The following is a 57671-nucleotide window of genomic DNA, read 5'->3' as shown; positions in this document are numbered from 1 at the left end:
CGCAGCAGGTATTCCGTCTGCAAAGAGGAGAGGGTCAGAGGATCCGACTCCAGCGAGAACAAATTAATTACCGGCACGCAGTGCAGGCGCAGGTTTTTTTCTGAGAAAGAGAAGTCGTGCTCCCAACGTTTTTCCAGCACGACGTCAATCTCGAACCATGGGAGGGTATCCGGCAGGGTCACCGATTCCAGCCCTTTGAGGGTGACGAACATAAACTTTTCGCGGAAAGTGAAGTACTCCAGCAAGAGCTGGTAGCCGCTGAACGCGGTGTCACCTTTCGGCCAGAGCTGGTCTTGCTCGGCAAAACCCTGTGGGGCAAAAAAACCGTCTAACGGCTGGCGGTCGGTCTGGCCCGGCAGGCGGATCCACAGCTTGGCGGTGTTGAGCGTTAACGCTTCATGCAGGGCGCAGGCCAGCGGGGCATCGGCATCAAGATAGAGGGGGACTTGGCCCAGCTTGATTTTTTTCCAGTCAGCCAAATCTCCGCAGCTAAAGCGCAAACGCATCACCGAACGACCGTCAGGCTCGCTGTCCAGCACGGCGCGTTGCAGCGAAATCGGCAGCAGTTCGATATCCTGAGTGGTGGTGTAGCGACAGCGCGTTGCGTGCTCACCAATCGGACGCGAGAGGACTTCGAACCCTTTGCGCATCGTCATCCGCTCTTTCATTTCCCGCCAGTCTGGGGTGAATTCCACAATCGACAGGGAAGGGATAGTGCGCAAGTAGTGCGGCCAAAGCAGGCTGACCAGCCCTTCGGTAAGCTCCGGCAGGTCATCATCAAGCTTCTCCCGCAGGCGGCCCATCAGAAAAGCAAAGCCTTCAAACAGGCGTTCAACATAGGGGTCACGAGCCCCGACTTTATCCAGATTCAATCCGGCAGCGCGGTCAGGGTGCGCGCGAGCAAATTCTTCGCCCGCTTCGCGCAGGTAACGCATTTCGGCGTCAAAATAACGCAGGGTTAGGTCGTCCATGGGATCTCAATGATAAAGAGTGGTGGTTGGGGATTTAATCTGTGAGGTGGTGGTTTAAAAGATTTAACTATTAATCAGAATCGTCAGTTATTGGAGCGAGACGTTTAATACATATATGGCTGTGTTCATTTTTTAAAGTGTAGTTATCATTACTTATCGTTAAGGAATAACTACAGTTCCCTTTTGTCGCTTTTATGAAAAACCACTTATGGCCCACTTTTGTATTGCTTTTTTCAGGAGGCATAGTTCTCCAGCCAATGTCTATTTCTTTATTTATATGTAGTAAAGTGCTGAAAGAGGGCGCTATGCTTATCTTGTCCTGAGGATTTAAAATCCTTACTTTTTTTAGCTGGTCTACTTCCTCTATGGACGGTTCGTCTTCGGAAATAACTCTTTCCATAACATAAACACGAACGATCTCGTTTGTGTTGTTTTTTATTGTAATACGTGGCTTTAACTTATAAGACAATGTAATTATAATTAGCAGGGCTAATATAGTTGTGGTGATTTTTCTTCTTTTTATGATACTAATCATCTAGTTTCCCCTAACGAGTTATTACTAGAGATTTTTATGCACCAATGTTCATCTCTCGACTCCGTAAGAACATTGTCACTTTCAGATTCCAATGCATTTAGGATATCTTGAGCTGTCAGCTCTTCCGCGTATTTTCCAAATTCTTTAAATAGAGAAAACCCTATGTTCATACAAACAATATCATCGAGAGGATCTTTTTTAGACTCAAAGCTGGTTCTTATTTGTTCAATGTTTGAACCCGCAAGTAAAGTTTCAACTGAAAACCCAGTGCTTAATCCTACATAACCATAATGTATATTAGACCAGACATCATAGAAGTAATCGTGACTTTTGTATTTGTGGTAATGACTCTTTGAAATTTCCCCGCTTGTTAATGGGCGCTCTACAGCTACTCTACCAAATTTAGATTTTATTAAATGCTTATGATCCCAAATCGATCCTGTTTTTACTTTCTCTCTCCTTTATTTTTTTAGCTATTAAAATCTAAGTAATATCATGCCTATCTAATTTTCTTAAAAGAAAACAAGATAATGGACATGGATATGACAAAGCCATAAATAGATGCCCGATAGATACTGTCGAGTGCACTGGTTAGAGCGTCGATTGCATCAAAATATTCTTTTAATGAAGTTGGGGGGGCGATTTGTATGCTTTGATTTTCATAAAATGCTCCTATTTGGAACGATGTTATTGTTATTAAAGTAAAATAAACAAAACAAGCTACGATTATCATCCCCCAGCGAAGTATGTATTTTTTGTTAAATGAATATCTCATGATTTCTCTACGATGCTCGCTAATAGCTGTCTTAAACTTGTTTAAAATGCATGAAGTTTTTGGTAACAGATGGTTTTGTTTTCTTTCTTTAAAATAGCCTTGTCGCTTTTAATGATAATTGATATTGAGCAGTTTCCTTCTTGTTTGGATAGTTTAAATAATTGCCCCGATGTGCTTATTGAGTTATATTCATATTGCCCTCCAATATACCAACCGATACCCACTTCCGAATCGTTGGCTAATAATCTTTTTAAAGAAGGTTTTAACATTATTTTTTGGCCGGGCATGAGTTCGTCGGGTCTTCTTTTTATTATCTTGTCAATCTCTTCGACGCTTGGATCTACACCATAGGTACTTTCGCCAAAGTATATGTAGATATTATGACTTGTATTGTTGTGGATTGATATTTTTGGCTTTAGTAAACTTATTATATAGAATGATGTGAAAAATAATACAATAATTAAAGTCGAGACTAATATTAGTTTTCTCATTAATTTTCACTCTAAACAGTATAGTTTGTTTTTTTTTACACTCAAACACAAATGGTCTTGTCTCGATTGTTTCAAGTTAATGTCTGGTTCATTTTCTAGTGCATCTAGAATGTCTATAGAGGTTAAGTCCCTTGCATACCTACCGTATTTATAATACAAGTTAAATCCTATGTTTACGCAAACAATATCGTCAATTGGATCTTTTTCCGAATCAATGCTGGTTCTAATTTGTTCCATGTTTGAGCCTGCAAGTAAAGTTTCAACTGAAAACCCAGTGCTTAAACCTACATAACCATAATGTATATTAGACCAGACATCATAAAAGTAATCGTGATTTTTGTATTTGTGATAATGGCTCCTTGAGATTTGGCGACTTTTTAATTGACGCTCTACAGCTATTCTACCAAATTTAGATTTTATTAAATGCTTGTGATCCCAGATGGATCCTGTTTTTACTGCTTGAAACCAAATTGCCATCGCAGTCACCGTTGAAAGTTGCGGTGGTGGGTTTAATTTATTATACCAAGGACTATTTTCCCATTCTTTCATACTTTCGTTATAAGTTTCTTTGTCTATAAGAAACCTAATCTGTTCCGCAGTCTGACTTTTTACATTCTTTTTAATTTCATTAACAATATACTCGGCAACAACTAAGGCGCCATCTGTGTGCGTACAGATTATTTGATTTTTTGGCGAGTTAGCTTGGTTATTGTTGTCGGCGGATTCGTCTGTTTGAGTACTTGGTTTAGAGTAATCAGAAGGAGTTAAATCATACGTATCATCCACCATTGACGGAATAAACTCTGCTTCGCAAGGGCAGCTGCTTTTGCTGTGAAGGGTGCCGGCGAAATTTCGGCCGTGGATCTTATCGCCGGGAATATGGCCGATAATATAGTAAGTGCCGGGGTGTTTGCCGCAGGTTACGCGATCTTCCTCGCGAGCCACGGCTCTGCCGAACAGTGTGTGGGTTGTATCACCTTCAATGATGATACCGCCACAGGTGGTTTCATCTTCCACCACCAAGTAATAACCCTTTGCCATAAATAATCCCTTATTAAGTGTTAACCACACAACACCGCAGCCCTTGCCGGGTCGAGCGCTATTAGCCCGCTGAGCAAGGTTTCCATATCGCTGTGCAGGCGAACTTTGTCGCTGTCACTGCGCTGCGCCTTCATACGCAGTAACTTGAGGCGTCGGGCTTTGACTTCAAAAACCAATCCCGGCTCCCAGTGGTTGAGGGTGAGGGACGAGCCGCCGCTATCCAGATCCGCAAGCAGGTGGAGTGCCATGTCGTTCTTGCCATATTGCTCGGCGACGCGGGCCATCACCAGTCGTAACAACCATTGATGGCGCGGGGTAGTGACTCCCGGACGTGCTTGCAACCAGAGGATCGCGGTTTCAACGCCGTCACTGTCGGCCTGCGCTAGCGCTTCGCTTTCAAGCTGAAGAATATCGTCCTCGCCGGAGGTGACGGCAGCGGCGGGTTCATTGCCCCAGCCAGTGACCGATTCCAGCACCTGTTGATTAATCCAGTCTTGTGTGACTTCATCCGCGAAGGGCGTGCCGTCGCTCCAGCAAAGGCTTTCCAATCCGGTGAGACGGGTCAGCAGCAGGCGCAAATCCTGAGTAATACAGCTGGTCCAGCTGTCGAAGGGAGCCCCCGCCTTGCTGAGCGCCTGATGCAGATACCACTGCACGTCGAGCCAAAAGTGGTTAACGCCTTCGGCAAACATCGACTCTGCCTGTTCCAGCAGTTCTATCCAGCTCTGTTGAAGATAGAGACGCTTGAGCTGTGCGCGATACTCCGGGCGCGGCGGCAGTAAGCGAGTACGGCCACTGGCATCCAGCGGAGGAAGTTCATGAACCGTATCCCAACGCACGCTCTTGATCAGATGATGACCCGAGAGCCACCCCTGAGGCTGGTCGCGCAGGTATTTTGCCAGCGTCTTTGCCTGATCCAGTAGGTCGCGGCCGGACTGCACTGGTCGCAGTGAGGGAGACGCGCTGGTGGATTCCGCCGAAGGGCTTGAAGAGCCGCTATTTTGCGGCACCACGGCATGCATCCCGCCAGACTGCGCGAGGCGATTTTCCAACACGGCGTAGAGCGCGCCGAGCTGTGGGCGACTCGCTTCAGGCCATGTGCTTACGCCTTGTTCGAGAAGTGTCAGGGCCGCCACGATGCGGGAAAAATCGGCTTTATCGACTTCTGGATAGAGTGAAAGGCTGTCCAGCATGCGCGAGCCTGCAAGCCATTCGAGCGCCGTTTTTCTGCTGGTGGCGCGCTGCGGGTGCAGCATCTCACCAAAATCCCCGATAAGTGCTGCTAATAGGGATAGGCCGTCGGCAAAGCCCGCTTCGCCATCGCGATGCAGCCGCGCCCAGATGTAATAGGTGGCGACCCGCACATCCTTGCAACTGGCGTTAAGCAATTTCTCCGACAATTCGCAGATAAGCGTGGTATTGGCCCCCGAGAGCTTATTTACCTCTTCGCGCATTTGCTGAAAGTCGTCGTCGTAGCCCGGATCTTCACCGGCTGGAAGATCCGCTGAGATCGGTTTTAACCAGTTATTCCAAAGTGCCGCCTGCTCAGTTGCCAATTGCAAGAGTGATGAAGACTCGGCGCTGCAAGCCTCTTGCAGCGTGATTAATGTGGTCATTACGGGTCCTGTTGAATTTTATGCGAGAGGAATGGATATCACTCTTGGGCTATTGCATCGGCGTCAAAGGGCTTTTCAGTAGTAGCTTGCGTCTCTGACGTCAGGAATATTTTCGTCGGCAGCGTGAAGTTGCGCAGCTGCAATAGGCCCAGCGGGCCTTTGCCAAGCTCGGTGCGCAATATCCACTGGAGCGGCTGTTTGTCGGTAGTTGTGAAGGTGAGCTGATAGCGCCCCTCATCCAGCTTTTGCTGTTTTGCCTGTTCCAACCAACGAATCAATCCCCAGGTTCCCTGATAATCGCCGTATAAACGGGCACCGGCATTCACGCTGGTCCAAGTCAGCATGGTGCCCGGTTTGTAGGTATCGCCAGGCCAGCGGAAGCTCTGCCAACTCTCCATTTGGTTGAAATAGGTGAGCTTTTGGCCATCAATCGACAGGTTGGTCTCCACCACATTAGGCACCGGGCGGGCGAGCAGCTCGAAGCGCATTCCCTGACTGCCATCAGTAAACAGGATGTCGGAAATCTGGCTGAGTTGATTAATCGCTTCAAGAAATGCCGGATTAAAGGTCAGCCCCTGACTGTTGACTCTATCCGGCACCCAGCGCGTGCCTTCTTTGTGCAGCACGCCGCTCAGTTCGCGGGTCAGGAAGCTGTCGATACGGCCACTGTCTTTGCGAATAAATTCGGCCAACATCGGCAGCGACGCATCACTCTTACTGATGGCGAAAGGGTAACGCCCGTCAAACGCCGATTTCCAGTTAGCGACAATGGCGTTTTTCCACTGATCGTTGAGGCTGGCGGAAGAGGGCTGCAGCACCGTTTCCCAAGCCTGAGTCAAAGGCTGAACAAACATCGACTGCCCAAAACCGCTCCATTCCTCTCCCAAACTGGCGGCGATTAGGCTGCCATACTCTTGGGTGTCGGTCAGATCGACGCTTTTGCCTTGGAATACCGTCTGCGCCAGCACCTGCGTCATCTCCTGCGGGTCAGAAGCATTGGCAACCTGCTGAAGTTTAAGGCGGACGCGAGTCACGCGGGTCAGCAATGTTTGCAGGCTGAGCGAGCTGTCGGAAGGCATCATATTTTGCGCACTGCCTTTACCCATCAGGGCGAGCAGGGGACCAAAGGTTTCATCCAGAGGCCCAACCGGGCCATGGGCCTGCTGGTCGATGGCTGGCTGCGCGTCTTTATTGATCAAGGCTTTCGCCGATTTCACCAGAGAGTCCGACAAGGCCTGATCTTTTTGCCCGGTCTGCCCCTGCCACGCCAGCGTGTTCATCAATGCAATCAATGGCGACTGGCGCACATCACTCATTAGGGTGAGCTGGTCGATAACGTCAGATAAATTATGAGCTTCGTTCCAATGAAGGCTGTTGAGGAAGTTCAACCAGCTCCCCGCAAAGTCTGTGAAATAGCGTTCTGTCAGGCGTTTTTTCAAGGCTTCAGGTGAGATCTCATCAGCAACTGGCCGACGGTTGTCACTCAGCACCCAGTCAATCTCTTCACGGCGCGACGCCACGGCTTTATCTATTGCCTGCTGGATTTGCTCATCCCACGCTTTGCGAGTGAACATACCCGGCACGCTTTCATCGCTGTGGAACAGGCGCTGGGCGTCGGTGTCGCCCGCCATATCGGTCAGCGTCATATCCGCATAGTTGCGGCGTACCGACAGCAGCATATTTTCGTATAAAGTGCTTTCGGCATTGCGCTGACCAATTTCCCCCAGCAGCACCTGACGCGCCTGAGTGACCAGACTGCTATCGGCGTTGATTTTCCAACTTGGCTGAGTCGGCAGGTTAGAAGCATAAAACTGCCATAAATCAGGCGCCAGGCTCTGCCATAGACCTGCGGATACCCCCGTGCGACGCGGCTCGGTGGATTTCATCACCTGCGCGTAAAACTGGCCTTCGGCTTTTTCTGGTCTTGCCATCATTAAATAGGCTTTTAACTGGTCGTAGCCTGATTTCGCCAGCGCAGCGCGCTTCGGGCTGTTCGCCGGGAGGTTGGCTAGAATGCTCAGTTTCTGCTGCAAGCTGTACGCAGCGGCATCGCGTATCAGGCGATTATTCGCCTGACGATACCAAGGGAGTAGGGCATCAAGCAGTGCCGCATTTTGATCTAAGCCAAAACGCTGATACCAAGGAGCACCGTGCTCAATACGAGTTTGTAAACGTCCGATATCGTTACGCAGGGCTTGCAGGGCAATCAGTTGCGCATCAGACACTGGAAGCGGCTTCGCCAGATTCTGCGCCAGTTCGCTGGCTGAGACCATCTGGTGGCGGTTGACTGCGAACGACATGAGGCTTCCCGCGCCCCAAAGCATAATCAGTGCCAGCAGGCCGTAACATAGGGTTTGCTCCCAAGGCAGGCCCACGCGCTGACCGCGCGCTGCTCGGCAATCTTCCAAAACGCCTTGCCAAGTCACGGAGGTCGACCAGGTATTATCATGGACGCCGACGGGGACCGCTGGTGATATCGGTTGGCTGAACATCAAGCCGCGTAAAGGAATGCGTTTGGCGTAATTGGCGAGCCACGGGGTGAGAATTTTCCCCCAATACGCGGCGGTACCGCTCTCCAGTGATTGTGCGAAGCGCAGCAGAAAGTCATGTTGTTGCTCGACAAAGACCTGCTGTAGTCCTTGTTCGCGTAGCCGCGGCGTTAGAGATTTAAGCTGAGACTCAATCGACTTAGGCGACATTTTTGCAGGGAAAATGGCCCCTATAGATTGTTCCGCACGTGCGAGACCCTCAGTTTCGCCAGCAATAACCTGCCAGAGATAAACCGCAGGTTGATAGCGTAGCGTATCGCCGATTTTCTCGAGAGAGCGCAGGCCATCATCAACCCACTTAGCGTTTCGGCTTTGCCCATCAGCCAGCGCCCAGACAATACCGTCCAGCGGCCGAGTGCGGCGCAGCTTTCGCCACTCAGCCAGACGCGAGTGATCGCCTTCTTCATGCAGGCTGCCACCAAAAATGAGCAACGTGCGCTGACCTTCAAGCCAGCCCTGAGTTGCCAGAGTAGGCGCCAGCGCGGCAACCTGTTCGGTTTCGCCCATCACCATCAGCAAACGAACTTTATTGCGCCAGAACAGGCCATAGCGAAGACGTAGATGGCGTTTGAGAAGCACCATTTCGTTCTGAGATTTATCTTTTTCTACTTTTTCAGGCTTGGGAATATCATCCCCTTGGGCTTGTTGGCGAATTTCATCAAAGTGCTTTTTACCCGAAAGGCGCGTACCGGCATAGGTTAACAACGCGCAGCAGGCGAGCACGCCAGTTCCGACCATCAGCCCCGTCAGCCAGCGATCTTGCTGCGGCGTGTTTGGCATTAACCCCACCTGTTCTGGATGCTGCCAGACTAGCCAACAAAGTAGCGCCCCGGTGAGTAAAAATACCAAGGCAATAATCCAGAACCAGACTTCTGGTTTTTTAATCGGTAAGGCAATGCGCTTCACGTTATGTTCTCCTTGTGAGAAGCATTGGGAGAGACGGCACAACTCCAGACACTTTCGCTGCCTTGTTCGCCGTTAAAAATAAAATGTGGTGCTGGGGAATAACTCATCGACTTGGCAGCAACGGCAATGGCTAGCCAAGGGGCTGCGAGTGCCGTATCGCCAAGGAAACTGTCTATATGGTGCATGTCACTTTGTTGCTCAAGACCGGTAAAAGGCAGCGCAGTTTTGACTTTTAGGATCGCTCTGTAGGCATCGCTTTTAGCCGATATCCCTGTTAACCACAGGTGTTGCACTCTATCGATGCTCATTGGCACCCAGTCCGCAGCCTGCAAAGCTCTGGCGCGTAACATTTCATCATCCGGCTCCGAAAGTTCTGGCCGATGGAGCAGAGCAATGGGTAACAAATCCTTTTGAGTCAGACGGTTGCCGAGTAATAGCCCGGCCACGGCTTCTGCGCTAAACAGGGTTATATCAGGCGCGATATGCAAGGCGACAACCAAAAGCAAATCTTCATCTTTGATATGGTTATCAAGCCAGTTGTCGATCACCCCAAGCCCGCTCCCCTGAATAAAGTGAGTAGGGTGCTGAAAGGCGCGCTTTTCCCATGCCTTTTGCCAGCTCTCTTTCACCTGTGCAGCAGGTATTGACGAGGATGACTCGAGCAAAATGGCGATAGGCTTATCTGGGCTTATAAAGCTGAATGTATCGGCGAAACTTTCCAGCAGCTCAGCAAAGGCAGCGGCAATGCGATCTTGAGGCTCAAGAACTTCGGTAGTCGGCAATCTACTGTGGCGGACAGTACTTTCTTTTTTCCAGCTAATTTGCGGGTTTAACATATCCTGATTGCGCAGCATAGCTTCAGTACAGTCGGTGAATTCAGCATTTGCCAGATGAGCTGTGCTGAAAGTCGCTGCCAGAATTTGCAACGCACGGCGTCCACGCCGTACTTCCTGCAAAATCACCTGTTCACGGCGCTTGTCCCAAGCATTAGCCTGAATCTGCTGCATCATATAAACAGCCATTCGGATTCCCATCAATACCAGCCAAACCATGGCCGGAATACCAATGGCAAACCACCAGAAAGTGTTCTCACTGACTAATTTCCCTAATAAGCGCATCAGTAATATGCCTGTCGCGACAAGACATACCAACGCGGCTAACCAGCGCAATAGCCTGGGCGGAGTAGGGCGTATATAGGGGGCTGGCATGTTATTTAGGTTTACTGGCATTTTTTGGGCTCGAATATAAATTATGGAGAGTTAAATTGTCAGTGTCCGCACAGATGAAAATATGCTAATGACTTATGACAAGCTTTTCTTAAATTAAATATTCCTAAGTCATTCCGGTTTGAATATGTCATAAATAACATAATTTATTTTACTTTATTTATAATGCCAGAGTCTTTTAGTCCATGATTCAATAAGAGGTGGATTCATATGGTTTAATCAGTTTTTGAAAAGCTAATTAATTCTAGTGGTCGAAACGGAGGGCCATTTTTTAAGCATGTACTCCAGAAGGGGTTTGTTATTTTTGAGGTTAAAGTCTGGTACTGGAGATACCTCCCCACCAAAACTATCACTTCCCATGATGATATGCTCCTCCCCCCGTAGTGAGTATTTTATACCATTTCGATATGCGAAATATTTAACAATCCCAGGGGAAATGCCTCCACTACAACTTATTCTGTAGGAAAAAAGGATGTAATAATCATCTTTTTTTAATAAATCCAAGAGCTCGAATGAATTAGGATATATAGATATATCGGAATCTTCAGTACAGTTTTTTACGCTGTCATTAATTACCCATTCTTGCTTGTTATTTAATTTTCCTTCACCATGAAGAATGACAGCGGATGATTCCCTATCAAAACCACCATCCATAACCGTTAATGTTATGTCATGTTTGCCATTCATATCCATCCATACGATTTTGTATATTCCCGTAGCAGAGTGAGCTGAAGAGGATATCACAAAAGAAATAAGAAATATTAGCTTGTTCATTTTACTCCTTATTGATAATTTTTTAGGGATTGTAATTATGGGGTGATTTAATGTTGTTTTTTATTAGTGTTTTTTTAAATTTTTAATTACTCCACTATATTTCACAGGATTGACTATGAAACTGCTTGCGTTGGTGTTGTGATTACATGCTGGTGTGTGAGATTAATTTTTCCGATATGAGGGGTGTCGAAATATCAAGAATAAATAAAATTGACTTCCCTGACTGCATGATAAAAATAGTATTTCAGTAGCGTGATGCATCTTGCTTTTCAGAAAGTTGAAGACTGACTTAATTAAATAATTACCAGTTTATCTCCATGGTATTGAATAAATCTGTGACCTTAATCAGATAGTCAATTCTCTTTACATCAGAATATTGTACTACTCCAGAGTAATAAGTAGCAGCATAATTATCCTGAGAGTAAAAAAACAATGTTTTTATAAGGCTAATCGGTGCGTTTTTCTTATCTAAGAATATAACGTCAGAAATAACTAGTGCTCCGTTTTTTCTGGGGAAGGTTTCGATGTTGACGTGATATTTTAAACTTTTCAAATAACTAAAGTTCGTGTTTTCTTTTATGACCTTGTCGATTGTCGTATTGAGTTCTTTTTGATCGTAACCATATTTATTTTTCGCATCATCCCAAGTTATGTAGCTTATGCCTCCGGTTGGATAAGCCTCCTTAGAAAGATAAAAATAGTCTTTAAAGCCATTGTAAAATATTGGCACTGGCTTTTCTCGACAACCATTTTTCTCGGATGACTTTTGTATTTCCATTTTATTGAAAACTCCTGCTGAGAATTCAATTGTTTTGCAGTAATCAATTTTATTTGCATATGTAAACGCTGGGTTTATTATAAAAATAAAACCAATGGTCAAATTTCTCAACATGATAATTGTTGGTTCATTGTAACTCTCTTCCGCTAATTGTCTGTTTTAATTTAATGATTTTTATCTTTGTCAAAGGAAATACTATTTAATAGCTTCAATGCATCTTGCGAGGAGATAAATTTCCCATTGCTTTTAACGCCCTCACCAGAGCCGCAGAGTGCATTATTATTATGAATTAAACAAAAGTAAAATCCTTCAACATTACTGCCATCTTTGAGTTTCTTCATCCTATCTGTAGCCATGAATCCATGAGAGTTTTTATTCTTGATTTTAATTAGCTCTAAGTGGTTAGCTTCCCCCTTTTTTTTGTAATTATCATCTGGCACAGACTTCCAATCTTTGCTTTTGTAATCATATATGATTTTGTTGTCAGTGCTACTTTCATCAATGCCATTATCATTAGTATGCTGAGTATCATATCCAGCCTCAAAAGCTTCTCCAGAATACAGGCAGTACCATTCTGAAATAGGAGATTTTTTTTTGTAATACTCATCATCTGACAGTGCGGGATAAATATAGTCTTTGAAGTGTACGTTGCAAGCATCAAAATTTGATGATGCTGAAATATCAGTATTGGAATTTGATGATAAACTCCTAATCACTGAAGGTGATTTATCTTTATTAAGTGGAGTCGCGGTTGATGAAAATGAGCTAAAAAACATAAAAATAAATACCCATATTATTTTCATAAATATTAACCTATATTTATTTTTTGTATGGTATGAGTAGATCGCCAACTCGCATTTTCTTATGCGATCTAACTTTTACATCATCATCTTCTGCGGGCTTATAATATGCACCCCCAAGAATTGGATGTCATAGCAGTAGGTAGTACCTACAAGAAATAATTGGTTTTATATTTAGTCACTTTTATTTAAATATACATTATTTGTGACTAATATTTATATCAGTTAGAGATACTTTATTCACATTGCAATCAATTGAATTTATAATTTTTCCATTTTTTTTCACATCTAGCCATGCTGTTGATTCGTGATCTTCACTTACTCTGTTTAAACTTTCATTAATCGTATAGCTATAGGTTCCATTTTTAAACTCAATAGAACTATCTAGTCCAGACCCTACTGGTGTTTCTTGTTTTATATTTAATTTTTGCAATTTTCTCTTAATCATAATGTCTGGTTTTGAATTCGTTTTGCCGAATTTGTAAGTAATATCATCTCCATCTTGATATAGTGATACGGCTTTATTGTTTGAAGTCAGACATTCAAATACCATTTCCTGTGCATAAACATTAATGGTAAGCATCCCACTAAAAATGATTGGAAAATATATTAACTTATTCACTTCTCTCTCCTAAGTTGATTTGATTCAGGGAATTCAAGCACGAAGTCACGATTATCATTCGGGAATTTCATTTCCGTGAGAACTGAAATAGCATTTCCATAGACACTACAACGAGTATCAAAGCCGTTTAATTCCCGGTAATTAATATCATTAATACGACTGGGTAGATAGAACAGTCAGATATGCAATTTACAAGAGTGACGCATATGCGTAATTATTTAATCATTATATTTCTTTTTACAGTGATGCATTTTTTAATTCGGTTGTCGTCGAAATATGAGCTAATTAATTCTTTTTTTTGGTTGTCAACTCTGACATCAATATAATCATCACCACAAGGTGAGTGTATCTCATTAAAGTCATGATTTTTATCTGTAAAAACAAAGATTTTAAATATTTTGTATGTCCCCATCCCTTCGTCCATGTGCCAGATAGAAAAATCTTTCTTTCCGTCAAAATTAAAATCATCAATCAACATTTTTATTTTTCTTTCTGAGTCGATATGAATGATATTTTCTTGTATTAATCTGGTTTTTTCGAAGATTTTATATTTTACTTCATAGTCTCCTTCTTGCCCTACTGTTGTGATCTCCGCATTGTATTTGTTAGATATGTTGAATTCTATTGTATTTGATGAGAAAGCGTAAAAAGACACAAGGGAAGAAATAAATATAATAATTTTTGAATATATCATCTAATTACCACGCGGAATGTGAATATTTACAGGTGATAAATTGGGTGTTATTTTATTATGAATGATAGATATACTTTATTGTAATCGCTAAATAAAGATGGGTTGCCTCTACCAGTAAATATGAAATTTACCTTTTGTGGTAATTTTATTTCCGCCTGAAAACACTGCTCAGAATGGTATCCAGCATCATCTTTATACTTACATGAAACTACAGCACTCATTCCAGTAAATTTTGAGTTGGTGTTTATATTTGCTAAAACTGGAATGCCGTCAGTTACCGCCTCCCATTTTCCGTCATCATTCATTGTAAAGTAATCACTTTCTTCATTAGATAAATTTCTGCATAGTTTAAGGTAATCGGATGCATATACATGTTCCGCCTTAATGATTAAACAGTTGTTGTTTTTTTTGACATTCCATTTCTCAGGGATATTTATTGTGGCCTCGTCTAGAGATGCTGATTTGGTATGCTCTTCGCTAAAGCAAGGAGTTGTAAAGGAAAACAGAAAAAATATTATGATTTTTTTCACTTATTCATCTCCAACAATAGAATATACATTCTGAGTTGATTGATACCTGTTTTTAAAAGATTGCTGATGCCATTACTTATTACGTTGCTAAAATATATTAAGTTATTGTGAGAGTATTCTGGGTTTTATTTTTATTAAGCAAGAATCGTTGAGGATGCACTTAATGCAATATAAATATTTTAAGGAAGTTTTAATAAATTAAATGTTATTTTATGGTGGCAAGTTTGCCACCTAATTCATTTAGGGATTGTTTCCCAGAAAACAGTTCCTGGCATTTACTATCAATCACTGATGCATCTTTATCCGAAGGGAAAAACACTTTCTTTCCTTTTGCTATATCCCATACTCCAGGGAATGAATCAATAGAACAATCTAAATCGTTAGGCGCAACAAATCTGCCATTTGGCGATATTTTTCCTAAATATAGAGTGTTGCCTGGGGAAAATGTGTCATCAGTATTTTTTACGGAGTCACTCCAAAATCCCTTACCTGAAAAAATATTTTTTCTTCCATTAAAATTAGAAACTATCGCTTGGTATGCTCTGAAGTGAGCATCAACTACCACCAACGCTAGAACCAACTTCTTTTCAAAGTTCATGTCTATAATGGTGGATATTTCTTGATCAAAATACGGAATGGAATAAACACTAATAGCATTTCCGTTACAATTCTTCACGTCTTCAGCTTCAAGATATTTATTACCGGACGCTATAAGTACTCCCACATGATCACTTGTTAATGATATTTCCCCAGCACCATTTAGCATTGAATTATCCCAATTAGAGATTTCACAGGAATGATCTATACCTGATGTTTTATTATGAACCGTAATGTAGCCGACTTTATCCTTATCCAACCTCACAATGATATCATCAAATTCTACGGAGTTATAATATGCCCCCCAACAATTTGTAGTTATAGCAACAAGCACTATCCACAAGAAGAATTTTATTTTAAATTTGATCATCAATTACCTCTTTAGCTTTTTTAGTGGCTATTTTCCTTTCAGCAATTCCCTTGTCACCACCGTTTATTCTTTTTGTCACCCTCTCTATGATGTTGTTGTCGTCTGAAACCTCTGAGCTGTCCTCATCCATAATTTTGAGTACTTTAGATTTAAAACACGCAATGAAGAAAGCGCCAGTGTCAATGCAGTTGTATGTGTTTTCCGTTACCCTTTGAGGCGAATCAATTTTGGGAGGTCTTTTCTTCATGGCCGCGGATTTTTTATTCTTATATGCTGGGTCATCCCACCAATATTTGTCGAAATCTTTTACGGATAACCACCCGCGATATACCCAATAGCTTGCATATGTATCAAGACCTGTTAACATTTTAAAACCTCGACCTCTAAATTTTTGTGCATCCACATCGCCACAATTTCCATTAATCCAACTATAGGAGCCTGTAATATAACCTCCGCGAGAGTTATATTTTTTTTCATAGAAGTATTTGTCTTTTTCAGTATCGAGTAATCCATACCAATGACCTAATTCAGTTGTTTCATTGTAAGTTGAAATTTCAACAATATTACCGCCTTTTTGAACGCCATTAACTACATTTTGTTGCTGACTGGCCTCTTGCATCGACAATAAATAGCCTGACTCTACTGCACCTTGGCCTAAAAAATGACAGATCCTATTAGCACCTGATAAATTATACTTATTCATTAATTTGTTTATGTCTACATAATATTGCAATGTAATATCTTGGATGGTGGTAAGCGCATTTTTGTTTTTTTTATTCGTATTTGCCGCCATGACCTCTTTAATTATTTTACAATCAAGCCACCCGCACTTCCTAAAATGCTCAATAAACCCACGTGGATCAAAATGCCAGACTTTCCCTGAACCCAAGGCACCTGAATCAAAACATAGAGCCTCTGCGTGTTGTTTGAATCTGTCATAGTCCTTTTCATTCATCAGAACACGATCCTTCGATTCATTTGTTACCGGTATCCGCCATATTGCCGTTTTTTCTGGTGTACATTGCTCCCATGGCAGACCAGTCATTAGCCATTTATACCGGGCATCAATAGTGCTTTTTTCCCACTCAAACGGCATACAGCAGATAAGTTTGCGGCTTTGTGCTGCATACCTGTTTTCCTCCCGAAGCTTCCTTATCGCTGCTGAATTGCACTGGCTATGCGTGTCTTTATCATCATTAACCAGTTGCCAACCTGCCCAGTGGGGGAAATCCGCATCGCTGAACTTTTTAACAGCTGCCACTGCAAGGTTCACCACACCTTGTCCACCAGGGTAATTTACTGTCATCCAGAGGGGGGCTGTAGCCGGAACCAAGGTTTCATGCTCGGTGTTAATAATCCGCCCAAAACGTAGAAGTTCATAGCCGGCACTCGGACTTTGCGGATAGCGTGAAGTAGCTGTTTTATAGAGGTTATACTCATAGTCCTTGCCATCGGCATTGACCAAAGGAGAGCCAACTATCTCAAAAGCATCTTCTGCATTGGCGCATGCCTGCCGCGTAATCATCGTGCATGCTCCTTTACTGAAGCTCATGCTTGCATACAGCGGCACTTCGCTAGTATGGATTTCATTCAAGTTTGTTGTGATATCGGTATTAGCCGAGGGGCGAGCCTCATAAAATTTAGTGCCTGCTGGCAAATAAAAATGAATATCGCCATAGATAGCATCCGTTCTTCCATTTTCATTAATATTCAACTTGCCGGTAGCTCTACCAACCAATTTACTTATGTTGGCGTCATCGCAGAAAATCTGAAAATGAAATTCATTTTTCCCATCAGTCATTCCAGATGAGCCAATAGGGGCTTTACGATAGATTTTAGAGCCCGTGTGAATCTCTGCTTCCAGATGCTTCAAGTGCATATATAAAGAGTAAAAAACAATTTTTCCGTCTTCACCTGAACCTATTTCAGTCTCATGTTTTAATAAAACATAGCCATCATCCGTTCCTCTGATAGGCGAGTATTTCAGCGGGAATTGATCTCTTTTCCAAGGCTTTGAAGGGATACGAAAAGACTCGACAGTACCGTCAGCTATAGCCCTAACTTTATTCGGCACTGCGCCTGAGTCAGTGTGTGAAATATGGATCCCACCATGCCATGAATCCGATGCATTAAGAGGATACCCTCTACTGGAACTAACAGGCATCATCGCATCAACCCAGCCAGCATCAGACTGGCTTGCATCTCTATTTCTCAGAAATGGAGGACTGATAATCATGTTGTGACTCCTTGTCAGGAAAAAGTGAAATGACTGGCAGGTTCTGTAGTTTCCGGAGCAACACTCGGGAAATCTTCTGGGATATTTGCCTTCTCCAACCGCCCATAATGCCCAGCCTTAGTCAAATACTCCCCAGCCGTTCCTGACTCGATACTATTTTCATCAATGCGGATATAACTCCCGCCAGCATTCAGCGTTATCCTTTTCTTCGCCGTGATCTTAATTTCATCCTCGGTGCTGGTGATAGTGATTGCCTTACGGGCCAGCAGTTCGATTAGGTCATTCTGCGCCTGAACGGTAATAGGTCCCTGATTGGCAATTAATTTCATTCCCAGTTTTCTGACAAAGATACTCAGAGTGTTGCCTACGCCGAGAAAGAAGTTCTTGGCGGCGCTGACGTCGGCATTCTTACCCGCAGTGGCAATCAGATTATCGCTTGCGCTGATTTGCAGGTGCTCGCCGCTGCTCAGGGCAATGCCTTTTGGCGCACTTAGCAAAAGAACGGCTTGTTTTAACTCTTTAAGGTTTTGCTGCAAGAGGTTGATTTGAGCCTGCAGGTCAGAAGGGTTGGCCGTTGAGGCCTGAGCATCAGACGAAATTGAGTTCATCTGCTCGTGCGCACTGTTCAGCAAATCCATCGCTGGCTGCATCTCCAGTACCTTCCCCTGCGCCTTTGCCTGCCCGTCGGCGCTGATGAAGATGCCTTTCTCGGCTCTGATGGCGCCGAAGCTGTCGGTGCGCAGCTCAAAGCCTTCGCCGCGCGGCTGCTTGTCGGCGTCGACCAGATGGCCGAGGTTGAGCTGGCTTTTGCCGCCGTACTCGGTGCTGAGCTTGATGTGCTCCTTGCCGCGCTCGTCGTCGAGGCGCAGCTTGTTATTGGACGGCGTGCGCAGCACGTTGCGGCGGTAGTTGCGAATGGTGACGTGGTCGCCGTGCGCCGAGTCGTGCAGCACGTGCGCGATATAGGGGCGGTCGGGGTTGCCATGTTCAAAGGCGATAGCCACCTCGGTGCCCGCCAACAGCGGCAGGTGCATGCCGTAGGTGTCACCGGCGTAAGGCCGCGCCTGGCGGACCCACAGGCTCTCGTAACCTTGCTCCCAGCCGTCGCGGTCGAACAGCATGTTGACGCGATACCGCCCGTCCTTGTCGATATGCCCGTAGGTGTCGTTGGTCGTGGTGCTGGTGACGCGGGCGGGCAGGGTGCCGGCCATCACCGGCTTGCTAACCGGCGTCGGGCGGAAGCAGTAATCTTCCGAGTAAGGAATGGCCTCAAACGCCACCTGAAAATTTTTATCCCGCGCGGCGCTGCTGCGGGTGTTAGTCACTATCACGCCTTTGGCGAACGGGGTCGGGATATTATTACCGATGACCTTTAGCTCCTGACCCGGCGTCAGGGCAGCGGCGTTGGCGACGCCGGAGAACCGCGCCTGCTGGTTAAGGTAGCGCTCGTGGCGCAGGCGGGCGTAGAACGCGCCGCTCTCCGGCTCGGGGTCACGGCCTTCACTGCCCGCCGCCAGATAATTGTCGGCGTAGTGGTAAGCCTCGCCGTAGGTGGTGTTATCGCCGCGGGTGACGTCCGCCGATGAGGTCAGGTCAGCGTTGGCGGTGCGGTAGTTGTAATCCCCGGTGCTGACGGATTTTTCCACCACCTGATAGGCGCTGGCTAAGTCCCACGCCGACTCAACGCCGACGTCGTGCATGCCGGACGGCGGCACGGCGTGCAGGGTCGGGCCGGTCGCGTAGTGGCGCTGGTCGTCATAAAACTCCACCACGTCGATGTTGAGCTTGGGGTCGGCGGTGAAGCGGAACCAGATACCCACCTCGGCCAGCAGGCGGGAGATAAAGGTCAGGTCGTCTTCGCCATACTGCATCACCTGTTCGCGGCGCGGATACTCTTTTACCAGCGTGAAGACGAAGTCCTGCCCGCGCATGGCGTGGCGCTCGCGCAGGATTTTCTCGACGATGCCGGGCACGGAGATATCCTGATAAATGCGGTTCTGGTGGCTGCGTGACAGCAGGGCCAGCCTCGGCTGCAGGCAGAGGGCATAGCGGCTCTCGTCGCGCGAGCTGGAGAGACGCTTAAAGCCGGTGACCACGCCCTGAATTACCCGCAGCGGCAAGGGTACGCCAAAGGCTTCCTCCACTGGCGCTTGCAGGGTCAGCGAGGCGTCCTTCAGCAGCAGGGTGGTTGGGTCAATGTTCCGGTCGCTGCTGGCAAAAGTGATGTCATAGCTGAACGGCAGGCTCAGGCTCTCGTTGCCGACAAAACCTTCCACGTCAATCGGCGTGTCGCAGTCGCGCACGGCGAGCTTGTGGTGGCTGTGGTCGAAAAAGAATGACTTAGACGCAGTACTCATCTCTGTTCCCCTTCAAACTCCAACAAAATCCCTTCATCATTATCCCAGCCCAGCGTCAGCAAGGTTGTGCGCTGTTGATCGCTCATCCGGCTGAGAAGCTGTTGACTCAGCACTGGCAGAATTTGTTGGTTGAGCAAGCTGTCGATGTTGCGCGCGCCGGTGTCTGGCAGTAGACAGGCGGCGACCAACTGGTCGTAAAGACTCTCTTGGATGATGCATTCAAGGCCGTAATGTCTGTTAAGGCGTTTTGCCACCTGAGCCAGTTTCATCTCGACGATTTTTCTTAACGCTTGGGCATCCAGCGGGCGATAAATCAGCGTTTGGAAACGGGCCAAAAGTGCAGGCTGGAAGTGGTCGCGCAGGATAGGGCGCAGCAGCTCGTGCAACTCGCCATGGGTGGCTTGCGGCTGTTCATCCAGCAGTTGCATCAGGTGGTCACTGCCGAGGTTGGCGGTCATTAAGATAACGCTGTTGCGAAAATCAATCTCGCGGCCTTCGCCGTCGCGCATAAAGCCGCGATCAAAGACCTGATAGAACAGGTTAATCACGTCGCGATGGGCCTTTTCCACCTCGTCGAGCAGCACCACGCTGTACGGGCGTTTGCGCACGGCCTCGGTCAAAATACCGCCCTGGCCGTAGCCCACGTAGCCCGGAGGTGACCCTTTGAGCTGGGAAACGGTGTGGGCCTCCTGATACTCGGACATGTTGATGGTGATCAGTGACTTTTCACCGCCAAATAGAGTGTCAGCCAACACCAGCGCGGTCTCGGTTTTACCTACGCCGCTTGGGCCTACCAGCAGAAAGACGCCGAGCGGGCCGTTTTCAGATGTCAGGCCTGTTTTGGCGGCGCGCAGGCGCTGGGCCATATCCACCAGTGCGACATCTTGACCGACCACGCGCGTGGCGAGATGGTTTTCCAACTGCAGCAGGTCGGCCTGTTCGTCTTTTAGCAGGCTGCTCAGCGGCACGCCGGTCCAGTCAGCAATGACCGTGGCGACGGTGCGTACGTCCACGTCAAGGCTTAGCAAAGGGCAGTTTCCCTGCAAATGACTCAGTTGCTTATGCAGCGTAACCGTCTCTTCCTGACGGCTGATATCTTGGCGAGCGTCCAGCAGTTGCTGGGTTAGCACTTTTTCAGCGTAATACTGAGTTTCAAATACGGCGAGTTGCGCGGCCAGTTCAGCGTCCTGCTGACCCATTTTCTCCAGACGGTCACCGTGGGTATGGGTTCCCAGCGCAATATCTTCCAGCAGCGCCTGTTCTTCCATCTCCAGCGCGCTGATTTGTGCTTTCAGGCGGGTCAGGTCTTCTGGCAGGGTATCGAGGCTCATACGCACGCGGGCAGAGGCGGTATCAAGCAGGTCCACGGCTTTATCCGGCAATTGGCGGCCGGTGATGTAGCGGCGCGACAGGCTGACGGCAGCTTTGACCGCGTCATCCGTAATATGCACGCCGTGGTGCTGGGCGTAGCGCGATTTTAGGCCGCGCAGCATCAGACAGGCCATCTCGTCATCCGGCTCGTCAACTTTTACCATCTGGAAGCGACGTTCCAGCGCAGCGTCCCGTTCAAAGTACTGCTTGTATTCGCTCCACGTGGTGGCCGCGATGGTGCGCAGCTCACCACGGGCCAGCGCCGGTTTGAGCAGGTTGGCGGCGTCGGCGCCTCCGGCCTGATTGCCTGCGCCGATGATGGTGTGCGCTTCATCGATAAACAGCAACACGGGTGTCGGCGACTGCTGAACGGCTTCGATGACGTTCTTCAAACGCTGCTCGAACTCGCCTTTCACGCCGGCACCGGCCTGAAGTAGGCCGAGATCTAGGGTGCGCAGACTGACCGTTTTCAGGCTGTCCGGCACGTTGCCTTCACTGATGCGTAACGCGAGGCCTTCGACTAAGGCCGTTTTTCCGACGCCGGGCTCGCCCACCAGAATCGGGTTGTTTTTACGGCGGCGCGAGAGGATGTCGACCATCTGGCGGATTTCGGTATCACGTCCAAAGATCGGGTCAATCTGTCCAGCTTTGGCTTTAGCCGTTACGTCCAGCGTGAATTTATCCAGCGCAGCCTGTAGTGCTTCACTCAATGACTGACCGGTAAGTGGATTAGTGTTGGGCTGCGTGGATGGCTCATTCAGCGACGTAGCTGGGGTAGCAAGGCTGGCCTGCTGTTGCAGCTCAGGGCGCTCGTCGGACTGAACGTTCAGCAACGGCTTGAGGCGAGCAATATGCGCCGTGCTCAGGCTAAATAGTGGCCAAGCACCGTCGCAACGCAGCAAATGAGGATGTGCGTTGAGGGCTTCAAGCAGGTGAATACTGCGAATGCGATCATCGCCATCTTGCAGGGAGGCATTCAACCATGCGCTCTGCATCAGCTCGATCAGTGAGCCCGATAACACCGGGCGAGCATGTACCGAGCGCGGCAGGGCGTCGAGGTGCGCCAGCAGGCTCTGCCACAGGCTGTCCATGTCCCACTCATAGCGGCGGGCCAGCACGGTAATGTCGCCTTCGCCCAATTCCAGTAATTTGAGTAGCCAGTGCTCAAGCGTTATCTCAGCGTGGGCGCGGGTCTGGCACAGCGTAGCGGCGGCTTCCAGCGCCTGCGCGCAGAAAGGATTGAGGCGACGAAGGAGGGTGGCTGACTGATGTTCCATGCTGAAATTCCTTGTGTTTTGGGTACGCTACCGCCCATAGCCTTCCTTTGCAGGAACCCAGGCCCATTAGGTCGATGTTCGAATTGTTTGTTGTTTGCGAAACTGCCAATGACTCTCAATAAGCAGTTTTGGAAACTACAAACAGCAGACGGCGAACCGCCTGCTTGGGGCGTTACCCTAAATAATTCGTGTCGCGGGAAGGCGGCAAGTTCGCAAGCCCCCGGGGGCATAGATAACTATGTGACCGGGGCGAGGAAACGCAGCCAACGCACCAGCGGCGCGAAGAATGACGGGTAACTAGGCGGTGGTACGTTCATTCCAAGAATCGGAATGAATGATGTTGCCGTCTTTGTAAGTCCAAGTGATTTTTTCGTAACGCAGCTCAATCTCTTCGAGGTGGTTGTGTTTCTCGAAAGAGGCGTCTTTGATGTCGTGCATTTTTGGCGCGACTTTAACCAGCTTGACGTTCTCAAGCTTGGTGTTGAAGTACTCCACTTCCTGACCTGCATCGTTGATGCGATACCATTTGAACTCGGCAGATTTGAGGGTCTGACCGGTGGTGACCGCTTTGTAGAGATACGGGCTGGAGGAGTCGATTTCCTTGGTGAACAAGAACGGGGTATGAATGCGGGTCCCCGTCAGTTTGCCGGTGTTGTTGTCGGTAGGGATGTAAACGTTATGCTCCTGAGCCACGACTTCGATGCTGCCTTCGCGATCTTTTACATCAACGGCACCTTTAATGTCCGCGCCGCCGTCGTCTTTCAGCCATAAGTAAACGGGAATTGCCATGATTTAGTTCTCCTTGCTTGGTGTTGTAGCCGCTTCAGATCCTGAGGCGGATTGAGATGCTGTTGCCTGACACGCATTTGCCTGAGGCACCAGACTAATTTCGACACGGCGATTGGCTGCTCGGCCTTCTGCCGTGTCGTTTGTTGCAATCGGGCGGGTCGCGCCGTAACCCTGAACTGCAAAGCAGGTTGGCGAGACATCGCTGGTGGAGAGCATCCAGTCACGCAGGGCTTCAGCGCGTTTAAGTGACAAGATTTGGTTGGCGCGTGCGTCGCCGGTGATATCGGTATGTCCTGCCACCACGATGAGCCAGCCGGGCTTGGCTTTAATACCAATCAGCGCATTCACCAGCAGTTTCGTGCTGTTAGCTTTGAGCTGATATTTGCCGGTATCGAACAGTGAAAGGGCGTCCAGACGCACTGTTTTAGGGGCTGTGACCACGGCAGGCGGCGGTGGCGGCAGATAGTTTTTGATGGCGGTGAACAGAGGCAGGCGCAGGCGCTCGCCTTGGTACAGCCCTAACCCGAGGCGAAGCGGCTCGCCGTTGCGGAACCAGTCATCAAGCTGGGCGGCATCGTCACGCAGAACCGTCACGGCTTTAGCCTTCGGCGCGTAGTCATGCATATCAATGCTTTCGTAATGGCGGATGTCGAAAGCCACGCGATGCAGCAATTGCCGGTTGTGCCACGCGCTACAGCACAGCGCCACCGCGATTGCCACCACGAGGAGGGTGAAACCATGGCGCAGCACGCGCTGACAGGCAGATTTGCCATAGCCCAAGGGTAGGGTGGAAAAGAGAAAGTCCGGGAATTGTAGGCCAGTTTTTGCAGCTTCTGAGTCCGGCTGCCAGCCCGCAACCGCGTTCAGCGCGGTCAGGGAGGATAGCCAGCGCAGCCAAAGCGAATCTGCCACCAGCTCTGGTAAATTGGCGACGTGATGCAAAATAATTTGCTGTGGTTGAACGCCAATCACGTCGTCATTGCGTTGAATGAAGGCCGGTAAAACCTGCTCTTTTAGCCACTGGTTGTGCTTAAAGAACATCACGGCCTGCTTGAAGCGAACGGACTGTTCCTCGCCTTCTGGCGTAAGCTGCCAGTCGCCGAGTGTTTCCGGCATAGTGACCACAGGCCAGACCGCAAAGGGCTGCGACTGCTGTTGTGACAGCCAAACCGGCGATTTAACCATGCTGTTCGCCACCGTGCTGTAGAGAACCAGCGGTACCGGCCAGTGGCTGTCCCTGCGCAGCTGTACCAGTTGCCAGCGAAGTTCAAACAGATGCGTGGAAAGTGCTTGTTCATCCGCCTGTTGCTGCGGGTTGACGGAGAACATTACGCTCAGCTGGCGCGCCCACTCAGGCCGCTGCACTAACAGCTGCTGAGTGAACTGACGCAGGCCAGTGACATCATTGACGCGTAGCCAGCAGCCCTGCGCCGACTGGTGGATAGCATCAGCGCCAAACAGCGCAGGCAGCGCGTCACCGCACACCAGTACTACCGGCAGGCGATAGTTCTCCGGCGGCAGGCCGTCAAGGTTTATGATGTCGTTTGCACGTTCGGATTTACGCCCGCTCAGATATAAGCCGCAAAGACAGATCAGCGCGACCACGGCAAAGCTTATCCAGCGAACTTTTGGCGATAAGGGCAGAAAGACCAGGCATAAAATCCCGGCTAAGATCCCAGCCCATAACCACAAACCGCGTTGCCACATCTGACTCATTGCACTGACCCCGGTAACAAGGTCGGCAGCAGCCCAGACAGCCAGTGGTCAAGACCCAACCAGAGGATAGCCACCAACAGCGCGGCTAAACCAAGGCGTAACGGCCAATAGCGCAGCCACACGCCAACACGATGGCGTGACGGAGCGACAGCCAGCACCGGATTGGCTGGCGCGGAGTTAAAAGCGGGGACTCGCGCAGAGAGTTGATCGACCAGCTGTTGGCGTTCGGCGCCTCCCTCTGGACCTAATCCTCCTTTAAAGCCGAGCATCAGCACGCGATGGAAACAGATTAAAACGGTTAAATCTGCTGCTGGCTCACGCAGCACCTGTCGGACTCGCTCGTAAAGCTGGCTCCCGGCATCCAGAGTTTTGAAAAAATGCGCCTGAAGCGGAGAGTCACACCATACGAAATAGATATCGTCGTGGATGTTGCGCCCTTTTACCGTCTCATCGAGAACCGCGCATTGGGCATACATGACGTGCTGACAGCTTTGCTCGCTGATGTTGGCCGCCTTCAGCGCCTGCTGAACATGCTTAATATCATCCACGCAGCGCTGCCAAAAAATACGACCTTCGCCTTCGCCGCAGGTCATTCCCTGCCGCAGGCTAATGAGTTGCAGCCAGGTATCGGCCAGCAGGGCATCGATATCCATGGGTTGAGTAGATACTGTTATGGATTGATTCATGCGCGTAACACCGCAAAGAGTTCAAGCTGGATCTCACCTAAGGTGCCTGGCACATAGAACACGCATGCACCGGCTTCCATCATCTGTTTCGCCGCCGGATGGTTAAGATCAAGGGAGAAATATTGATTTTCGAGGCGCAGTGGAATGGCAGCAGGCACGTGGGTCAGAGCTCGCAGTGGGATGCCGCTCAGTGCCACGTTGACCACGTTGCCGACATCATCAGGCGCGCCGACTTTGCACAGCTGCGGGAACTGCGTTTGCAATTGGGCAGACGAAAGCGTGGAGCGAACCGAGAGGTAGAAATCCACGTCTTCACGAAGCCGTGGGTCATGCAAGTCAGCACGCCACTGGTTGAATCGAGGTTCATGGACCAGTTCAACGGCAACCAAACGCGACGGCAGGCTTGCTTCGAGCAAGATGTTCAATAGTGCAAACAGCGGCGGGAAAACGGCGGTCAAATCATCGTGCTGATAAACCGGGATTGCCGTGCTGTCATGCTCCAAAGAGAATGTCAGCAAGCTACCAGCCAGCCTTGCCAGCTCCTGATATAAACGTTCAGGGTGAACTTGCGGGTAGCGTTGGAAATTCCCCAGCACGGGTTCAGCACTGTTAAGGGCGTTGAGCAGCCAGAACAGGGAAACGTCGGCCACGGCGAAGTCGGCCATGCGGGCGTTGCTTTCGCGACGCATCCCCATCAGCCGTTGTAAGCGCGCACGAAGCTGCACCATCAATATTTCCAGCTGCTCACTGCACCAGTGGCTCGCTTGCAGGCTGAGCAACGGCGGAATAAAGCTCTTGTCCTGAGTCCAGCGACCTTGCTGGTCACGGCGCAGAAGGGCGACAGGGCAGGTCTGATAATTACCGTTCTCTTGGCTGCTCAGACGCAGAGAAAGCTCGTGGGTCATCACGGCGATTTGCTTTTTATCGTCGCCAAACTGGTTCTGCACGTCCCGCCAGGCTTGGCGATACCGCACCGGGCGCTCCGCAAGTTCGTCAGGTTGCAGGCAGTTGCCGCCATTGGCATAGGTCTGCGGAACGGCCAGCAAGACGGTCGCTTCGTTGGCCTGAGCAGGCAAATTTGCGGCCAGAGTTAATGTTGCTGGCAGCAAATCGGCACTGTCGGTGTCCACTAAGGTGCCATCTTGAAAGCGAAGGTGTAAGCGTTCCGCCTTCAGGCGACCCTGAGCCAGCGCGTCTTGCTCGAAACTGGCATGCAGCACTCCCCACGGATGCAAAACGCCCATTTGCGCAATGCATTCGTTAGTCCAGGCCTCCAGAGAGGCCTGTTGTTGAAATTGCTGTGGAGAAACCAGAATTCCGCGTGTCCATAGCGGACGTTCAATCTTCATCCTGCCTCCGGGCTTCAAGCTTTCGCTTTAGGCATCTGAGAAACTAACGACAAGTTGACGTCCATGCCTTCCACTTGGAAGTGCGGCACGGCGTACAGTTTCACGCGGAAGAAGCCAGGGTTATCCTCAATATCTTCGACGGTCACTTTGGCGTCACGCAGTGGGTGAGAAGCCTGCAGGTCGTCGCCCGGATCGGTCATTTCAGTCACCAGCGAGCGTACCCAAGTGTTTAATTCCAGCTCTAACAGCCGGCGGTCTTTGGTGGTGCCGATGTTCTCGCGCTGGATCAACTTCAGGTAATGCGCGATGCGCGACAGCAGGAAGATGTAAGGCAGGCGTGAGTTGATGCGGCTGTTGGCGGTGGCGTCAGCGGTGTCATACAGCGCCGGTTTCTGCGTGGAGTTAGCCGAGAAGAAGCAGGAGTAGTCGCGGTTTTTGTAGTAAGACAGCGGGATGAAGCCCAGATTGGCAAACTCAAATTCGCGGGTTTCAGGGATCATCACTTCTGACGGGATTTTCACCTGATTGCCAGTGCCCAGGTCATACAAGTGGATTGGCAAGTCGGTCACAGCACCGCCGGCCTGCGGGCCACGGATCTGCACGCACCAGCCGTTTTTGATGAAGCTCTTCACCATGTTGGCAGCGAAAGCAAAAGAGGCGTTGGTCCACAGGTATTTCTCGTGGTCCGGGCCTTTCACTTCTTCGACATAGTTGAAGCTGCGAACTGGCACGGTGTCCGGGCCATAAGGCAGGCGGCCAAGCACGCGCGGCATGGTCAGGCCGATGTAGCGAGAGTCATCTGAGTCGCGGAAGGATTTCCACTTGATGTATTCGGCGCGATCGAAGTAGTTACCAATGTCTTTGATTGCCGCGACCTCTTCCATGGACTCTTTCAAGAAGAATTTCGGGCCAACCGAGCCGACAAATGGCATGTGCGCCGACGCGGACACTTTGGAAATATTGCGCAGCAGGGCGACGTCTTGCGCGCTGGCGTCAAACTCGTAGTTAGAGATGATGGAGCCAATCGGCTCGCCGCCCGGCGTATCGTATTCTTGAATATAGGTGTGGTGATACAGGCCGCTTTGGATGATTTCCGGGCAGTCTTCGAAGTCTTGGCGCAGGTCATCTTTCGAGACATCCAGCAATTCGATTTTAACGTTTTGACGAAAATCGGTGCGGTCAACCAAGAACTTCAGGCCACGCCAGCCAGACTCTACGCGCTGGAAGTCAGGGTGGTGCATCACCACGTCCAGTTGGCGGCTGATTTGCTCGTCGAGCATGGCGATATGGCCGTCGAGCAGGGTTTTATCAAGACGCTCAACTTTCTGCCCAGAGGCCTTCAGGCGCTGCAGGAAGACCTGTACGGCTGCAGTCACGCGCTCGTCGGTGGTGACATCAGACATCGCCTGATTGTCTTGGAAGACGTTGACGTCGCCCAGTGAAGACACTGGCGTCAGGTTAATTTTGTCGAACAGTGACGCGTAAACACTTCCTGCGTCGGCACGTTCCAGCACGGTAGTGCGGCTTTCTTGCGTATTTTCTGTATTGGCAGACATAAGCATAATCTCAGGTTGATCCGATTCAGGAAGGGTTAAGCGTCTTTAGGGGCCAGCGCGGCCAGTTCGTTGCGTAAGTCATTGCTCAAGGTTTCATCCTTAAGGATGGCTTCAAGCTCTTTGCGGAAGGTGGCGTTGTCTAAAAGGTTGGATTTGAGGTCGCGTAATAAATTACGCATCGCCAGCATGGCGCGCAGTTGGGGGATTTGACGGGCAACTTGTTCTGGCTCGAAATCTTTCATATCGCCAAAGGCCAGCTTAACGCTCTCTTCACTACCATCGGCTGCCAGCGTGTTTTCCACGGTCAGGTTCAGCGAAGGGCCGTATTCCGCCAGCACGCTGTTAAAGTTGTTTTTATTGATATTGATTTTTTCGCGTTCGGATAACGGTCGATTCTCTTTCCCGTTACTGTAATCGCCCATTACCACCAGTTTTAATGGCAGTTCGACTTTCTTCTGTGCGCCGCCGGTATGCAGATCTAGCTTTATATTAACGCGCGCTTTAGGTATTTCATTTTGAAAGCTATTAGACATGGTTATTTTCCCTGCTTGTGATCGGGGTGTGATTTTTTTGGCGACAAGCAGAAACGAAGAGCTTTGCTTCCTGCAAGGCCACTAAAGGAATTACGTCAAGATTCACTCATTACCTATGAGTTAAAGAAAAGGGAATCTACTGGTTAATAATATTGAATGCTTCGAATTAATCAATGGTTTCAAATGTTGATTAATATTGTGAGTAATGTTTTCAAGTGATTTGGCAAGTAAGTCTCATGCTCTTGTTTTGATTCTATTTCGTTGTTTTTATTGATTTTAATGTTCATTATCGAAGCATCTATTTTTCCATTATTTATAGGGGTTTTTCCTCATTAATTATTTTATGATGGCGTTTTTTCAGGCTTTTTATTAGGATTTTTCTTTCGGACTTTTCTTGGGTTGTAAGAGGTGTCTTTAAAATAGGTAGGATTTTTCCGCCGAGTTTTTCTTAAGAGTTTTCGTATATAAAAGTTATCTTTCTGTTTAATTATCATTTGAGTGAATAATAAAGTTCTTAGTATTAACCTATGATTGAAAAATCATGGTGGCCGAAATGGCAGATAAATTAACAATAATCGCGATAATGTTTTTTTTAGATCAAAAAGACTAAGTTTATGAAGGGCAGCCTGACAGCTGGAGATATCAGGCCGCAATGGGTAGGGTAAGCTCTATTTACTGGCTGGAGTGGCTTCAATAACCAAGGTTTCGAGCGGTTTTAAGGTCACGACAACAGGCTGGCGGTAATCGGCAGGCAGGCTGGTGTTGCTGCCATAAACATTTTTAACGGTGAATTGGTTGGCCTCGCCGCTCGGGATTTCAAAGCTTTTACTGAGGTCCAGATAGTAACTTTGTGCTTTATCCGACGGATTGCGCAGGCCCAGAATGGCTTTCTTTTTGCTCCATGATGCCCAGCCGTAGACCTCCAACGCCGTAGGGTCACCGCCAACCCAGTGAGTATCGACCAACACATCGCTATTACTGCGCGACCATTTGGCCGCCGCCGCGAGGCTGTCCCACTTGTTGCTGTTTAACATTGAAGGCGTGATATACAGCTCTTGCAGCTGGGTTCCCGTCGCGAAATAGCTCCACACTTGGTCGGCAAAGTCACTGTCGGTCTGCACTTTCTCCAGCCCAAAATAGGCGTGCTCAGCGCTGACAATGCCGTGATACATCAATGAGTTTATTGGGAACAGCGGGCCTTTGCGCACGATAGAGCGATAGGTCTCGGCATCGCGATAGGTCATCCATTGCTGCACTGGCGAGCCTTTGCCAAACACATTAATGTCATCGCCCTGACGCCAAATAGAGTCGGCGTAGAACAGCCACGACGGGCTGGCGTCGGTGCCGGTGGTCAGATTGATAAACAGGTCCGGATTGGCCTGCCGCATATTTTTAATCAACTCGATAGAAGCATCGAAATCGGATGCAAACTGGCTGCCTGGAATATAGGAATTGGCGTTGCCCATGCCATCTAGCTTGAAGGACGTGATGTGCTCGTTTTTAATCAGCTTGATGATTTGTTGATTGAAATTGCGGAAGTAATTCGGGCCGGAGAGGGCGAATTTGCCGTCTACGGTTTCAAAACCGTTCTCTTTGGCGTGCGAAACGCGGATATCACGCGGCTTGTTGTAGCCACCCCAAGGCGAGAGCCACAGCCCGACCGAGGTGTGCAGGCTGTCGGCTTTCTCCTTCACCGCGCCAAACCCTTTGCTGAACGCCGGGCCGAATAGCCATTTTCCGGTGCGATCGTCCCAGCCATCATCCAGTAAGAAACCATCCAGCTTCACGCCGCGCTTTTTAATCAGCTCATCGGCATAGGTGTCCATGCGACTCAGGACCTCTTGTTCGGTATAGGTGGTGAAGAAGCCGATATCCATCCAGCTGTTGTAGTGCAGATAGGGCTGATAAGGGCGTGCCCGCACGGCGTTAATGAACTGGTTGAAGCTGCGGCGCAGCTGATTGCTTTCTTCAAAAGTCCCAAAGTAGGTGGTGAAGGTGACAGGAGTATCCGTGCCAATCGGCGTTTTCAGCTCAACATTTAAATTAGTTGTAGTTTCATAGGCATAGGTATTAACGATAGGTTTTTCCGGCAGAATGAAAAAGCTGTCCGCAATGATCGGCGAGCTATTAATGGCGCCATCAACATAGGGCGCCTGAGCCTGACCTTTGGTCGGGAAGAAGGTGATTTTCGCCACTTTCTGCGGCTGGCCTTTCGCCAGAATGCTGTAGTCGATGCTGGCGTATTTGCCTTTTAGGCTATGTAGCACCACGTTGACGCTGAAGTCTTGATGCTCATAATCGATAAAAATCGCGTCATCTTTCTTCTGCACACTCTTAATTTTAAAATCGGCAGCGTGAATAACCTTTTCATCTGGTAATGTCAGGAAAAACAATTCAATAGGCGCTAACTGGTGGCCCGAAAGCTTATCTTTTAACACTACGGCGGAGTGGGTGTCGTCAAAAGAGAAAGCCAAGTTATCGTTGTTTAACTGGTACTCGGAGGCGAGAGCGCCATTACTTATCAGCAATAAAAGGAGAGAACTCTTTATGAGGGTTTTCATAGGATGTCCTGATATCTCAGAGTAAAAAGGTATGGGTGTCGCGAAGGAAAAGGCTACCCGATACGTGACAGGGTAACCTTTGTGAAAGACTTAATGTGCTGCAACAGGTTCAGGGATGAGCTTATTCGCCGAGCCGCAGACCGTCACTTTGCTGCGCACCACGTCTTTCATCGCGTCCATGCCGACGCGCATGTAATAGCGCGGGTCGTTGCCTTCCGGGTTGTCGCCGAACCATTTTTTAACCGCCGCCGCAAAGGCAATTTTCAGCTCTGTGGCGACATTCACTTTACACACTCCCAGTTCAATGGCGCGGCGGACATAGTCGTCAGGCACGTCACTCGCGCCGTGCAATACCAGTGGGATATCTACCGTTTCGCGGATCTCTCCCAGCCGCTGGAAATCAATTTTCGGCCGTTTGGTGTATAGACCGTGGGCAGTACCGATGGCGACGGCAAGGCTATCAATGCCGGTTAGCTCGACAAATCGGCGCGCCTCTTGCGGATCCGTGAGAAAAGCACTCTCTTCGTCGACGTTCATATCATCCTCCACGCCGCCCAGTCGGCCTAGCTCAGCCTCAACGCTACAGTCGTTTCGATGGCAAAAATCCACCACGTTTCGCACCAGACGGGCGTTTTCGGCAAAGGGGAAGTGGCTGCCGTCAATCATCGCGCTGCGCACCCCGGCATGGACCTTGCGGCTAATGTCTTCCAATGACTCGTGGTGGTCGAGATGCAGAGCCAGCGGCATGCCGTAGCTGGCAGAATAGGCTTCACACAGGGCGTAGATCTCTTCAAAAGCGATATGTTTGAAGGTGCCCGGCGTACCGGCAAGGATCACCGGAGACTGCATCTCTTTGCAGACTTCGAGGATCGCCTGAATGGTCTCTGCATTATGGATATTGAAAGCAGGGACGGCATACCGCCGCGCCTGCGCGTCTTGTAAAAGATATTTTGTCGAAATGATGCTCATGAGGTGATCCTCTCAGCCTTTCCATGGATGAATAACAACGCCTTTCACAACGCGATTTACCGTGCCGCTGGCGGAAGGGGTGTCAGGGGTAATGCCCGCTTTGATTGATTCGCTGAGGGCGAAAATTTGGCTGTAAATCAGGAAACAGAAAGCCTGTTCGATATCGATAAAGTCGCGTGAAGCGGGCAATAGGATGTGCGGCCCGGCGGTGATTTCAGGGCTGCTGCTGGCCGATATGGCCACTACGCGCATCGCCTGCTGGTCGCGACGCAGCTCATTTAGCAAATCGAGATCGTATTGGCGGGTATAAGGGTGGCTCGACACAAACAGCACCACCAGTGTTTCACCATTGACTAAGGATTTTGGCCCGTGACGGAATCCTGTCGGCGAGTCATAAAATGCCGCCAGTTTGCCCGCGGTCAGCTCCAGCACCTTTAAGGCAGACTCTCTTGCGACACCCTGCAAGCCGCCGCTGCCGAGATAAACCACGCGTTTGAAGGGCAAGTCGCCAAATAGCGCATCGCTAAAGTCGCCTTGAGAATCAATGATCTGTTCGCAGCGCGTCGCGACATCTTGAAAACTCTGGCTATTGATGGTTTTAGGGGCAAAAACCGCCAGACAGCTTGCCATCATGGTGCTGATGCTGCTGGTCATGGCGAACCCGCGATCGTGGGTTTCGGCTGGCATCAGCAGGGCCAGCGCGTTTTTACTCGTAACGGCATTTTGATACAGGCTACCTGCTTCATTGCAGGTGATGATCAGATGATGGGATTGGCTAACCAGCTGATTAGCTAAATCCACCGCGGCGACGCTTTCCGGGCTGTTACCCGAGCGAGCAAAAGAGACCAGCAGCGTCGGGCGGTGAGGGGATAGATAGTCCACAGGGTTGGTGACCAGATCGGTGGTCGGCACGGCGACAAAATTTTTATCCGTCTGGCGCGAAAGCCAAGGGGCAATAATATCGCCAATAAACGCCGAGGTTCCCGCACCGGTCAGGATGATTTGTAAATCAGGTTTTTGTAGCAGAGGGGTAAGAAAATTATCTATTTCAATACGTTGGCTTTCGATATTTTTTAAGGATTTGATCCAGCACCCCGGTTGTTGGCGGATCTCTTTTTCGGTCCAGGTTGCCGTACCTGAAATACTGGCAAATTCTGTTTCGCTCATCACGTGTCCTTAGTCATACCTTTCAGTGAGCCAATACAAATCATGCATGGCATCTTTCGTTTTGTTTCATTTGGTCGGTTTTGTGGATAAATGAAATCTATACAAAAGAAAATGAAAGATCAACGAAAGAAAGGAAATAAAACGAAAACTGTGATCTAAGGATAGATTAGGTTTTATTATCTAACTGATTTATATGAATATTTGGATTTTGTGAGAATATGAATCTGTGATTTACGAAAGGAAAAGAAAGGCTTGTGACCGCGCAGGCCACAAACCAAAGTGATGTGCAGTGAAAGCTTTAGATCTCGACAGGCTGACCATCAACCCATATTTTTTGCACCTGAAGCTGCGAATTTAGTGCGATAACGTTGGCCATTTTCCCCACTGAGAGTGAACCTAAACTCTGTTCAAGGCCGAGCATTTTAGCCGGATGCAGTGATGCCATATGGATAGCATCCTCCTGCGACACGCCGAGGCCAGCGACCAGATTGCGCACCGCGTCATCCAGCGAAAGGGTGCTTCCTGCAAGCCCGCCCCCAGCCGTGCGCACCATACCTTGCTGTAGGGTGACGGGCTGCCCGCAAATCGAATACTCGCCGTCGGGCATGCCCGCAGCGCGCATGGCGTCAGTGATCAGCACCACCCGATGCGCCGCGCAGTTGCAGCATAGCGCCATCGCCGCCGGATGCACGTGGTGGCCGTCGGCGATTAACTCCAACCAGGCTCGCTTATCCGTTAAGCCCGCGCCAACCATGCCGGGATTGCGATGATGAAGTCCCGTCATGCCGTTAAAGCAGTGCACCAGCCCATCGGCTCCGGCATCAAAAGCCCGGACGGTCTCTTCATAGCTCGCCGCGCTGTGGCCGAGCATCACTTTGATTCCCTGCTTTTTCAGATGCTGAATCGCCGGGATCGCCTGCGGCTTTTCAGGAGCCAGTGCCACCACGCGCAGGGTGTTTTGCGACACATCAATCAGGCTATCCAGCTCGGCGATGCTCAGTTCGCGAAACAGTTCTGGGGAATGCGCGCCTTTATTCTGCGGCGTAAAGTAGGGCCCTTCCAGATAGCTTCCCAGCACCGTCGCGCCTTTGCCGCCCTGATGGCAGCGCAGGGCAATGCGCCGCAGCGCGCTCTTAATATCCTCAAGCGGAGCCGTGACGGTGGTCGGCAACCAGCCACCGACGCCCTGACGCGCTTTGAATAGGGCCAGTTTGTCCAGTACCTCGGGGGAGTCATCCATGACGTCAACGCCATCACCCCCATGGACATGGATGTCTATGTAGGCCGGGCACAGCAGCTCGGCGTCGCGCTTTGGCACACCTGCCGGGATTGGCTCAATGGCGATAATCTTGTTGCCGTCGAGGCGCAGCTGGTGGTCTTGCAGCCAGCCATGCTCGGTCAGCACGCGATGCGCGCGCAGCAGCTGGTTCATATTCCTTCCTCTATTGGCACGGCCTCGCGGTGGCGGCCCAGTTCATCTACTAGGCTGGTGAGTCCACGGTGACCACACTCAAGGGCCTGAAGGCGGAACTCCTGACTGCTCAACCCTTCGCGTTCCAGCACCATTTCCAGCAGAAGTTGTAGATTCACGCCGGTGATCACTTCCCGTTCTGATTTTTGCATAGCAAAGGTCGAGGCCACGCGAAAAGGTGTGCCGCCCAGCAAATCCGTCAGAAAAACCAGCCCTTCAGTTTCATCCAATTCCGCCAGAGCCTGTTCAAACTGGGAAGTCAGCAGGGCGGTTGAAGAGCTTTCGGGAAAATCGATCGCCGTGATTTGTTGCTGTTCACCAAGGATTTGCTTCATGGCTTTCTCAAGCCCGGAGGCGAACCCGCCGTGACCGGTAAGAATAATGCTTAACATGTTGCGTCCTCTTGCTTACAGGAAGTGACCGAATTTGCCGACGATGCCCAACACGACGGTTAGCCCAATAAGGCGCAGCGGGCTCCAGCCACGGCGCACCAGCCAGTACATCGTCAGGGTATAAACCAGTGGCAGAAACGCCGGCATCAGCTTGTCGATAACGTCAGTTTGTAATTTAACCACGGCGTCGCCAGCGTTGATTTCCAGCGTGGTGGCTAATCGAACATAGGTCGCCACCAGCGCACCAATCACCGTCATGCCCACGATAGAGGCGGCGCGGCCCACTTTTAGTGTGTTGGCTTTGATAACCGGAATGGCGGCCACGCCCATGCGATAGGCATAGTGAGCTAACCCGAAACGCAGCCCGAGGTGGACGACGTTAAACATCACCAAAAATACCACCGCGCCGAGAATCGAACCCTGAAACGCCAGACTGGCCCCAATGCCGCCACAAATCGGCAGTAAAGTGAGCCAGAACATGGCGTCGCCGATGCCGCCCAGCGGTGCGCCAACCGCAATCTTGGTGCTTTGAATACTGGTCACATCCTGCTTTGAGCGCTCCATCGCCAGAATGATGCCGATGACAAATGTCACCAGAAATGGGTGGGTGTTGAAGAATCCCATATGGCCTTTCATCGCCCGCGCCAGATCATTCTTATTGGTATGGATTTTTTTCAAGGCGGGCAACAGGCCATACAGCCAGCCCGAAGCCTGCATACGCTCATAGTTAAAGGAGGCTTGCAGCAGCATGGATCGCCACGCCACGCGGTTGATGTCTTTCTTCGTCAGCTCGGCACCAATGGTCTGATCTTCATAGATATTGTCACTGCCAGCCGTCACGGTTTGCTCACTGGTGCTGATCCCTGGCAAAACTTGAGTATTAGATACCATCTTCAAATTCCTCTTGTTTAGAGTGGGAAGGCTGCTGGGGGGCGGGGTCTTTACGCATAAAGTCGATGATTGCCATCGCCAGAGCAGCAGCGGCAATGGCCAGCACCGGAAGCTTCAGCCAAGCGGCAGCAACAAACCCGAGGATGAAATAGGGGATGTAGACGTTCTTCATCATGATTTTCAGCAGCACGGCAAAACCGATGGCTGGCATAATGCCGCCCGCCACGCCTAGGCCGTCAATCAGGCGCGCCGGTAGGACATCAATGGCGGCTTTGGCGTGATCCGCGCCAAAGTAGATTGGCAGAAAAGCGCAGAGAAAATAGAAACCCCCCAGTGCCAGTAGCGCTAAATAGTTAACCCTTTCGATTCCTTTGGTGTCAGCATTGGCCGCCATCCGGTCGCAGCGCGCCATCACGCCGGACATGATGGAGAACAAGAAGGTAATGCCCATTTGTACCGCCACGGCGAAGGGAACCGCCACGCCGACCGCCACTTCAGGCTTCACTCTGGCGGTGATAGCAAAGGCAGTGCCGACAATCGTGCCGATAATGACATTTGGCGGCTGAGCACCTGCCAGCGGAGCCAGCCCCATCCATACCAATTCCAGCGTACCGCCGGTTAAGATCCCCGCGTGAAGGTCACCCATAATCAGGCCAACCAGTGGCCCGAGCACCACCGGGCGATGCATGTGCGTCAGGCCGTTGAACATATCCAGACCCGCAATAAAGGCCAAGATCCCTAACGCCGTTGCCTGTAATAAGCTAATTTCCATAGAAAATACCTCAAAGGAGTTTGTAGAGATCCTGCGCAGGCTCGGTGGGAACGCCCTGAACGAAACATTCCACGCCGGCTTTTTTCAGACCATTAAAAGCCGCAATGTCCTGATCGTCGACCGAGACGGTTTTGGCAATCTGTTGCTTGCCTTCGGCATAATGCATGTTGCCGACGTTGATGCGTGTCACTGGCACTTTGCCGTTGGCGAGGGTTAAAAAGTCAGCCGGATTTTTGCAGACCAGCAAGATTTTCTGCCGATCGTTGGCGCGATGGATATTGTCGATAACCTTTTGCAGCGGCCAAAAACGCACGGCGATACCTTCCGCCAACACCATTTCCATTAAATGCTGCTGAACTTCATCTTCGGCCACTTCATCATTGGCCACTAACACCAGATTAGCTCCGGCAAAACCTACCCATTGCACTCCCACCTGGCCGTGGATTAGACGCTCATCAATACGACTTAAAACAATGTTTGGCATATTTTCTTCCTTATTATCATTGTGTTAATGCGATGACTGTGTGCTCATGCAAGCGGCATGGTACTGACGCAGTACATCCTGAATGTGGTCAATAATCAGTTCATGTGGCGTGGCTGCCAGCCTGCCTTCGCGGACTCTGGTGTATTGCAGGGGCAGGTACTGGCTGATTAGCGGTAGCGGGATGGCTTCATCAGCTAAATGAGTTACAAGGCGGGAATAAGCCTCGTCAATGTCATGATCCGGCCAGTAGTAGCGAACGCGGTCGGAATAGCTGTATCCGCGCGCCAGACGGCGCTGATCGTTATTGCCGTGATAGTGCTGTTCCCAGTGCTGCGGGTGCTCCTGCATCACGCTTTCTAAGACATCCCTCAGCCCGGAACACTGGTGGGAAGGGCGCAGTTCATGCTCAATAGCCGCCAGTGAAAACAGGGTTTCGCGCAGGGCAAAAGTGAGAGCGGGACCGACTTTTAAAATCGCGAAGTGGTGCTGAACAAGCTGGCGTAGGGAGAAGGGGGTTTGATAATCGGTGGAGTGCGCTTCGAAGACCATGGTGTCAAATTCTTCGATAGTCTGGCTCAGAGCAAGAGATTTTTCAGGCTGGTAATCAATAATATGAGCATGATCGAATTCCACACCCGGTTGCACCACGAGCCCGATAATTCGAGGCCAGATTTCGTTCAGCCCCTGCTGTTCAAAAGCGTGGCGGTGAGCTTGCAGCGTGGCTTTGGCCGCCTGCGGAGAGGTGACCGCCAGCGTTGACAGCGTTTCATGCGCACCGCCGGGAACCGGAACCTCTGTCCCGATGATATACACCAGATCAGAGCTTCCCCATTTCTCCTTGCAGGTTTGCTCGGCAATCCGCGCAAGCCTTGCAGCGCGCTCTGCCACGATTTCATCGGTTAATGGCACTGGGTCATCGGCACAGGACATGCTGCAATCAAGATGGATTTTTTTAAATCCAGCAGCCACATAATGACGGATCAGCTCTTCGGCATGAGCCATGGCTTCTGCGGCAGGGGCGGTTTGCCAGCGATTTGGCCCCAAATGGTCGCCACCTAATATCAACTGATGGCGCGGCAGGTGGTGCTCATCCGCCATTTGCTCAACAAAGTGGCGGAAGTCGAGCGGCGTCATGCCAGTGTAACCGCCAAACTGGTCCACCTGATTCGAGGTGGCTTCTATTAATAAGAGCGATTGTGTTTCCCTGGCGTGGCGTATCGCCGCCTCAAGCACTAATGGGTGTGCGGAACACACGGCAAAGATGCCGCATCCTTTATCCTGCTTATGGTCAGCCACAAACTCGGTTAAATGTTTCACTTTCCACTCCATAAGGTGTTAATGGTTATTTTTCTTTCAGTTCATTTCGCTGGATATTGCTTCAACGGCTAATAAAAACAAAACGAAAGATAATGGAAATGCGATCTGTTTCGCAAAAGAAACGTAGTGAAAGATTTTTTGATCAATAACCCATCCATTTTGGTGCAGTGCAAAGGCTTGCATTTCAGCAAAAGAAAGGCGTTAATAGGCAAAGCGAAATGAAACGAAAGGCCGTGAGAAAGGATCAACTATGAGTAATACCGATTCGGCAATGGAAAAGCGTGTAACGGGAACCAGTGAAAGGCGTGAGCAAATTATTCAGCGTCTTCGCCAACAGGGAAGCGTTCAGGTTAATGATTTATCGGCATTTTTTAATGTTTCTACGGTCACTATCCGCAATGATTTAGCCTTTCTGGAAAAGCAGGGCATCGCCGTGCGAGCCTACGGCGGCGCGCTGGTCTGCGACGCCAACACGCCGGGTATTGAGCCGACGGTGGAAGATAAAAGCTCCCTTAATACTTCCTTAAAGCGCAGCATTGCGCGGGTTGCCGCCAATCTTATCAAGCCGGGCCACCGCGTCATTCTCGACTCAGGCACCACCACCTATGAAATTGCGCGCCATATGCGTCATCATAAAGAGGTGATTGCCATGACCAATGGCATGAATGTGGCCAACGCGCTGGTGGAAGCAGAAGGGGTAGACGTGCTGATGACCGGCGGGCATCTACGCCGCCAGTCTCTCTCTTTCTATGGCGAACAGGCCGACCAGTCGCTGCAAAATTACCACTTCGATATCCTTTTCCTTGGCGTCGACGCCATTAGCCTCGAGCGCGGGGTGAGTACCCATAATGAAGATGAAGCGCGCCTGAACCGCCGGATGTGTGAAGTCGCAGAGCAAATCATCGTGGTTACCGACTCCAGCAAATTCAATCGCTCCAGCCTGCACAAAATTATTGATACTCAACGTATTCATACGGTTATCACCGATAGCGGCATTCCCGAAGATAGTTTGAATGGGCTGAGAAAGGCCGGGGTGGAAGTGGTGGCGGTTGAGGGGTAGTGGGGGCAGAGAACGCGGGTAAATGGTCATTTTTATTGTCAGCTTATTTCCCATAAGCTGACATCTGCAAAAATTACTTCTTCTTATTCAGCATCGATTTTAAATCCGCGAAGGGATTATAGGTCGCTGCTTCAACATCATCTTGCGCGTCTTCCCCTGCGACTACGGTTGTGCCGTACTGGTCCGCTTCGGTGTATTTCGAGTGCTCATGATCATGGCAATACAGGCACAGCAACTCCCAGTTACTGCCATCTTCCGGGTTATTGGTGTGGTCATGATCGATATGGTGAACCGTTAATTCGCGCAGGTTGGAATAGACAAACTCACGCGAGCAGCGCCCACAAACCCACGGATAGATTTTTAACGCTTTCTCGCGATAGCCGCTTTCCAACCGCGAGTAGTTTTTAGGGATCAGTGCCATGGTGTTGTCCGTTGTAGTGTGAGGGTATGGGATTAGGGGGATAATATATCCTTTTATGAGGGAGGAGGTCATCTGTGGTATTTATATTTCTACCTGCCCATTCCCCCTTTGTCTGGTCACTGAAATCCTCGTTTTTGACCTAAAATTTTTAAAAAAGACACCGGATCGAACTCATTTTGTATTCCTTACCATCGATCCATTGTGCTTTCTAATCCAATATTTACTTTGACCAAGGATATATATTGAAAAGGAAAGATGTCATTAGAAAGACATAGCCTGAAATGAAACGCCAATTCCTTCTGATGATGAATAGTGAGTTTCTAGTTTGTCGGAATTTTTTTACTTTGTTCAGTCGAAGTGAAAGTTTGTCTCTCTGTTGGATGCTAATATTAGCTTCACTGATTTTCTTAAGTATAAAATGTTCTGATTTAGAAAATGAATTCTTATGCGGAAGTTTCAGTAACTTCCCAGCGAAGAAAAGTATGGTAAGGATAAATGAAACGATCTGAAAGGGGCGATTGGGTATCCCCCAACATCCTATAGTAGCGAGTAATGTCCATTCTGCCACATGGTCCTCCTGTAGCCTTTTCCACCACTGGTTCATGCTTTTGGCATAAAGCCTTATTTCTTTCCTTATAATTTGATAATCAACATTATCCATATAATTTTCTCTATGTAAGTTGTGTATAAATAGCTATCCGTAATTATCTTAACCATTATGAACTCTTGATATGCCACCAAATAAAAACCCCACGCATCTGCATGGGGTTTCTTTAACACAACTAAGGCCTAGACGACCTGAATTTGGACTTAGACGTTAAACAAGAAGTTCATCACGTCGCCGTCTTTCACGATGTACTCTTTGCCTTCTGAACGCATTTTGCCGGCCTCTTTCGCGCCTTGCTCACCTTTGTAGGTGATGAAGTCTTCGAAAGCGATGGTTTGTGCGCGGATAAAGCCTTTCTCGAAGTCGGTGTGGATTTTACCGGCTGCCTGTGGGGCGGTGGCGCCGACAGGGATGGTCCATGCGCGGACTTCTTTCACGCCAGCGGTGAAGTAAGTTTGCAGGTTCAGCAGCTCGTAACCGGCGCGGATCACGCGGTTCAGTCCCGGCTCTTCCAGACCTAGCTCGGCCATAAACTCTTCACGGTCAGCGTCGTCCAGTTCGGCGATGTCGGATTCAACAGCGGCGCAAACGGCAACCACCACAGAACCTTCGGCAGCAGCGATTTCGCGAACTTTGTCGAGGTACGGGTTGTTTTCAAAACCGTCTTCGTTAACGTTAGCGATATACATGGTTGGCTTCAGCGTCAGGAAGCTCAGGTAGCGGATTGCCGCTTTGTCTTCTTCGGTCAGGTCCAGAGCACGCAGCATGCCAGCTTCGGAAAGCTGTGGCAGGCATTTTTCCAGCGCGGCCAGTTCAGCTTTAGCGTCTTTGTCGCCGCCTTTAGCACGCTTCTGTACGCGGTGGATCGCGCGCTCGCAGGTGTCGAGGTCGGAGAGGGCCAACTCGGTGTTGATAACATCAATGTCTTCCGCCGGGTCGACTTTGTTGTTCACGTGGATGATGTTGTCATTCTCGAAGCAGCGCACAACGTGGCCGATAGCTTCGGTTTCGCGGATGTTGGTCAGGAACTGGTTACCCAGACCTTCACCTTTAGATGCGCCTTTTACCAGACCGGCGATATCAACGAATTCCATGGTAGTAGGCAGAATGCGCTGTGGTTTCACGATCTCGGCCAGTTGGTCAAGACGTGAATCAGGCATTGGCACCACGCCAGTGTTAGGCTCGATGGTGCAGAACGGGAAGTTCGCCGCTTCGATGCCCGCTTTAGTCAGCGCGTTGAACAATGTAGATTTACCGACGTTCGGCAGGCCCACGATACCGCATTTGAATCCCATGTTGTTATCACCTTAATATCTTAATTATCAAGCAATTAAGTTTAATTGCAGGATGTAATGATCATATTGCCCGCCATTATACACAGAATGCCGATCTCCGGCATCCTTCGCACTGTCTCTGCGTTGGCTTCCTTCGCTCATCCCGGTCACTGACTTTTGTCAGCTCGCGGGATTCACTCAGTTGCCGCCTTGATACATCACGAATGATTTTGGAGATCTCGTGTGATGGCATCCTTCGCACTGTATCTGCGTTGGCTTCCTTCACTCATCCCGGTCACTGACTTTTGTCAGCTCGCGGGATTCACTCAGTTGCCGCCTTGATACATCACGAATGATTTTGGAGATCTCGTGTGGTGGCATCCTTCGCGCTGTATCTGCGTTGGCTTCCTTCGCTTATCTCGGTCACTGGCCTTTTAACCATTAGCAAGCGATTAAAAATCTTGCCAGCATTCCGATCATTTTAGATACTGATCACAATATTTTAACCGATCGGAAAAGTGCCAGATGTCTTTCTTGCCTACGCCGCCTTGAGTTTTCCCCTCCCATAAACGGTTTTCACCGTGCTTTTTGCCGCGCTTTGCCGATGAGTGAAGCCTCTGCGGCGTGCGTTTCTCCGTCTGCGAGAAATGGTTTCTATTGATAAAAAGTGAATAACATCATGTTTAACCTGAAAGATTTCAGGATTTCTGACGTCAAGAATGAAGTCCTGGCGGGATTTGTTGTCGCGGTTTCTATGATCCCCGAAGCCGTAGGTTTTTCTCTGGTGGCAGGTCTGTCGCCCATTGTCGGCTTGCACACGGCTTTCATTATTGGCTTAGTCACCGCGCTGTTTGGCGGCAAGCCGGGCATGGTCTCCGGTGCTGCGGGCTCGATTGTGGTGGTGTTGATGAGCCTCGCGGCGCAGCACGGCATGGGTTATGTGCTGTGGGCGACCATTTTTGCCGGGGGGATTCAAATCCTGATTGGCGTTTTCCGTTTGGGGAAATTTATCCGGCTGGTGCCTCTTCCTGCCATTCACGGCTTTGTGAACGGGCTGGCGATTGTCATCATGCTGGCGCAGCTGCACATGATAGCCGGGCAGGGGCCGCTGATGTACGGGCTGGTGCTGTTGGCGATTCTGGTGGTGGTGCTGTTCCCGAAACTGACCCGCGTTATTCCTTCTTCGCTGGCGGCCCTGATCGTGGTCGCGGCAGTGACGATTGGCTTTAATTTGCATACTCTGCGAGTCGGGGATCTGGCGGATATCTCAGGTGCCTTGCCTCACTTCAGCCTGCCGGTTGCGCCGTTTAACCTTGAGATGCTGAAAGTGGTGCTGCCTTACGCGGTGGTGATTGCGCTGGTCGGCCTGATTGAATCCCTGCTCACCATGACGGTGCTGGATGAGATGGGCAATAAGAAGGGGAACGGCAACCGCGAAAGTATCGCGCAAGGTGCGGGAAACACCATTTGCGGGCTTTTTGGCTGCTTCGCCGGCTGCGCGATGATTGGGCAGTCAATTATCAACTTTACCTCGGGCGGGCGTGGGCGGATCTCCGGCGTGGTCGGGGCCATCCTGCTGATTCTGTTTGTGATTAGTCTGTCGGGTTACATTGGTCTGCTGCCGGTGGCGGCGCTGGCAGGGATCATGCTGGTGGTGTGCTACAACACCTTTGAGTGGAGCTCGCTGCGCAGGCTGCGCCGCATGCCGAAGGCCGACGCGCTGGTGATGCTGATTGTTACCTTAATCACGATTTTCACCGACTTGGCGGTCGCTGTGATTAGCGGGGTGATTATCTCCGCGCTGGTCTTTGCCTGGCAACAGGCGCGGATCCGCATTCGCGAGCATAAAACCAAAGGGGATTTGGCGATTTATAAGCTTGAAGGGCCGCTGTTCTTTGGTTCTTCTGCCAGCTTTGCCGAGTTGTTCGAACCGAAGAACGATCCGCAAAACGTGGTGTTGGACTTTGCCGCAACCCGAGTGATGGACTCTAGTGGGGTTGAAGCGATTGATAAGCTGACGGCGCGATACCTTGAAGCAGGAAAGTCGATTCGGCTACGTCACCTCAGCGATGACTGCGTGAGTCTGCTAAAAAAGGCCGGCCCGTTCTGTAGCCACGAGCTGGATGACCCGCAGTATTATGTCGCGGAAGACAGTTTGTAAAATAGGGCTGTGGGGCAATCTGCATAAGAAAAGGCGCGAAATTCGCGCCTTTTTGCTTTCTGGTAGAAGCTTAGGGCTGAGCTTTAAAGCTGTGCAGACGCTGGACGGTTTTCTCTAAACCTTCTTTCATCAGCATCTCGGTGCAGCGCAGCGACTCGTCGATGGCCTCATCAATCAGCTTCTGTTCGCTGGCCGGAGGCTTGCCGAGAACAAATCCCACCACCTTGTTTTTATCGCCCGGATGACCAATACCAATGCGCAGGCGATAGAAGTTAGGGTTGTTGCCCAGCTTGCTTTGGATATCTTTCAAGCCGTTATGACCGCCGTTGCCGCCGCCCAGTTTGATTTTCGCCACGCCCGGTGGAATGTCTAACTCGTCGTGGGCCACCAGAATCTCATTCGGCTCAACGCGATAGAAATTCGCCATCGCCAGCACGGCTTTGCCGCTGAGGTTCATAAAGGTAGTAGGAACTAAAAGACGCACATCCTGACCCGACAGCGAGAGGCGGGCGGTGTAGCCATAGAACTTGCTCTCTTCTTTTAGCTGCTGGTTATGCTGGCGCGCCAACTGGTCCACGTACCAGGCTCCGGCGTTGTGCCGCGTTTGGGCGTATTCAGCGCCGGGGTTGGCCAGACCCACAATTAATTTAATGCTGCTCACGTTGGTTTCGCTTCTTCATGAGGTGACGAACAGGGCGCTAGTTTACCCGTGTGAGGCAGTTGTGCCAAACCTGCCGAGGGGAAATTCAGGATAATGATTTTAAAGGTGAATAGTTGAGCAGTAAAACCATTCACCCTTCGAATGAAACTGACAAGAAAACGTAAAGATTTGTCATGCTATGTTCTCTGTCTGTGATCGTTGCCGCAAAGTAAAACCCCGCCGCCGACTACACTTTGAGCTAGGAAAACAGAAATAGACCTGTTCAATTGATGGATTACTGGAGGTGACATATGAAACGTAAAACCGCAACAGTATTAGGAAACGTGCTGATGGGGCTTGGTCTGGTCACTATGGTCGGCGGGGTTGGATACTCCATTCTGAATCAGATGCCCAATCTGAATTTACCGCAATTTTTTGCCCACGGCGCAATAGCCAGCATCTTTATCGGTGCGATTTTATGGCTGGCAGGGGCGAGGATCGGCGGTCGCGAGCGCGTGGCTGACCGCTATTTTTGGGTTCGCCATTACGACGCGCGTTGCCGCAAGAATCACCGCCATTCATAATCGCTACTAATGTATTTAGAGATGTAGCCTTTAGCACAAGCACCAAAGAAAAACCCGTTATTGCGTAAACAATAACGGGTTTTTTCATGCTCGCTAATCAACCCCTTCTGCAAGCAGAAGGGCGTCGGATTAATGTTCGAACATCGCAGAGATAGATTCTTCGTTGCTGATACGACGAATCGCTTCAGCCAACATGCCTGACAGCGTCAGTGTACGAACTTTCTTCAGTGCGCGGATTTCTGGAGACAGCGGGATGGTGTCGCAGACAATCACTTCATCAATTACGGAGTTCTTGATGTTCTCAACGGCGTTGCCAGAGAAGATTGGGTGAGTAGCATAAGCGAACACGCGCTTAGCACCGCGCTCTTTCAAGGCTTCAGCTGCTTTACACAGCGTGCCGCCGGTGTCGATCATGTCGTCAACCAGTACGCAGTCACGGCCAGCAACGTCACCGATGATGTGCATCACCTGAGAAACGTTAGCGCGTGGGCGGCGTTTGTCGATGATAGCCATGTCAGTGTCGTTAAGCAGTTTAGCAACGGCGCGAGCACGGACAACACCACCGATATCTGGCGAAACCACGATTGGGTTTTCCAGATTCTGTTGCAGCATGTCTTCCAGCAGAATCGGGCTACCGAACACGTTATCAACCGGTACGTCGAAGAAGCCCTGGATCTGTTCGGCGTGTAAATCTACGGTAAGAACGCGGTCAACACCGACGCTGGAAAGGAAATCTGCAACCACTTTAGCGGTGATTGGCACACGGGCTGAACGCACCCGGCGATCTTGACGTGCATAACCAAAATAAGGGATGACCGCAGTGATACGGCCGGCGGAAGCGCGGCGTAAGGCATCAACCATCACGACCAGTTCCATCAGGTTATCGTTAGTAGGCGCGCAGGTGGACTGGATAATGAAAATATCTCCGCCACGTACATTTTCGTTGATTTGCACACTTACTTCACCGTCGCTGAAACGACTGACGGCGGCGTCACCAAGGCTGGTGTATAAACGGTTGGCAATACGTTGTGCTAGTTCCGGGGTGGCGTTACCAGCAAAAAGCTTCATATCAGGCACGAGAAGAACCTCAGGCTTGCGTCCAGGGAAGACATTGGCTTATGGCACCACCGGGCGGTGAGCGATGCCACAGCATTATGCTTACGAGAAAAAATACTTCGGTACATCTTTACAACCAATACTACGAAAATCTTGGCTCTGTTACAGAGTGAGAGGCTGGCAAAGAACAGACACGGGAAACGGGACCGTGACGCTCTACGCTTTGCCTGCTGCTCTCAGCCATTCTTCGCGGAAACGGTGCAGGGGAGAGACGTTGACGCCCTTAGCTACAAACCCGGTGACCGACGATGGAATCTGATTCAAAACCTGACGGGCTTCATGCTCGGTCGCAAACTCGGCGAAAACGCAAGCACCCGTGCCCGTCATACGTGACGGCGCGTATTCTAACAGCCAAGAAACAAGCTGTTCAACCTCGCAAAAACGTTTTATCGCAATCGGTTGGCAATCATTTGTCCACGCTGTGCTTAAAAGCACATTTATCGGACGTTTTGGCGTGTCGCGGGTTAATTCAGCATCGCCAAAAATCATCGGGGTTGGGATATGTACACCCGGATGCGCCACCAAATACCATTTCTCTTCCGGTTCGACGGGTTGCAGTATCTCGCCAATGCCTTCGGCAAAGGCGGCATGGCCCATCACGAACACCGGCACGTCTGCGCCTAAAGTGACGCCTAATGCCGCCAGCTGCTGATCCGACAGGCCGCACTCCCACAGGGTGTTCAGTGCCACTAACACCGTCGCGGCGTTAGAAGAACCCCCGCCCAATCCGCCGCCCATCGGGATGCGTTTGATAAGCGAGATGTCTGCACCCAGCGGGCAGCTTGCGTGACGTTGTAACAAACGTGCGGCGCGAACCACCAGATTGTCTTCGTCAGCCACGCCGTCAATGGGCGTCGTCAGGACTATCTGCCCGTCGCTGCGCGGCGTGAAAGAGAGGCTGTCGCCGTAATCAACGAACTGAAACAATGTTTGCAGTTCGTGATAGCCGTTGGCGCGCTGGCCGGTTATATAAAGGAATAAATTGAGTTTAGCCGGAGAAGGCCACAATTGCGTCATCTCAGTTTAAGGTCCAGCTGTCCATTTTCAATTTAATGCGTTGGTCGCCTTCGGTCATTTCAAGGCGATTCGGCAATGATGGGATCACGTCGTCGCTGTAGCTCTGATACACCACGGTGCCTTGTTGGCCGTTTTGGCTGTAGTTAACTTTGGACAGGCGGTATTGGCTGTCGAGGGTGAAATCACTCTCATCGCCCGGCAGGCCCAGCATCCACAGACGTAGGTTAGCCAGCGGAATCGACATGCCGGTCAGCTTCTGAATCATCTCATCAGGGTTGTTGCTGGTGTACTTCTTGCCTTCATTATTGGTCAACTGAGCGACGCCGCTCTGAACTTTCAGCTCCATCTCGGTGCTGCCGAGTGGGTTCGTCAGCAACAGGCGGTAGTTGTCACGCGTGTATTGCTGCCAGAAGAAGCGGGCATAAACTTTTTGTTTATCTGAGATATAAGCGAAGGAGCCACGCGTTTGATAGTGCTCTAACTGCTTGATTTTCGCCTCATGGTCGCGCCACTGTGGGGAGGTCGGACTGGTCGCCGGACCCTTAGGAGCATTGATGGAACAGGCGGCAAGCACCAGGCTTGCAAGAGGAAGAAGACGAACTAAGTGAGCTTTACGCATTGGCATAACAGATTAAATCCTTGGGTGCTGAGGCAAAGTGCCTGGGCAAATTCGGCGATGGTCAGTTTAGCATACTGACGTCGAGCACGTTAGCCACTGAGAATGACCGGAATTGTTTCAAGAAAAACAGTAGCCCTTGATAGATCATGGCTATCATTGATATTGAAGTACCGAAAGAGCCGATGCAGTAAGCTCGAAGTCATCGAAATCGTCTGTTGCTTCAACAACTTTAACGGATAATGCTGCTTTGCTTTTATTGATCCGGCTCATCTTGTAGAATGCGCCACAGACGTAAACCCATACCAACATAAGTATTACTCGAAAAACGCTTCCTTATGACCCTGCTTGCATTAGGTATCAATCACAAAACCGCACCGGTTTCTTTGCGTGAACGGGTAACTTTTTCTCCCGAGACCATTGAACAGGCGCTCTCTAGTCTGCTCCAGCAACCCCTGGTGCAGGGCGGTGTCGTGTTGTCCACCTGTAACCGAACTGAGCTGTACCTCAGTGTGGAACAACAGGAAAATCTTCAGGAACAGTTGGTTAAATGGTTATGTGATTATCACCATCTCAGTGCTGATGAAGTGCGAAAAAGCCTTTATTGGCATCAGGATAATGACGCCGTCAGCCATCTGATGCGTGTAGCCAGCGGCCTTGATTCGCTGGTCGTCGGTGAGCCACAAATACTAGGTCAGGTGAAAAAAGCCTTCGCCGAGTCCCAACACGGGCAGGCGGTTTCGGGTGAACTTGAGCGCCTGTTCCAAAAATCCTTCTCCGTCGCCAAGCGCGTGCGTACTGAAACCGATATCGGTGCCAGCGCGGTTTCTGTGGCTTTCGCTGCTTGTACTCTGGCTCGACAGATTTTCGAATCCTTGTCTGACGTCAGCGTATTGCTGGTGGGCGCGGGGGAAACTATCGAACTGGTGGCGCGCCATCTGCGTGAACACAAGGTTCGCCACATGATGATTGCCAACCGTACCCGCGAGCGGGCACAGGTGCTGGCAAGCGAAGTGGGCGCTGAAGTGATCACCTTGCAAGATATCGACGCCCGTCTGGCCGAAGCTGACATTATTATCAGCTCCACCGCCAGCCCGCTGCCAATCATCGGTAAAGGCATGGTGGAACGCGCGCTGAAAGCTCGCCGCAACCAGCCGATGCTGATGGTGGATATCGCCGTGCCGCGTGATATCGAGCCAGAAGTGGGCAAACTCGCCAACGCCTACCTTTATAGTGTTGACGACTTGCATAGCATTATTCAAAACAATATGGCTCAACGTAAGGCCGCCGCCGTGCAGGCTGAATCTATCGTTGAGCAAGAAAGTTCTAATTTCATGGCGTGGCTGCGATCGCAGGGCGCGGTGGAAATCATTCGTGATTATCGTTCCCGTGCGGATCTCGTCCGTGCCGAAGCAGAAGCCAAAGCGCTGGCTGCCATTGCTCAGGGAGCAGATGTCTCTGCCGTTATTCACGAATTAGCACACAAACTGACTAACCGTCTTATTCACGCACCCACCCGTTCCCTGCAGCAGGCCGCCAGCGATGGCGATGTCGAGCGCTTGCAAATTTTACGCGACAGCCTCGGGCTGGATCAGCAATAGTTCCTATTTATTACAGGGTTAAACACCACGCATGAAGCCTTCTATTGTTGCTAAACTGGAAGTGTTACAAGAGCGCCATGAAGAAGTGCAGGCGATGCTCGGCGACGCAACTGTTATTGCCGACCAAGAAAAATTCCGCAATCTCTCCCGCGAATATGCTCAGCTGAGCGATGTTTCTGCCTGTTTTCTGACCTGGCGTCAGGCACAGGAAGATTTGGCCGCTGCCGAAGAGATGCTTGATGACCCAGAGATGCGCGAAATGGCGCAGGATGAAATCAAAACCTGCAAAGCCACTCTGGAAGAGTTAGAGCAGAAGCTGCAATTGCTGCTGTTGCCAAAAGATCCCGATGACGAACGCAGCTGCTTCCTTGAAATTCGCGCCGGAACCGGCGGCGACGAAGCGGCAATTTTCGCCGGTGACCTGTTCCGCATGTACAGCCGTTACGCTGAAACTCGCCGCTGGCGCGTTGAGATCGTCAGTGCTAACGAAGGCGAGCATGGCGGCTTCAAAGAGGTGATCGCCAAGGTGTCAGGTGAGGGTGCCTACGGCCAGCTGAAGTTTGAATCTGGCGGCCACCGCGTGCAGCGCGTGCCGGAAACCGAGTCGCAGGGACGTATTCACACCTCGGCCTGTACCGTCGCCGTGATGCCAGAAATTCCAGAGGCCGAACTGCCAGAAATCAATGCCGGTGACCTGAAAATCGACACCTTCCGCTCCTCGGGCGCGGGTGGTCAGCACGTTAACACCACCGACTCAGCCATTCGTATCACCCACTTGCCAACCGGCATCGTGGTTGAGTGTCAGGATGAGCGTTCGCAGCATAAGAACAAAGCCAAGGCGATGTCGGTGCTGGGCGCGCGTATTCGCGCTGCCGAGATGTCCAAGCGTCAGGCAGAAGAGGCGTCCACTCGCCGTAACCTGCTGGGCAGCGGCGACCGCTCCGACCGTAACCGCACTTACAACTTCCCGCAGGGCCGCGTGACCGACCACCGCATCAACCTGACCATTTACCGTCTGGATGAAGTGATGGAAGGCAAACTGGACACCCTGATCCAGCCGATTGTGCAGGAATATCAGGCTGACCAGCTTGCCGCGTTGTCCGAGCAGGAATAATGGACTTCCAACATTGGCTGCGTGACGCCACCCGTCGCCTGTCGGCGGGTGAAAGCCCCAAGCGGGATGCAGAAATCCTGCTCGGGTTTGTCACCGGCCGGTCGCGTACTTTTATTATGGCCTTTGGCGAAACCTCGCTGACGGCCAGCGAACTTGAAGAGCTAGAGGCTCTGCTGGCGCGACGCGAGCAGGGCGAGCCGGTTGCCTATCTGGTAGGCGAGCGTGAGTTTTGGTCACTGCCTCTCTCTGTTTCACCCGCCACGCTGATCCCCCGTCCCGATACTGAATGTCTGGTTGAGCAGGCACTGTTGCGTTTGCCCGCTTCGCCGCAAAAGGTATTGGATTTGGGAACCGGCACCGGCGCCGTAGCCTTGGCGATTGCCAGCGAACGCCCGGATTGCCAGCTCATCGGCGTCGATTTACAGCCCGAAGCCGTGAAGTTAGCCCAGCATAATGCGCAAAAACTGGCGATATCCAACGCCAGCTTCGTGCAGGGCAGCTGGTTTACGCCGGTCGCGGGCCAGCAGTTTGCCGTAATCGTCAGCAACCCTCCTTATATAGATGCCGCCGACCCACACTTGGCCGAAGGCGACGTGCGCTTCGAGCCCGCCAGTGCGCTGGTGGCGGACAACGCCGGGTTGGCCGACCTGCAAACGCTGATTGAGCAAGCGCCGCAGCATTTACTGCCCGGTGGCTGGCTGCTGCTGGAGCACGGCTGGCAGCAGGCGCAGCAGGTCCAACAGCTGTTTCGTCAGGCAGGCTACCATCAGGTCGCCACGGTAAAAGATTACGGCGGAAATGACCGCGTCAGTCTCGGGCAGTGGCAGGGGGCGTAATGGCCTTTGCTGCTTGATTGCCAGCCCGTAACCCTTAATTCACAAGGAAGTAAAATGTCTGCTTTTTTGGCTTTTAAATACCTGCATATCGCCACCGTTATCCTGAGTATTTTTCTGTTTGTATTACGCTTTTTTTGGAAATCGACAGGTTCTGCTATGCTGCAACAGCGTTGGGTGAAAATTACGCCTCACGCGGTTGATACGCTATTGTTGGTGAGCGGCATCGCACTGCTGATCATTGCTCGACTTTATCCATTCAGCCCACAGACACCTTGGCTGACTGAAAAGCTTTTTGGCGTTATCATCTATATCGCATTGGGGTTTGTTGCACTCAGTAAACGGCCACGTCGGCAAACCACTCGGTGGATTGCGTTTATTCTGGCAATAGGATGCTTAGCCTTGATTGTTAAGCTCGCCTTGACACAAATACCGCTGCTATTGGGATAACTATGAGTACCATTGCTGATTTCGAATTTAACGCCGCGCCGCTCAGCGCCGGTGTCATTCTGGTCACTCAGGCCATTCGCTATGATTTCAACGCGGATGACGTCAGTCGCCAGTTACAGTCGCTGGTTGAAGAGGCTCGCCGGGTCATACCGGAAGATCTCAATCAGGATCAGCAGCTTGAAGTGTTAATTGAGTTGTTTTATCGCACGTGGGGCTTTGGCGGCGCGGGCGGTATCTATCGCCTGTCAGATGCCATTTGGCTCGACAAAGTGCTGGCTTCGCGTCAGGGTACGCCGGTTTCGCTCGGGGTTATCTTCCTGCACATCGCACACCAGCTAGACCTGCCGCTGATGCCGGTGATTTTCCCGACTCAGCTGATCATGCGCGCCGACTGGCTCGACGAAGAGATGTGGCTGATTAACCCGATTAACGGCGACACGCTGAGCGAACATATTCTGCATGTCTGGCTGAAGGGGAATCTGGGCGTTACCGCCGAGATTGAAGATGATGATTTGGAAGAAGCTGAGAATAACGTCATCGTCAGAAGAATGCTCGACACCCTCAAAGCCGCGCTGATGGAAGAGAAGCAGATGGAGATGGCCCTGCGCGCCAGCGAAACCCTGCTGGAGTTCGATCCAGAAGATCCTTATGAAATTCGTGACCGTGGTTTGATCTACGCCCATTTGGATTGCAATCATGTCGCGCTGTCTGATTTAAATTACTTTGTTGAGCAGTGTCCAGAGGACCCGATTTCCGAAGTGATTAAAGTGCAAATCCACGCGATTGAGCACAAGCAAGTTACCTTGCACTGAGTTAGAATTAGCCGTAGAAAATTAAATAGGCATTTAAATACAGTGCATTACCTGTACAACTGCCCCTGATAGACAATCAATAAGGCCAAAGCATGAAACAAAAAGTGGTTAGCATTAAAGATATCAACGTCGCCAACGACCTGCCATTTGTACTGTTCGGCGGGATGAACGTGCTGGAATCTCGCGATATGGCGATGCGCGTCTGCGAACACTACGTGACCGTGACCCAAAAACTGGGCATTCCTTACGTGTTCAAAGCCTCTTTTGATAAAGCCAACCGCTCCTCTATTCATTCTTACCGTGGCCCAGGTCTGGACGAAGGCATGAAGATTTTCCAAGACCTGAAGCAAGCCTTCGGCGTGAAAATCATCACCGACGTGCACGAAAGCTGGCAGGCGCAGCCGGTTTCTGAAGTGGTTGACGTGATCCAGCTGCCAGCCTTCTTGGCTCGTCAGACTGACTTGGTTGAAGCCATGGCGAAGACCGGTGCCGTGATTAACGTAAAAAAACCACAGTTCGTCAGCCCGGGCCAAATGGGTAATATCGTTGAGAAATTCAAAGAAGGCGGCAACGATCAGGTTATTCTTTGCGATCGCGGCAGCAACTTTGGTTATGACAACTTAGTGGTCGACATGCTGGGTATCAACGTGATGATCAACGCCACTGGCGGCCATCCGGTGATTTTCGACGTGACTCACGCCCTGCAAACTCGCGACCCGTTCGGCGCAGCTTCTGGCGGCCGTCGTGCTCAGGTAGCAGAGTTGGCGCGTGCTGGCATGGCGGTAGGTCTGGCAGGTCTGTTCATTGAAGCTCACGAAGACCCGGCTAACGCCAAGTGTGACGGCCCGTCCGCGTTGCCACTGGCTAAACTGGAGCCATTCTTGGTTCAGATGAAAGCCATCGACGACTTGGTGAAAAGCTTCCCAGCTCTCGACACCAGCAAATAAGACTCTGCAACCCGGCGTGATAATCGCCGGGCTTCAGACTAAAAAAGGCGACTCTGCAAGCAGGGCGCCTTTTTGCTTTTCAGCCTTTATTCATTCTATTTCTGGCTGTGCGCGGCCTGAGCATCAGCCAGCGTGCTGTAGAAACTTAAACGCTGGTCGATAGGTTTCACTCCCGCGCGCGCCAAGGTTTTCAGTGGCTGGAAGGGAATGTCAGTTATCACCAGCTCAACGTTCTCCGGCAGCTCGTCAATGAAGTGTTGCAGAGCACTCAGGCCGCCTGCGTCCAGAATGGCCACGCGGTCCCATACCAGAATAATGCGTTTAGCCTGCAAGCTGCGGGCAGACAGCTCGCCAAACACCCGCTCGGCGGCGGCGAAGAACAGCGGGCCATTGACCCGCCAGACGGCTTCATCGGCGGCAAAATCCCCGGCCACGTCGCTCAGGCGCGTCATCTTGGCGATGCGGCGCATAAACAGCAGCGACGCCAGCACGATGCCCGCCGTAATGGCGATCACCATGTCGAACAGCACGGTGAGGCTCATGCAGGTCAACATCACCAGAATGTCGTCTTTTGGCGCGCGGCGCAGCAGATTGACCACTTTATGCGCTTCGCTCATGTTCCACGCCACCATCAGCAGCAGCGCCGCCATGGCTGCCAGCGGCAACCATGAGAGCAGCGGGGCGAGCATCAACAGCGCCAGAATCACCAACAGCGAGTGAATAACGGCAGAAACCGGCGACGTCGCTCCGGCGCGCACGTTGGCGGCTGAACGCGCAATCGCCGCCGTGGCGGTGATGCCGCCAAAAAACGGCGTCACGATGTTGCCAATTCCCTGACCGATCAGCTCATTGTTGGAATGGTGCTTTTTGCCGGTCATGCCGTCGAGCACTACGGCGCACAGCAGGGACTCAATCGCGCCCAGCATCGCCATAGAAAACGCGGCGGGTAACAGTGCCTGAACCAAGTCGAGGCTGAAGCCCGAAGTACTGCCAGTGGCGGCCCACGGCAGGGTAAATTGCGGTAAAATAGCCGGAATGCCGCTGCCCTGCGTGCCGTCGGGCAGCAGGTAGTGGAAACGCGAACCGATAGTCGCCACTGAATGGCCGGTTTGCATAAATATCGCCATCACGGCGCAGCCCGCCAGCAGGGCCGGAAGATGACCGGGCAGCTTCAACCCGAGCTTTGGCCAGAAAATCAGCACCGCCAGCGTCACGACGCCAATCGCGGCGTCACCTATGTCCAGCGTCGGCATCGCCTGAACCAGCACCAGCAGCTTGCTGAGATAGTGTTCCGGCATGGCTTCCACGCTAAGGCCGAAAAAGTCCTTAATCTGCATGGTGGCGATGGTGATACCAATCCCCGAGGTAAAGCCCAGCGTCACCGGCAGCGGAATATATTCAATCAGCCGCCCAAGGCGCAGCACGCCCATTAGCACCAACATCAGCCCGGACATCAACGTCGCCAGCAGCAGGCCGGATAAGCCATATTGCTGAGAAACCGGGTAGAGGATCACCACAAAGGCCGCCGTTGGCCCGGAGACGCTAAACCGCGAGCCGCCGCAGATGGCAATAATGATCCCGGCGACGGCGGCGGTATAAAGTCCGTTTTGCGGAGGCACGCCGCTGCCGATGGCCAGCGCCATAGCCAGAGGAATGGCGATGATGCCGACGGTGACCCCGGCAATGGCGTCTTTTAGCAGACGCTGGGGCGTGTATTTCTCATTGAAGCAGGCGTCTTTTAAGGCGCTAAACAGGCGAAGAGGGCGATTGGCAGAAGTATGCATAACAGCAGGCGTCCATGGCGATGAGGATATTAAGGCGGGAAACAACCCCGTCATCGGCTAAGCAATAAAGATACGCTCTTTTTCTGTAACAGTTATAGATGCAAATCAAGGACAAGGCGGGTGACAAGCTGGATAGTATCCGCCTATTTTTTGTGAGAAAAGTGCCGCTATCGACATAATTTCCTTGGGGGGATATCAGCAAGCTAAGAGTTCATCTATATTCAAGATAAGTCCTTATTTATCTGGATTTATTATTCAGGAACCGCTACTCCCCATGCCCGATTTTACCTCTTTAGGGAAATTATATGCTGATGTTTGCGTCACTTACGCCACGCTCTCCGTCAGCTATTTTATTCTCAGTCGCAGCGAGCCTTTCACTTCCAATGGCGATATCTGGAAACGCATCGCTTTTGGCCTGATTGCCGGTGTCGCCGCGCTATTTCTTTCCCAAGACCGGCTGATGCTCAACGATAACGTCTATTACAGCTTCGAAATGCTGCCGATGATCTTGGTAACGTTTTTTGGCGGTTGGCTCAGCGGGCTATCGTGTTACGTGCTGCTGTTTGTGCTCAAAGGCGGCTATTCGATCAATAATCTGCTGATTGGCTGCATCATGCTCGGGCTGTTTTTATTCCGCGTTTGGCGTCAGCGCAGGCATCGGGTGTTTTACATCACCCTGCTGCTGGTGGGGCTGGCGCGCATTGCGCTGGTGTCGAGCCTTTACGGCATGGTGGTGCCGTGGGCCACGCTGGTGCTCTATCAACTGCTCGCCGCAGGCTGCATGATTTTGTGTTATCACGCGCTGAATTTTAAAGAAATCTACATGAAGAAGGTGTTCGCCATCCGGGTGAAGGCCGCCACCGACCCCCTGACGCAAATCAGCAACCGCGCCAGTTTGGATTACCGCCTCTCCATTCAGCAGACCCATCGCCAGAGCTGCGGGCTGATCATCATTGATATCGACAATTTTAAGCGGGTGAATGACACTCACGGCCATTTGATTGGCGATAGGGTGCTGAGCGACGTCGGGCGCGTGCTGCGCAATGTCACTCGCAGTAAAGACTTTGCCGGGCGTTACGGTGGCGAGGAGTTTCTGGTGATCACCGGCGCTTATCAGCCGGAGGCGGTGATGGCGATTGCCGAGCGCCTGCGTCAGGAGATCGAACAGAGCCAAATGATTCTGGAAGATGGCAGCGAGCTGAAGGTTACCGCCTCGGTTGGCGTGTCACTCTATCTGCCGGGGATGCAGATCCGCAAAGCGATAAAACTGGCGGATGAAGCTTTATATAAAGCCAAGCATCAGGGGAAGAATCAGGTGGTGGCCAGCTCTATTTTGCAGTTTGCGCGACTGGGGGATAGAGGGCGGAAGAGGTGAAAAAGGCAAAGGCGGGGGAGAGTACGCTGTGAGAACGGTGCTCAGGGGTGCACTCGGGCCCTCCATGGCCCTCGCCCTTCGGGCAGCCTG

The 57671-nt window shown here is 50.6% G+C and carries 48 protein-coding genes and 3 pseudogenes (1 of these 51 running past the window's edge); 10 read left to right on the top strand and 41 right to left on the bottom strand.

What is annotated here, in order from left to right; translation table 11 throughout:
- The 34 genes and pseudogenes from tssF to kbaZ all read right to left on the bottom strand — a co-directional run.
- Positions 1–971, bottom strand: the 5' portion of a protein-coding gene (gene tssF, locus GEAM_RS09450; protein WP_034790878.1) for a type VI secretion system baseplate subunit TssF. Its footprint begins 793 nt before the window's first position; 971 of the gene's 1764 nt are visible here — the first part of the coding sequence; it begins with the start codon at positions 969–971; its stop codon lies beyond the left edge, outside the window.
- Positions 972–1041: 70 nt separating this feature from the next.
- On the bottom strand, positions 1042–1506 hold the full coding sequence (tsiR, locus tag GEAM_RS09445; protein ID WP_034790877.1) for an immunity protein TsiR: 465 nt from the start codon (positions 1504–1506) through the stop codon (positions 1042–1044).
- A pseudogene (locus tag GEAM_RS22650) lies at positions 1503–1946 on the bottom strand (polymorphic toxin type 44 domain-containing protein); the annotation flags it as partial. The pseudogene GEAM_RS22650 and the gene tsiR (GEAM_RS09445), both read right to left, overlap by 4 nt.
- 376 nt (positions 1947–2322) lie before the next feature.
- A complete protein-coding gene (gene tsiR / locus GEAM_RS23605; RefSeq protein ID WP_034790876.1) occupies positions 2323–2772 on the bottom strand; it encodes an immunity protein TsiR in 450 nt (149 codons plus the stop codon).
- A 6-nt stretch (positions 2773–2778) separates the two neighbouring features.
- Positions 2779–3180, bottom strand: a pseudogene (locus tag GEAM_RS23600) (polymorphic toxin type 44 domain-containing protein); the annotation flags it as partial.
- Between the two features lie 312 nt (positions 3181–3492).
- A pseudogene (locus tag GEAM_RS23595) lies at positions 3493–3813 on the bottom strand (PAAR domain-containing protein); the annotation flags it as partial.
- 20 nt (positions 3814–3833) lie between these two features.
- A complete protein-coding gene (tssA, locus tag GEAM_RS09430; protein WP_034790874.1) occupies positions 3834–5429 on the bottom strand; it encodes a type VI secretion system protein TssA in 1596 nt (531 codons plus the stop codon).
- Positions 5430–5467: 38 nt separating this feature from the next.
- Positions 5468–8884 carry an ImcF-related family protein gene (locus tag GEAM_RS09425; RefSeq protein ID WP_084674095.1) on the bottom strand — a complete coding sequence of 1139 codons (3417 nt, stop codon included), beginning with the start codon at positions 8882–8884 and terminating at the stop codon, positions 5468–5470.
- Positions 8881–10002 (bottom strand): hypothetical protein, encoded by a 1122-nt coding sequence (locus GEAM_RS09420; RefSeq protein ID WP_128124486.1) that lies wholly within the window; start codon positions 10000–10002, stop codon positions 8881–8883. Before GEAM_RS09420 ends, GEAM_RS09425 begins: the two co-directional genes overlap by 4 nt.
- A 342-nt stretch (positions 10003–10344) precedes the next feature.
- On the bottom strand, positions 10345–10884 hold the full coding sequence (locus tag GEAM_RS09415) for a M949_RS01915 family surface polysaccharide biosynthesis protein (protein WP_034790872.1): 540 nt from the start codon (positions 10882–10884) through the stop codon (positions 10345–10347).
- A 301-nt stretch (positions 10885–11185) separates the two neighbouring features.
- Positions 11186–11776: a hypothetical protein gene (locus GEAM_RS09410; protein WP_150385429.1), complete on the bottom strand. Its 591-nt coding sequence runs from the start codon at positions 11774–11776 to the stop codon at positions 11186–11188.
- Positions 11777–11826: 50 nt separating this feature from the next.
- Positions 11827–12465: a hypothetical protein gene (locus GEAM_RS09405; protein WP_150385428.1), complete on the bottom strand. Its 639-nt coding sequence runs from the start codon at positions 12463–12465 to the stop codon at positions 11827–11829.
- A 196-nt stretch (positions 12466–12661) separates the two neighbouring features.
- Positions 12662–13084: a hypothetical protein gene (locus GEAM_RS09400; RefSeq protein WP_034790869.1), complete on the bottom strand. Its 423-nt coding sequence runs from the start codon at positions 13082–13084 to the stop codon at positions 12662–12664.
- A 214-nt stretch (positions 13085–13298) separates the two neighbouring features.
- Positions 13299–13778 carry an XAC2610-related protein gene (locus GEAM_RS23425; protein ID WP_084674093.1) on the bottom strand — a complete coding sequence of 160 codons (480 nt, stop codon included), beginning with the start codon at positions 13776–13778 and terminating at the stop codon, positions 13299–13301.
- A gap of 47 nt (positions 13779–13825) precedes the next feature.
- Positions 13826–14308, bottom strand: a complete 483-nt coding sequence (locus tag GEAM_RS09390; protein WP_167333529.1) for a hypothetical protein — start codon at positions 14306–14308, stop codon at positions 13826–13828.
- Between the two features lie 205 nt (positions 14309–14513).
- On the bottom strand, positions 14514–15275 hold the full coding sequence (locus GEAM_RS09385; protein WP_034790867.1) for a hypothetical protein: 762 nt from the start codon (positions 15273–15275) through the stop codon (positions 14514–14516).
- Complete coding sequence (locus GEAM_RS09380; protein ID WP_034790866.1) at positions 15262–17511, bottom strand: M23 family metallopeptidase; 2250 nt, start codon at positions 17509–17511, stop codon at positions 15262–15264. The genes GEAM_RS09385 and GEAM_RS09380 overlap by 14 nt, the downstream gene beginning before the upstream one ends.
- Positions 17512–17525: 14 nt before the next feature.
- Complete coding sequence (locus tag GEAM_RS09375; RefSeq protein ID WP_034790865.1) at positions 17526–19868, bottom strand: type VI secretion system Vgr family protein; 2343 nt, start codon at positions 19866–19868, stop codon at positions 17526–17528.
- Positions 19865–22516, bottom strand: coding sequence for a type VI secretion system ATPase TssH (gene tssH / locus GEAM_RS09370; RefSeq protein WP_034790862.1), 2652 nt, complete (start codon positions 22514–22516; stop codon positions 19865–19867). The genes GEAM_RS09375 and tssH overlap by 4 nt, the downstream gene beginning before the upstream one ends.
- Before the next feature lie 297 nt (positions 22517–22813).
- Complete coding sequence (locus GEAM_RS09360; protein WP_034790858.1) at positions 22814–23305, bottom strand: Hcp family type VI secretion system effector; 492 nt, start codon at positions 23303–23305, stop codon at positions 22814–22816.
- Between the two features lie 3 nt (positions 23306–23308).
- Positions 23309–25021, bottom strand: a complete 1713-nt coding sequence (locus tag GEAM_RS09355) for an OmpA family protein (RefSeq protein WP_034790857.1) — start codon at positions 25019–25021, stop codon at positions 23309–23311.
- Positions 25018–25707 carry a type VI secretion system protein TssL, short form gene (gene tssL, locus GEAM_RS09350; protein ID WP_034790856.1) on the bottom strand — a complete coding sequence of 230 codons (690 nt, stop codon included), beginning with the start codon at positions 25705–25707 and terminating at the stop codon, positions 25018–25020. Before tssL ends, GEAM_RS09355 begins: the two co-directional genes overlap by 4 nt.
- A complete protein-coding gene (gene tssK / locus GEAM_RS09345) occupies positions 25704–27056 on the bottom strand; it encodes a type VI secretion system baseplate subunit TssK (RefSeq protein WP_034790854.1) in 1353 nt (450 codons plus the stop codon). The genes tssL and tssK overlap by 4 nt, the downstream gene beginning before the upstream one ends.
- A 14-nt stretch (positions 27057–27070) precedes the next feature.
- Positions 27071–28618, bottom strand: coding sequence for a type VI secretion system contractile sheath large subunit (gene tssC / locus GEAM_RS09340; protein ID WP_034790851.1), 1548 nt, complete (start codon positions 28616–28618; stop codon positions 27071–27073).
- A gap of 29 nt (positions 28619–28647) precedes the next feature.
- Entirely contained in the window at positions 28648–29145 is a 498-nt protein-coding gene (gene tssB / locus GEAM_RS09335; RefSeq protein WP_034790850.1) for a type VI secretion system contractile sheath small subunit, read from the bottom strand.
- Positions 29146–29813: 668 nt separating this feature from the next.
- Positions 29814–31706: an alpha-amylase family protein gene (locus GEAM_RS09330; protein ID WP_034790849.1), complete on the bottom strand. Its 1893-nt coding sequence runs from the start codon at positions 31704–31706 to the stop codon at positions 29814–29816.
- 90 nt (positions 31707–31796) lie between these two features.
- Positions 31797–32675, bottom strand: a complete 879-nt coding sequence (kbaY, locus tag GEAM_RS09325; RefSeq protein ID WP_034790848.1) for a tagatose-bisphosphate aldolase subunit KbaY — start codon at positions 32673–32675, stop codon at positions 31797–31799.
- A 12-nt stretch (positions 32676–32687) separates the two neighbouring features.
- On the bottom strand, positions 32688–33842 hold the full coding sequence (locus tag GEAM_RS09320; protein WP_034790847.1) for an SIS domain-containing protein: 1155 nt from the start codon (positions 33840–33842) through the stop codon (positions 32688–32690).
- A gap of 298 nt (positions 33843–34140) precedes the next feature.
- Complete coding sequence (gene nagA, locus GEAM_RS09315; RefSeq protein ID WP_034790846.1) at positions 34141–35274, bottom strand: N-acetylglucosamine-6-phosphate deacetylase; 1134 nt, start codon at positions 35272–35274, stop codon at positions 34141–34143.
- Positions 35271–35705: a PTS galactosamine/N-acetylgalactosamine transporter subunit IIA gene (gene agaF / locus GEAM_RS09310; RefSeq protein WP_034790845.1), complete on the bottom strand. Its 435-nt coding sequence runs from the start codon at positions 35703–35705 to the stop codon at positions 35271–35273. The genes nagA and agaF overlap by 4 nt, the downstream gene beginning before the upstream one ends.
- A 15-nt stretch (positions 35706–35720) precedes the next feature.
- A complete protein-coding gene (gene agaE / locus GEAM_RS09305; protein WP_034790843.1) occupies positions 35721–36596 on the bottom strand; it encodes a PTS N-acetylgalactosamine transporter subunit IID in 876 nt (291 codons plus the stop codon).
- Positions 36586–37368, bottom strand: coding sequence for a PTS N-acetylgalactosamine transporter subunit IIC (agaW, locus tag GEAM_RS09300; RefSeq protein ID WP_034790841.1), 783 nt, complete (start codon positions 37366–37368; stop codon positions 36586–36588). The genes agaE and agaW overlap by 11 nt, the downstream gene beginning before the upstream one ends.
- Positions 37369–37378: 10 nt before the next feature.
- Positions 37379–37852, bottom strand: a complete 474-nt coding sequence (gene agaV / locus GEAM_RS09295; RefSeq protein WP_034790838.1) for a PTS N-acetylgalactosamine transporter subunit IIB — start codon at positions 37850–37852, stop codon at positions 37379–37381.
- Between the two features lie 24 nt (positions 37853–37876).
- Positions 37877–39169, bottom strand: a complete 1293-nt coding sequence (kbaZ, locus tag GEAM_RS09290) for a tagatose-bisphosphate aldolase subunit KbaZ (protein ID WP_034790900.1) — start codon at positions 39167–39169, stop codon at positions 37877–37879.
- Positions 39170–39419: 250 nt separating this feature from the next.
- On the opposite strand from kbaZ, the gene GEAM_RS09285 reads away from it, so the two are divergent.
- Positions 39420–40229, top strand: coding sequence for a DeoR family transcriptional regulator (locus GEAM_RS09285; RefSeq protein WP_034790836.1), 810 nt, complete (start codon positions 39420–39422; stop codon positions 40227–40229).
- Between the two features lie 73 nt (positions 40230–40302).
- On the opposite strand, the gene yajD is transcribed toward GEAM_RS09285, so the two are convergent.
- Together yajD and ychF are read right to left on the bottom strand one after the other, a co-directional pair.
- Complete coding sequence (gene yajD / locus GEAM_RS09280) at positions 40303–40650, bottom strand: HNH nuclease YajD (protein ID WP_034790833.1); 348 nt, start codon at positions 40648–40650, stop codon at positions 40303–40305.
- A gap of 810 nt (positions 40651–41460) precedes the next feature.
- Positions 41461–42552 (bottom strand): redox-regulated ATPase YchF, encoded by a 1092-nt coding sequence (ychF, locus tag GEAM_RS09270; protein WP_034790830.1) that lies wholly within the window; start codon positions 42550–42552, stop codon positions 41461–41463.
- Positions 42553–43210: 658 nt separating this feature from the next.
- Here ychF and GEAM_RS09265 point away from each other — a divergent pair.
- Entirely contained in the window at positions 43211–44692 is a 1482-nt protein-coding gene (locus GEAM_RS09265) for a SulP family inorganic anion transporter (RefSeq protein ID WP_034790828.1), read from the top strand.
- 70 nt (positions 44693–44762) lie between these two features.
- On the opposite strand, the gene pth is transcribed toward GEAM_RS09265, so the two are convergent.
- Entirely contained in the window at positions 44763–45353 is a 591-nt protein-coding gene (gene pth / locus GEAM_RS09260) for an aminoacyl-tRNA hydrolase (protein WP_034790826.1), read from the bottom strand.
- A gap of 290 nt (positions 45354–45643) precedes the next feature.
- On the opposite strand from pth, the gene ychH reads away from it, so the two are divergent.
- A complete protein-coding gene (gene ychH, locus GEAM_RS09255; protein ID WP_034790824.1) occupies positions 45644–45916 on the top strand; it encodes a stress-induced protein YchH in 273 nt (90 codons plus the stop codon).
- A 129-nt stretch (positions 45917–46045) separates the two neighbouring features.
- Here the strand turns inward: ychH and prs are convergent, their stop codons facing one another.
- The 3 genes from prs to lolB all read right to left on the bottom strand — a co-directional run bounded on the left by prs (position 46046) and on the right by lolB (position 48674).
- Positions 46046–46993: a ribose-phosphate diphosphokinase gene (gene prs, locus GEAM_RS09250; protein WP_034790822.1), complete on the bottom strand. Its 948-nt coding sequence runs from the start codon at positions 46991–46993 to the stop codon at positions 46046–46048.
- Positions 46994–47188: 195 nt separating this feature from the next.
- The gene (gene ispE, locus GEAM_RS09245; RefSeq protein WP_034790819.1) at positions 47189–48049 is read right to left on the bottom strand and encodes a 4-(cytidine 5'-diphospho)-2-C-methyl-D-erythritol kinase; all 861 of its coding nucleotides are present in this window, start codon (positions 48047–48049) and stop codon (positions 47189–47191) included.
- A gap of 1 nt (position 48050) precedes the next feature.
- Positions 48051–48674 (bottom strand): lipoprotein insertase outer membrane protein LolB, encoded by a 624-nt coding sequence (gene lolB / locus GEAM_RS09240; protein ID WP_034790817.1) that lies wholly within the window; start codon positions 48672–48674, stop codon positions 48051–48053.
- Positions 48675–49003: 329 nt separating this feature from the next.
- Here lolB and hemA point away from each other — a divergent pair, with 329 nt between their 5' ends.
- The 6 genes from hemA to kdsA all read left to right on the top strand — a co-directional run bounded on the left by hemA (position 49004) and on the right by kdsA (position 54422).
- Positions 49004–50266, top strand: coding sequence for a glutamyl-tRNA reductase (gene hemA / locus GEAM_RS09235; protein ID WP_034790815.1), 1263 nt, complete (start codon positions 49004–49006; stop codon positions 50264–50266).
- Positions 50267–50297: 31 nt separating this feature from the next.
- Complete coding sequence (gene prfA, locus GEAM_RS09230) at positions 50298–51380, top strand: peptide chain release factor 1 (protein WP_034790813.1); 1083 nt, start codon at positions 50298–50300, stop codon at positions 51378–51380.
- The gene (prmC, locus tag GEAM_RS09225) at positions 51380–52216 is read left to right on the top strand and encodes a peptide chain release factor N(5)-glutamine methyltransferase (protein ID WP_034790811.1); all 837 of its coding nucleotides are present in this window, start codon (positions 51380–51382) and stop codon (positions 52214–52216) included. The genes prfA and prmC overlap by 1 nt, the downstream gene beginning before the upstream one ends.
- Before the next feature lie 54 nt (positions 52217–52270).
- Positions 52271–52663 carry a SirB2 family protein gene (locus GEAM_RS09220; RefSeq protein ID WP_034790809.1) on the top strand — a complete coding sequence of 131 codons (393 nt, stop codon included), beginning with the start codon at positions 52271–52273 and terminating at the stop codon, positions 52661–52663.
- 2 nt (positions 52664–52665) lie between these two features.
- Positions 52666–53475: an invasion regulator SirB1 gene (gene sirB1, locus GEAM_RS09215; RefSeq protein WP_034790808.1), complete on the top strand. Its 810-nt coding sequence runs from the start codon at positions 52666–52668 to the stop codon at positions 53473–53475.
- 92 nt (positions 53476–53567) lie between these two features.
- The gene (gene kdsA / locus GEAM_RS09210) at positions 53568–54422 is read left to right on the top strand and encodes a 3-deoxy-8-phosphooctulonate synthase (RefSeq protein ID WP_034790806.1); all 855 of its coding nucleotides are present in this window, start codon (positions 53568–53570) and stop codon (positions 54420–54422) included.
- Between the two features lie 95 nt (positions 54423–54517).
- On the opposite strand, the gene dauA is transcribed toward kdsA, so the two are convergent.
- Positions 54518–56206 carry a C4-dicarboxylic acid transporter DauA gene (dauA, locus tag GEAM_RS09205; protein WP_034790804.1) on the bottom strand — a complete coding sequence of 563 codons (1689 nt, stop codon included), beginning with the start codon at positions 56204–56206 and terminating at the stop codon, positions 54518–54520.
- Between the two features lie 274 nt (positions 56207–56480).
- On the opposite strand from dauA, the gene GEAM_RS09200 reads away from it, so the two are divergent.
- Positions 56481–57581, top strand: a complete 1101-nt coding sequence (locus tag GEAM_RS09200) for a GGDEF domain-containing protein (RefSeq protein WP_034790802.1) — start codon at positions 56481–56483, stop codon at positions 57579–57581.
- Positions 57582–57671 lie beyond the last annotated feature (90 nt).

This window comes from Ewingella americana ATCC 33852 (genome assembly GCF_000735345.1).
GTDB classification, from domain to species: domain Bacteria; phylum Pseudomonadota; class Gammaproteobacteria; order Enterobacterales; family Enterobacteriaceae; genus Ewingella; species Ewingella americana.
This window is presented reverse-complemented; position numbering and strand designations above follow the sequence as displayed.

Bases quoted from the DNA above. Each gene is read 5' to 3' on its own strand.
- tssL (WP_034790856.1), bottom strand. From the start codon at position 25,707: ATGAATCAATCCATAACAGTATCTACTCAACCCATGGATATCGATGCC.
- GEAM_RS09385 (WP_034790867.1), bottom strand. From the start codon at position 15,275: ATGATCAAATTTAAAATAAAATTCTTCTTGTGGATAGTGCTTGTTGCT.
- GEAM_RS09265 (WP_034790828.1), top strand. From the start codon at position 43,211: ATGTTTAACCTGAAAGATTTCAGGATTTCTGACGTCAAGAATGAAGTC.
- tssK (WP_034790854.1), bottom strand. From the start codon at position 27,056: ATGAAGATTGAACGTCCGCTATGGACACGCGGAATTCTGGTTTCTCCA.
- GEAM_RS09375 (WP_034790865.1), bottom strand. From the start codon at position 19,868: ATGAGTACTGCGTCTAAGTCATTCTTTTTCGACCACAGCCACCACAAG.
- agaW (WP_034790841.1), bottom strand. From the start codon at position 37,368: ATGGAAATTAGCTTATTACAGGCAACGGCGTTAGGGATCTTGGCCTTT.
- GEAM_RS09285 (WP_034790836.1), top strand. From the start codon at position 39,420: ATGAGTAATACCGATTCGGCAATGGAAAAGCGTGTAACGGGAACCAGT.
- GEAM_RS09415 (WP_034790872.1), bottom strand. From the start codon at position 10,884: ATGAACAAGCTAATATTTCTTATTTCTTTTGTGATATCCTCTTCAGCT.
- GEAM_RS09220 (WP_034790809.1), top strand. From the start codon at position 52,271: ATGTCTGCTTTTTTGGCTTTTAAATACCTGCATATCGCCACCGTTATC.
- sirB1 (WP_034790808.1), top strand. From the start codon at position 52,666: ATGAGTACCATTGCTGATTTCGAATTTAACGCCGCGCCGCTCAGCGCC.
- GEAM_RS09420 (WP_128124486.1), bottom strand. From the start codon at position 10,002: ATGCGCTTATTAGGGAAATTAGTCAGTGAGAACACTTTCTGGTGGTTT.
- GEAM_RS09405 (WP_150385428.1), bottom strand. From the start codon at position 12,465: ATGAAAATAATATGGGTATTTATTTTTATGTTTTTTAGCTCATTTTCA.
- GEAM_RS09410 (WP_150385429.1), bottom strand. From the start codon at position 11,776: ATGTTGAGAAATTTGACCATTGGTTTTATTTTTATAATAAACCCAGCG.
- agaV (WP_034790838.1), bottom strand. From the start codon at position 37,852: ATGCCAAACATTGTTTTAAGTCGTATTGATGAGCGTCTAATCCACGGC.
- tsiR (WP_034790877.1), bottom strand. From the start codon at position 1,506: ATGATTAGTATCATAAAAAGAAGAAAAATCACCACAACTATATTAGCC.
- tsiR (WP_034790876.1), bottom strand. From the start codon at position 2,772: ATGAGAAAACTAATATTAGTCTCGACTTTAATTATTGTATTATTTTTC.
- tssH (WP_034790862.1), bottom strand. From the start codon at position 22,516: ATGGAACATCAGTCAGCCACCCTCCTTCGTCGCCTCAATCCTTTCTGC.
- GEAM_RS09330 (WP_034790849.1), bottom strand. From the start codon at position 31,706: ATGAAAACCCTCATAAAGAGTTCTCTCCTTTTATTGCTGATAAGTAAT.
- ychH (WP_034790824.1), top strand. From the start codon at position 45,644: ATGAAACGTAAAACCGCAACAGTATTAGGAAACGTGCTGATGGGGCTT.
- ispE (WP_034790819.1), bottom strand. From the start codon at position 48,049: ATGACGCAATTGTGGCCTTCTCCGGCTAAACTCAATTTATTCCTTTAT.
- agaE (WP_034790843.1), bottom strand. From the start codon at position 36,596: ATGGTATCTAATACTCAAGTTTTGCCAGGGATCAGCACCAGTGAGCAA.
- GEAM_RS09355 (WP_034790857.1), bottom strand. From the start codon at position 25,021: ATGAGTCAGATGTGGCAACGCGGTTTGTGGTTATGGGCTGGGATCTTA.
- yajD (WP_034790833.1), bottom strand. From the start codon at position 40,650: ATGGCACTGATCCCTAAAAACTACTCGCGGTTGGAAAGCGGCTATCGC.
- agaF (WP_034790845.1), bottom strand. From the start codon at position 35,705: ATGTTAAGCATTATTCTTACCGGTCACGGCGGGTTCGCCTCCGGGCTT.
- GEAM_RS09320 (WP_034790847.1), bottom strand. From the start codon at position 33,842: ATGAGCGAAACAGAATTTGCCAGTATTTCAGGTACGGCAACCTGGACC.
- prmC (WP_034790811.1), top strand. From the start codon at position 51,380: ATGGACTTCCAACATTGGCTGCGTGACGCCACCCGTCGCCTGTCGGCG.
- tssA (WP_034790874.1), bottom strand. From the start codon at position 5,429: ATGACCACATTAATCACGCTGCAAGAGGCTTGCAGCGCCGAGTCTTCA.
- prfA (WP_034790813.1), top strand. From the start codon at position 50,298: ATGAAGCCTTCTATTGTTGCTAAACTGGAAGTGTTACAAGAGCGCCAT.
- dauA (WP_034790804.1), bottom strand. From the start codon at position 56,206: ATGCATACTTCTGCCAATCGCCCTCTTCGCCTGTTTAGCGCCTTAAAA.
- kdsA (WP_034790806.1), top strand. From the start codon at position 53,568: ATGAAACAAAAAGTGGTTAGCATTAAAGATATCAACGTCGCCAACGAC.
- tssB (WP_034790850.1), bottom strand. From the start codon at position 29,145: ATGTCTAATAGCTTTCAAAATGAAATACCTAAAGCGCGCGTTAATATA.
- tssC (WP_034790851.1), bottom strand. From the start codon at position 28,618: ATGCTTATGTCTGCCAATACAGAAAATACGCAAGAAAGCCGCACTACC.
- hemA (WP_034790815.1), top strand. From the start codon at position 49,004: ATGACCCTGCTTGCATTAGGTATCAATCACAAAACCGCACCGGTTTCT.
- GEAM_RS23425 (WP_084674093.1), bottom strand. From the start codon at position 13,778: ATGATATATTCAAAAATTATTATATTTATTTCTTCCCTTGTGTCTTTT.
- nagA (WP_034790846.1), bottom strand. From the start codon at position 35,274: ATGAACCAGCTGCTGCGCGCGCATCGCGTGCTGACCGAGCATGGCTGG.
- kbaY (WP_034790848.1), bottom strand. From the start codon at position 32,675: ATGAGCATCATTTCGACAAAATATCTTTTACAAGACGCGCAGGCGCGG.
- GEAM_RS09360 (WP_034790858.1), bottom strand. From the start codon at position 23,305: ATGGCAATTCCCGTTTACTTATGGCTGAAAGACGACGGCGGCGCGGAC.
- GEAM_RS09200 (WP_034790802.1), top strand. From the start codon at position 56,481: ATGCCCGATTTTACCTCTTTAGGGAAATTATATGCTGATGTTTGCGTC.
- lolB (WP_034790817.1), bottom strand. From the start codon at position 48,674: ATGCCAATGCGTAAAGCTCACTTAGTTCGTCTTCTTCCTCTTGCAAGC.
- ychF (WP_034790830.1), bottom strand. From the start codon at position 42,552: ATGGGATTCAAATGCGGTATCGTGGGCCTGCCGAACGTCGGTAAATCT.
- GEAM_RS09380 (WP_034790866.1), bottom strand. From the start codon at position 17,511: ATGATTATCAGTCCTCCATTTCTGAGAAATAGAGATGCAAGCCAGTCT.